Origin of the sequence: Litchfieldella rifensis (assembly GCF_042646605.1) — a bacterium.
In the GTDB taxonomy this organism is placed as follows: Bacteria; Pseudomonadota; Gammaproteobacteria; order Pseudomonadales; family Halomonadaceae; genus Litchfieldella; species Litchfieldella rifensis.
The window spans coordinates 1-57,671 of the sequence record NZ_JBHRUG010000015.1; the positions used below are offsets into that span (position 1 = coordinate 1).

Genomic DNA, 57,671 nt, shown 5'->3' on the forward strand with positions numbered 1-57,671 from the left:
GGCGCCGTTCTCAGTCTTGCCGATCGCGAGTCTGGCGGCGATCAGTCTTGACCCATCTGCTGCTTGATCAGGTCGCCGATGGTGGTCGGGCCACCGGAGTCGACATCCTGCTCGCGCAGTTTCTTGAGGTTCTGGCGAGTGTCGTCCTGGTCCTTGGCCTTGATCGACAGGTTGATCGCACGGTTCTTGCGATCCACCCCGACGATGCGCGCTTCGACGCTGTCGCCAACGCTGAGCACGTTGCGGGCGTCTTCGACGCGATCGGCGCTGATCTCGGAGGCCTTGAGCACGGCGATGACATCGGTTGCCAGCTCGACGTGGGCTTCCTTGGCGTCGACTTCGACTACGCGGCCAGTGACCACGGCGCCCTTGTCGTTGACTGCCAGGAACTCGGAAACCGGATCGGTCTCGAGTTGCTTGATGCCCAGCGAGATGCGCTCACGCTCCGGATCGATGGACAGGATGACCGCTTCGACTTCATCGCCCTTCTTGAACTGACGCACGGCTTCTTCGCCGGTTTCGGTCCAGGAGATGTCGGACAGGTGCACCAGGCCATCGATGCCGCCTTCCAGGCCGATGAAGATACCGAAGTCGGTGATCGACTTGATGCTGCCGGAAACGCGGTCGCCCTTGTTGTAGCGCGCGCTGAAGTCTTCCCACGGGTTGGTGGTGCACTGCTTGATACCCAGGGAGATACGACGACGCTCTTCGTCGATATCCAGCACCATGACTTCCACTTCGTCGCCGACCTGAACGACCTTGGACGGGTGGATGTTCTTGTTGGTCCAGTCCATTTCGGAGACGTGAACCAGACCCTCGACACCCTCTTCCAGCTCGGCGAAGCAGCCGTAGTCGGTCAGGTTGGTGACGCGGGCGTTGACTCGCATGCCTTCCGGGTAACGCTCCTTGATGTTGACCCAGGGATCTTCGCCCAGCTGCTTGAGGCCCAGCGACACGCGGTTGCGCTCACGATCGAACTTCAGCACCTTGACGTTGATCTCGTCGCCGACGGCAACGATCTCGGACGGATGCTTGATGCGCTTCCAGGCCATGTCGGTGATGTGCAGCAGGCCGTCGACGCCACCCAGGTCCACGAAGGCACCGTAGTCGGTGAGGTTCTTGACGATACCCTTGATCTGCTGGCCTTCCTGCAGGGTGGCCAGCAGCGCTTCACGCTCGGCGCTGTTCTCGGCTTCGAGCACGGCACGGCGGGAAACGACCACGTTGTTGCGCTTGGGATCGAGCTTGATGACCTTGAAGTCCAGCTCCTTGTGCTCCAGGTGGGCGGTATCGCGCACCGGACGCACGTCCACCAGAGAACCCGGCAGGAAAGCACGGATGGAGGCCACGTCGACCGTGAAGCCGCCCTTGACCTTGCCGTTGATCACGCCCTTGACGATCTCTTCCTTCTCGAAGGCCACTTCCAGCTCTTTCCAAGCCTCGGCGCGCTTGGCCTTTTCGCGAGACAGACGTGTCTCGCCGAAGCCGTCTTCGACGGCTTCCAGGGCGACTTTGACTTCGTCGCCGACGCCAATGGTCAATTCACCACTGTCGTCACGGAATTGGGCTGCAGGAATCTGGCCCTCGGACTTCAGGCCGGCATTGACGATGATCCAGTCACCTTCAATGTCGACGACGGTCGCCATGACGATGGCGCCCGGTTCCATGTTGATGTCCTGGAGAGACTGTTCAAACAACTCAGCAAAGCTTTCGCTCATGATGTTCCTACGTGATCAACGTTGATAGCGGGTTACCGCCTTCTCCGTACCACCAGCGAGTACGGGCCTACTACAAAGATCCTCGGGGACGTTGGCGCTGGTTCGACCTGGCCAGGCTCTCGGCTTCCAAAAAACTGGGTGCCGGGCCACGTCATGACGTCTTGCCGAGGGCTCCGCAAGGGATTGTCAAGCGTCCGGAACCAAGCCACGCTGGACAAGGAGTTCCATCAGCCGATCCACCACTTCCGGTATCGTCAGCTGCGTGGTATCCAGTTCGATGGCATCGGATGCCGGTTCGAGCGGGGCCACGCTGCGCTGCATGTCGCGCGCATCGCGCGCTTGAATCTCTTTTAAAAGACTCGACAGACTAGCATCTTCACCGGCCTCTATCAACTGGAGGTAACGGCGTTTGGCGCGTTCCTCGGCGCTGGCGGTGAGGAAAATCTTTAGCTCGGCATCGGGAAAGACGACGGTGCCCATGTCACGCCCATCGGCGACCAGGCCCGGAGGCTTCTGGAAGTCACGCTGACGCCGCAACAGCGCCGTGCGCACCCGCGGCAACGCCGCCACCACGGAAGCACGATCGCCGGCCTGCTCAGTACGAATGATGGCACTGACGTCCTCGTCATCCAAGTATACCCGAGCTTCCTCGTCGCCGGGCACGAAGACCACGTCGAGATTGGCCGCCAACGGCTCCAGGGCGTCTTCGTTGTCGAGCTTGATGTTGTGCCAAGCCGCCGCCAGCGCTACCAGCCGGTACAGGGCGCCGCTATCGAGAAGATGCCACCCCAGGCGCTCGGCGACCAGGCGGCTGATGGTGCCCTTGCCGGCTCCGCCGGGACCGTCGACGGTCAATACCGGTGCCGCAGCTTGCTCGCTCATGCTTCCTCCTGTCGATCCTCGTCGACCTGCATGCCGACACTGCGGGTCAACTCAACAAAGCCTGGAAAGGACGTCGCCACGTTGGCGCAGTCGTCGATGACGATCTCGCCGCCGGCGCGAAGACCGGCTACGGTGAACGCCATGGCAATCCGGTGGTCGCCCAGGCTGTCGATACGCCCGCCTCCATAGTTAGGGCCATCGCCCCGATTGTCGCGACAGCCGACGATGTCGATGCCATCCGCAACCACGGTATTGTCCACTCCCAATGCCGTCAGACCGTCGGCCATGGCCTGGATGCGATCGGATTCCTTGACCCGCAGTTCCTCGGCACCGCGCAAGCGTGTCACTCCCTGCGCATTGGCGGCGGCGATGAACAACGCCGGAAATTCGTCGATGGCCAGCGGCACCTGATCCTGAGGAATCTCGATTCCCTGCAAAGGAGCATAGCGCACTCGGATATCGGCGACCGGTTCGCCACCCACTTCGTGTTCGTTGGACAGTTCGAGGTCGGCCCCCATCAGCTTGAGGATGTTGATCACGCCGATTCGCGTCGGATTGATACCGACATGCTCCAGGGTCAGGTCAGAGCCGGGGGTGATTGCGGCGGCAACCAGGAAGAAGGTTGCCGAGGAGATGTCCGAAGGCACATCGATAGGGCCGGCGGCAAGCTTGCCACCGCCTTGCAGCCAGGCGGTATCGCCCCGGCGCTCGACGCGGTAACCGAAACCGTTGAGCATGCGCTCGGTATGATCGCGCGTCGGTGCCGGCTCGCGCACCCGCGTCTCGCCTTCGGCGTACATGCCGGCCAGCAGCAGGCAGGATTTCACCTGGGCACTGGCCATCGGCATGTCATAGGTGATGCCCTTGAGCGTCTGCCCCCCCTTGATCTTCAGCGGTGGGCGCCCTCCTTCGGCGGTCTCGATCACCGCCCCCATCTGGCGCAGCGGATCGGCCACCCGCCCCATGGGACGCTTGGTCAGCGAGGCGTCGCCGGTCAGCTCGGTATCGAAGGCCTGTCCGGCCAGCAGCCCGGCAAACAGGCGCATGGCGGTCCCGGCATTGCCCACATAGAGCGGGCCCGAGGGGGCCTTCAAGCCATGCATGCCGACACCATGGATGGTGACGCGCCCCTGGTGCGGCCCTTCGATGGCCACGCCCATCTCGCGAAAGGCCTGCAGCGTGGCCAGGCTATCCTCGCCTTCGAGGAACCCCTTGACCTCGGTGATGCCTTCGGCAAGCGCTCCGAGCATGATCGAACGATGTGACACCGACTTGTCGCCAGGGACGCGAATGCGCCCGGAAACGCGGCCACCGGGGCGGACCCGGTAGCGAAGGTTGTTAGATTCCATGGTCTGGTATCCCGCCTGATAACTGGTCTTTTTCAACAACGTATCGAAATATTGTCGCGCATGGCTGGCACGATCGAAGGTCGCCAGCATGCTATCACCGTCCGACGTGGCCACTGCCTCACGCAAGCGCGCCACGCCGGCTTCGAAATCATCCAGCGCCGTGAGCACGGCTTCGCGATTGGCGAGGAAGATGTCACGCCACATCACCGGGTCGCTGCCGGCGATACGCGTGAAGTCGCGAAAGCCGCCGGCGGCATAGCGAAAGATCTCCAGCCGTTCGTCCTGGCGCGCCAGGGTATCGACCAGCGAGAAGGCCAGCAGATGCGGCAGATGGCTGGTTCGTGCCAGGACCTGGTCATGGCGTTCGATGTCCATTTCCAACACTTCGGCACCACACGCCACCCACAGCGCCCGCACGCGCACCAGGGCTTGAGTATCGGTATCGGCCTGGGGAGTGAGGATCACCTTGTGATGGCGATAGAGATCGGGGTTGGAGGCAGCCACGCCACTCTTTTCGGAGCCGGCAATGGGGTGGCCAAGCACCAGGTTGGTGGGCAGCTTCCCGAAGGCGCGCCGAGCGCAGTCGCGAATCGCCGCCTTGGTGCTGCCGACATCGGTGACTACTACTTGCGGTGCGGCCCGCTCGAGCAAGCCGGCCAACTCATGCATCACGCCGTCCATGGCCAGCACCGGGACCGCCAGCACGATCAGCGTGCTGTCCTCGACCAGTGGCGCAAGCCGGGTATCGCCGCCATCGATGATGCCCATTTCGATGCCACGCGCGATCTCGTCGGCATCGCGATCGCAGGCCACGATTTCGCCGGCGAACCCCGCGGCCTTGAGCGCCGCCGCCAGCGACCCCCCTATCAGCCCCAGACCGACGATCAGGATACGTGCTTCATCGACAACCGCTTGCTGCATGATCAGAGCACACCCACGGGGTAGGACCCCAGCACCTTGAGCTCCGCCGCGCGCAGCCTGACTTCCTCGAGTACCGCCTCGACCACGGGGTCTTCGCAATGCCCCTTGAAATCGATGAAGAACACGTAGTTCCACACGCCGGTGCGTGACGGCCGCGTCTCCAGGCGCGTGAGGTCGATCTGGTGGCGATGGAATGGCTCGAGCAGGTCGTGCAAGGCACCCGGCTGGTTACGCATGGCCACCACGACGGAGGTCTTGTCCTCGCCGGACATGGGCACGTCTTGATTGCCGATGATCAGGAAGCGCGTGGAATTGTCGGGACGGTCCTCGATCTTTTCGGCGATCTTCTCCAGGTCGTAAAGCTTGGCGGCCATGTCACCGGCGATGGCGGCACTGTGCCATTCGGTCTTGACCAGCTTGGCGGCTTCGGCGTTGGAGGCCACCGGCACGCGTTCGGCATGCGGATAGTGGGCATCCAGCCATTTGCGACACTGGGCAAAGGACTGCGGGTGCGAGTAAACCCGCGATACCTTGTCCTTGCGTGTGATGTCCGAGACTAGCAGGTGGTGATGAATGCGCAGCACCACCTCGCCGCAGATACGCATGGAAGAATCCATGAACGAGTCGAGGGTATGGTTGACCACCCCTTCAGTGGAGTTCTCCACCGGCACCACGCCATAATTGGCAGCCCCGGCTTCCACCTCGCGGAACACCTCGTCGATGGCGGCCATCGGTAGGCTGACGGCACTGTCGCCGAAATGCTTGAGAGCCGCCTGCTGGGTAAAGGTACCCTCGGGCCCCAGGTAAGCCACCTTGACTGGCTTTTCCAATGCCAGGCAAGCCGACATGATCTCGCGAAACAGGCGTGCCATCTCTTCGGCGTCCAGCGGGCCCTTGTTGAGCGCCATGATGCGTCTGAGGACCTGGGCCTCGCGTTCGGGGCGGTAGAAGACGGCATCCGGGTCGGTCTGCGTCTTCGTCTCCGCCACCTGCTTGGCACATTCGGCGCGCTCGCTGATCAGGCGCAGGATATCGCCGTCCAGGCGATCGATGCGCTCGCGCAGTTCCTCGAGATTGATGGGGGTGTCACTCATTGATGGTTCCTCGAATTAACCCCAGGATTCTCAGCTATTGTCATGATCGTCGGCACGCCGCCCGGGTGGCGTGCCATCGTCGGAACGCCGCCCGGGCTGAAGCCGCTCCTACATTAGCCCCCTACCCGCGTCTTTTCTCGAAATCGGCCATGAAGGCGATCAGCGCATCGACGCCCTCCTCAGGCACGGCGTTGTACAGGCTGGCGCGCATGCCGCCCACGCTACGATGCCCCTTGAGGTTCAACAGGCCCGCCGCATCAGCCTCGTCGAGGAAGGGCTGGTTCAGACGCTCGTCGGCCAGCACGAAAGGCACATTCATGCGCGAACGATTGAGCGGCGCGATGGGGTTGGAATACAACTCGCTGTCATCGATGGCGGCATACAGCTTGGCGGCCTTGCGCGTGTTGATGGCGTCCATGGCCTCGAGCCCGCCCACGTCGTTCTTCAGCCAGTCGAACACCAGCCCGGCCAGGTACCAGGAATAGGTCGCCGGGGTGTTGACCATGGAGCCCTGTTCGGCCATCAGCTTGTAGTTGAACATGGTCGGGGTATCGGGACGAGCACGATCGAGCAGGTCGTCGCGCACGATGACCACCACCAGGCCGGCCGGGCCGATGTTTTTCTGCGCGCCGGCATAGAGCACGCCGAAGCGGGAAACGTCCAGCGGCCCGGACAGAATCGACGATGACATGTCGCAGACGACGGGAAGCTCACTGCCATCGGCCTTGCGGACCTCGGGGATATAATCGAATTCCAGCCCACCGATGGTCTCGTTGGCGGTGTAATGCAGATAGGCCGCGTCGCCTGTCAGTGCGATCTCGTCCTGTCGCGGCACTGCGGTCAGCCGATTGGCTTCGCTGGACGCCGCGACATACGCTCCGAACAGGTGACGCGCCTCGGCGATCGCCTTCTTGCTCCAGATCCCGGTATACAGGAAGTTGGGCGTCCCGCCGGCTCCCAGCAGATTGTAGGGCAGCATGGCGAATTGCATCGATGCCCCGCCCTGCGGGAACAGCACCTTGTAGTTGTCCGGCACCGCCAGCAGCTCGCGCAAGTCCTGCTCCGCCCGTTCGGCGATGGCGGTATATTCCGGGCTACGGTGACTCATCTCCATCACCGACAGACCACGACCGTGGTAGTCGAGCATTTCTTCCCGGGCGCGCTCCAGCACCTTGGTCGGCAACGCCGCGGGGCCGGCGCAGAAATTATAGTGACGTGTCATCAGCGTTGTGTTCCCCATTCTCTTCGGACGATGGCCCCGCGACGCCGGCCTCGCTTTCTTCCGTCTCGGCGTCCTCATCCGGCGACGCTTCCTCCGGCTCGTCGATGCGCACCGTCTTGACCAGCTTCTCGTCATTGCCGAGGCGAATCAGCATCACGCCCTGGGTGTTGCGCGAAGTGACGGAAACCTCCTCGACCCGGGTACGCACCAAGGTGCCCTTGTCGGTGATCAGCATCATCTCGTCGCTACCGTAGACCTGCATCGCCGCCACCAGGGCACCATTGCGCTCACTGGTCTGCATGGCGATCACGCCCTGGCCACCACGACCGCGCAGCGGGAACTCCTCGAGCCGGGTGCGCTTGCCATAGCCGTTCTCGGAGGCGGTGAGGATGTAGATCTTCCCGCCGTTGCCGTTCTCGATTACCGCGGCCTCGTCGGCATCGTCTTCGGCATCCGCTTCGGCATCGATCTGCTGCGACTGCGGAATGATCAGGCTGATCACTTCGGCACCACCGAGCAGCTTCATGCCACGCACGCCACGAGCGGTACGCCCCATGGCGCGCACATTGGATTCTTCGAAGCGAATCGCCTTGCCGTTGGACGACAGCAGCATGACATGATCGTTGCCCGACGTAATGGCCGCCCCCACCAGGCGGTCGTCCTCGTCCAGGTCGATGGCGATCAGGCCCACACTGCGTGGCCGCGAGAACTGATCGAGACTGGTGCGCTTGACGGTGCCCTTGGCGGTGGCGAAGAAGATGTAGCTGTCCTGGCGATATTCGCGGACCGGCAGCATGGCGTTGATCGACTCACCCTCGTCGAGCGGCAGCAGGTTGACCAACGGCTTGCCGCGCGAGCCGCGGCTGGCGTTGGGCATCTCGTAGACCTTGAGCCAGTAGACCTTGCCCTTGTTGGAGAACAGCAGCACGGTGTCGTGGGTCGAGGCCACCAGCAGATGCTCGATGACGTCCTCGTCCTTCATGGCGGTGGCCGACTTGCCACGGCCACCGCGGCGCTGGGCCTGATAGTCGGACAGCGGCTGGGTCTTGGCGTAGCCACTCCGCGAGATGGTGACCACCATGTCTTCTTCGGTGATCAGGTCCTCGATACGCAGATCGAGGTGGCTGGCCTGGATTTCGGTGCGGCGGGGGTCGCCGTACTGGTCGCGTACCGCGATCAGCTCCTCGCGGATCACTTCCAGCAAGCGGTCGGCCGAAGCCAGGATCGCCGTCAGCTCGGCGATCTTCTCCAGCAGGCCCAGATACTCGTCGAGCAGTTTCTCGGTCTCGAGGCCAGTCAGGCGATGCAGGCGCAATTCGAGAATGGCCTGGGCCTGGGCCGGCGACAGCCGATACTCGCGGCGGTCATCGGACAGTCCCAGCCCCTCTTCGAGGCCTTCCGGTTCGCAGGACGTCGCGCCGGCGCGCTCGAGCATGCCGGTGACCTGCCCCGGATGCCAGGATTTGGCGATCAGCTTTTCCTTGGCCTCGGCGGCGCTCGGCGAAGCCTTGATCAACTCGATGACCTCGTCGATGTTGGAGATCGCCACCGCCAAACCTTCGAGGATATGGCCACGCTCGCGGGCCTTCTTCAGCTCGAACAAGGTACGCCGGGTCACGACCTCGCGGCGATGGCGGATGAACGCCTCGAGCATCTCCTTGAGGTTCAGGGTCTTCGGTTGGCCATCGTCCAGCGCCACCATGTTGATGCCGAAGACGTTCTGCAGCTGGGTCTGGGCGAACAGGTTGTTGACCACCACTTCGCCGGACTCGCCACGCTTGACCTCGATCACCACGCGCAGCCCTTCCTTGTCGGACTCGTCGCGTAGCTCGGCAATGCCGTCGATCTTCTTGTCCTTGACCAGTTCGGCGATCTTCTCGATCAGCCGCGCCTTGTTCACCTGGTAAGGCAACTCGTGAACGATGATGTGATCGCGGCCGGTCTTGTCATCGTGCTCGATGGTATGTTGCGCCCGCACGTAGATGCGGCCACGTCCGGTACGGTAGGCCTCGAGTATGCCCGCCCTACCGTTGATGATGCCGGCGGTCGGGAAGTCCGGCCCCGGGATGTACTCCATCAGGTCGTCGACGCTCAGCGTATAGTCGTCGATCAGTGCCAGACAGCCGTTGATCACCTCCACCATGTTGTGTGGCGGGATATTGGTGGCCATGCCCACGGCGATACCGGACGAGCCGTTGATCAGCAGGTTGGGCACCTTGGTGGGCAGCACATCGGGAATGCGCTCGGTGCCGTCGTAGTTGTCGACCCAGTCGACGGTGTCCTTTTCGAGGTCGGCCAGCAGCTCATGGGCGAGCTTGGCCATGCGCACCTCGGTGTAACGCATGGCGGCGGCGTTGTCGCCATCGATGGACCCGAAGTTGCCCTGGCCATCGACCAGCACATGGCGCATGGAGAAGTCCTGCGCCATGCGTACGATGGTGTCGTACACGGCACTATCACCGTGGGGGTGATACTTACCGATGACATCACCGACCACACGGGCGGACTTCTTGTAGGGCTTGTTCCAGTCGTTGCTTAGTTCGTGCATGGCGAACAGCACGCGCCGGTGCACCGGCTTCAAGCCATCGCGCACGTCGGGCAACGCACGGCCGATGATCACGCTCATCGCGTAATCGAGGTAAGACTGCTTGAGCTCGTCCTCGATGTTGACTGGCAGAATCTCTCTGGCGATGTCACCCATGGGTCATCAAATCCTTTGCACTGCGACAGATTGGCGCTGCGGGATGCTTGTCGAATAGCCTCGTAACAGCAGACGCGGATTATACCACCGAGCGTGCCACAAAGGCAGCGGCACACAAGCCGTAAGCTGCGAGCGGCAAACCAGACCCGTCTGGCAAGCTCACCCCCGAAACCTCAGGACTCGGGGGACTTCCAAATCGTCATGCATGACCGCCGCGTGCCCAACGGCCTTCCTCGAGGAACTCCAGATAACGGGCATTGTTCACATGAGCATAACCGTCCAGGTGATACCCCCTGACACCTGGGGTGTTGCGCGTGATGCGGGCATCCATGAGAGGCGTCCTTTGTAGGCGATGAATGGGGCATTCGATTCGAGACATGATGCCATGGCTTTCACAAACGACAGTTTGAAACGCATTATCGATCTTCCTCGGTGCTGGCACCCGACAGCCCCTTTGGCCATAATGTGCCTCCTTTTGTTCAGGACTGCTTTTTTCATGTGGTTCAAAAACCTGCATTTATACCGCTTGCACGATGCCCCTGAGATTGCCCTCGATGCACTGGAGGACGCGCTAGGCGAACAGGCCTATCGCCCACTAGGCGGCAGTGAAGCCCGGCGTCTGGGCTGGTGCACTCCCGCCGGACGCCATGGCGATCGGCATGTGCATGAAATTCAAGGCCACCGCTTACTGGCGGCATTGCGCCAGGAGCGGCTATTGCCGGCCGGGGTGGTACGCGAGGAAGTCGAAGCACGAGCCGCCGACCGCGAAGTCGCTGAAGGTCGCCCGTTACCGCGCAAGGAAAAGCAGGTCCTCAAGGAGCAGGTCTACGAGGAGTTCTTGCCGCGCGCCTTCGTGCGCAGTCAACGCATCGAGCTGTGGTGGGACACCCGCCGGGCATTGATCGCGGTGAACGCCTCCAGCCGCAAGCGTGCCGAAGAGATTCTCGATCTGCTGCGCCAGACGCTCGGGAGTCTCAAGGTGACGCCACTGGCGACCAAGACCACCCCCATTCGTGCCATGACCACCTGGCTCACCGATGCCGTGACCCGCCCTCCCATGCTGGCGCTGGGCGACCAGGTGGAACTCAAGGCGCAGGGCGACGACGGCGTGCTGCGTGCCCGCCAGGTCGACCTCGACGGCGACGAGATTCAGACCGTGCTGAGCGGTGGTCGCCAGGCGACCAAACTCGCCATGGAGCTCGAGGGTCAGCTATCGTTGGTGCTGCACGACGACTTGGCCCTGAAGTCGCTGCGCTTCGCCGATGCCTTGCTCGATGAGGCTTCCCAGGCCGATGACGGTGACGATGCCGTGCTGCGCCTGGAGACCGACTTCGTGCTGATGGCACAGACGCTGTCTGCGGTGATCGAGCAGTTGATCGACTGGTTGGGTGGCGAGGCTCATGCGACCACTCCGTCTTCCTGATACCGTTAGTGTGATTCTTTTATCGTGACTCTCGACTCGACTAGCACAATACAAGACTCCAACTCTCCGGCACCGGACCCGTTCGCCGACATCCGCCCCTATCATGACGATGAAGTGGCCGAGGTGTTGGCGCGCTTGGCCGATGACGCCGAGCTGCTCGACGCCCTGACGCAGTTCAAGCTGCCGCGCCTGGCGCGTTTCGCACCGCGGGTGGCACGCGCCATCGCCCGCTTCGCCGTGCACCGGGAGGTGCGCGGCGTGACCAGCGTGCGCGATTTCCAGATGCGCATCGCCCGCTACATGAATCGCATGATTCGTACCACCACCGACGCCTTCGAGGTGAAGGGGCTCGATAAGCTGGATCCCGACACGGCCTATCTGTTCATCGGCAACCATCGCGATATCGCCCTCGATCCGGCCTTCGTCAACTACGCGCTCTATCAGGCCGGGCGCAATACCGTGCGTATCGCGATCGGCGACAACTTGCTGCAGAAGCCGTATGTCTCCGACCTGATGCGCCTCAACAAGAGTTTCATCGTGCCACGCAGCGCCAAGGGCAAGCGTGCCATGCTCGCTGCCTATCAGACGCTATCGAGCTATATTCGTCATTCGATCATCGAGGACAACCACTCGATCTGGATGGCACAGCGCGAAGGACGCGCCAAGGACGGCATCGATCGTGCCGACCCGGCGATCATCAAGATGCTGACCATGGCCCACCGCCAAGTCGATAAGGAGGCCAGCCTCGGCGATGCCATTGCCGAACTGCGCATGGTGCCGGTGTCGATCAGCTACGAGTACGACCCCTGCGACCTGCAGAAGGCCCGTGAGCTTTATGCCATGTATACCGAAGGGCGCTATCAGAAGGTCGAATTCGAAGATATCCGCTCCATCGTCGCCGGCATTACCGGCGCCAAGGGGCGCATCCAGCTGACCTTCGGCGAACCGTTGTCCAAAGACTTCGACAGCCCGGAAGCCGTTGCCGCAGAGATTAACCGTCAGGTACTGGGAGGCTATCGGCTGTTTCCCAGCCACCAGCTAGCGCTGGAGGCCAGCGGCCTGGCCCCCGAGCTACTCGAGCTCGACGACGTGACCGATGCCGATCGCGTGCGTTTTCATGCACGATTGGCTGAAGTTCCCACTCACTTGCGCGACTGGTGGCTGGCACAATATGCCAATCCGGTGCTTAATCGCGCGGGGAAGATTTGATTAGCTGTAAGCTGTAAGCTGTAAGCTCTAAGCTGTAAGAAAACCCAATACCTTTCAGTTGGATGCAGGCTAATGGGCTTCGGGCTTCGGGCTTCGGGCTTCGGGCTTCGGGCTTCGGGCTTCGGTTTATAGCTTATGGCTTATGGCTTATGGCTTATGGCTTATGGCTTATGGCTTACAGCTTGTATTCAGGAACTTATTCCATGGCTCACCCCCATCACCAGCCTAACCTCGACCATGGCGCCATGACTCGCGACGCCTACCGCGTCACCGTGATCGGCGCGGTCCTGGACTGCCTGCTGGGACTGGCCAAGGTCATCGTGGGTATCATGGTCGGCTCGGCGGCACTGGTTGCCGATGGGGTGCACTCTTTCTCGGATCTGGTGACCGATGTCTTCGTGCTCGCCGCCACTCATTTCGGACGCCAGGCACCGGACACCAATCATCCCTACGGTCATGGGCGCATCGAAACGCTCGCCACCTTATGGCTGGGCAGTATCCTGATCTTCGTCGCCGGCGGGATCGCCTGGGCCAGCCTGACCCGCCTATTGGCCGGCGTCCTGATCGCCGCCCCCGGCTTTTGGGCCATCGGTCTGGCCGTCGTCGCCTTGCTCGCCAAGGAGTGGATCTTCCGCTTCACCATGCGCGTCGCCAAGCGTGTGCGTTCCAAGCTGCTGGAGGCCAATGCCTGGCATTCCCGCTCGGATGCCCTTTCCACGGTGGTAGTGCTGATCGGCCTGACGGGTGCCCAGTTCGGTGCCGGCTGGCTGGATGCCGTGGCTGCCGTGGTGGTGGCACTGATGGTCGGCAAGATCGGTGCCAGCCTGCTGTGGGAGTCCAGCCAGGAGCTGGTCGATACCGCCCTGCCCGAGGAGGAGCAGCGGCATATGCGGGCCGTTGCCGAAGAGGTACCCGACGTGCATAACGTCCACGACCTGCGCACCCGGACCGTGGGCGGTCATGTGCTCCTCGATCTGCACATCGTGGTGCCACCGCGGGTCACGGTGTCGGAAGCCCACGAGATCGGCAATGAAGTCAGCCGGCGCCTGCGCGATACCTTCCCCAACCTGACTGATGTCACTTTCCACGTCGACCCCGAAAACGACGAGGGCAAGATCGACCCCAGCCTGCTGCCCGGCATGCCCTTGCGCGAGGACGTCGAAGGCAAGCTCGATGCGGTGTGGTCACACCTGCCCGCGTGGCAGTCCCGCGTGGCCCTGGACCTGCACTATCTCGGCAATCGGATCGATATCTCGATCTACGTACGCGAGCTTCCCGAGGGCCAGAGCCTTGCCGAGGCGGCTCAGGTGCTCCGTGAACATGCCGTTACCTTGTCATGGGTAGGCCGACTGCGTGTCTGGCAGGGCCCCGGCAAGGCCTGATAGGCGAAAACGTAACGCTCGTGTAAAGTAGCAAATGTCTCATCCACATTGCCTAGGGCGCGCCTGAAACGTCGGCAAGTACCGTCGGTTTTCAGACATCGCCTGGAGGCAAGTCAGGACGTTGCTGCCGATGCCTCAAGCCCAACCCTGCCCCCCCTTGCTCCTCGGGCGTCGGCGTTTTCTTGCCGGCCTGGGCGGCTTGCTGTTGGGAGCGGGCCTGGGGCTTGCCCCGGCGCCCCTCACCGCCAACCTCGACCCGTCACGCCTGCGACTGTCCATGCAAGCCAAGTATGGTGACAGCGGCGTTCAGGTGCTGGATGAATGGTTTGCGCTGCTCGAGCGGCTGGCTGGCAGCGAGGTCGGCGAACAGCTTCGCGAAGTCAATGACTTCTTCAACCGCCGGGTGCGCTGGCTGGACGATATCGATATCTGGGGACGGGAGGACTACTGGGCGACGCCATTGGAAACCCTGGGGCGCGGTGAGGGGGACTGCGAGGATTACACCATCGCCAAATACATCACGCTCAAGCAGCTCGGCGTACCCGGTGAACGCCTGCGAATGATCTACGTTCGGGCGCGCATCGGTCGCAGCAACATGTCCCAGGCACACATGGTGCTGGGCTACTACCGCCATCCCAGCGTCGAACCACTGGTACTCGACAACCTGGCCCCCTCGATCACTCCTGCCAGCCAGCGCACCGACCTCACGCCGGTATTCAGCTTCAATAGTGACGGCCTGTGGGCCGGCGGCTCGAGCCAGTCGCGCGCCGACCCTACGCAACGCCTGTCGCGCTGGCGCAACGTGCTGGGCCGCATGCGGGAGCAGGGATTTTTATGAGCCATGGGCTTCGGGTTTCGGGTTTCGGGCTGCGGGCTATGGGCTACGGGCTTCGGGCTTCGGGCTGCGGGCTATGGGCTTTTCGTGGCTCGTGGCTCGTGGCTCGTGGCTCGTTGCCCGCGGCTCGAAGTGTTGTTGGATTAGAAATGAAGAACTGGATCAGTATGAATAACTACATAGGCCTTATGCAGGGGGAGCCGATATGTCACTGATCAAGCAACTCTGGCTGACCATCGCCGTGCTGTTATTGCTCGCCTTCGGGGGCAGCCTGGTGATCGGGGTCAGTGCGATCAGGCACTACACCGAGCAGGAAGTGCGCATCAAGAATGCCGACAACGCCAATGCACTGGCCCTATCGATGAGCCAGTTCGACAAGGACCCGGTGGCCATCGAACTACTGCTGGCCGCCCAGTTCGACACCGGCCACTATCGCCGTGTCGAGTTGCGCGATCCCGAAGGCGAGCTGATCCTTGCGCGCGAAGCCAACGAGCATATCGAGGATGTACCGGCCTGGTTCGTCGACCTGACCCGCTTCTCGGTCCCCGCCGGCCACGCTGTGGTACAGGATGGTTGGCGCCAATATGGAACGGTGGAATTGGAAAGCCAGCACAGCTTCGCCTACCGCTCGCTATGGCAGAACACGCAATGGCTGGTCGCCTGGTTCGGTCTCGCCGCCCTGATCAGTGCCCTGCTCGGCTGGTGGATCGTCAAGAGCATCCGCCGCCCCCTGCACGCCGTGGTCGAACAGGCACGTGATATCGGCGATCGGCGTTTCACCACCTCGAAGGAGCCACGCACCCGGGAACTGCGTGAAGTCGTCATCGCCATGAACGCGCTCTCCAGCAAAGTGCGCAACATGCTCACCCAGGAAAGCGAGAAGCTCGAGCGACTGCGCCGTAAGCTGCAACATGACGAGGTCACGGGAGTGGCCAATCGCAGCCACTTCATGAAGTTGCTGCAGGGAGCGCTGGATGGCGAAGATCTCACCGGCAGTGGCACGCTAGTGATGCTGCGCGTGGCGAGACTGGCAAGGCTCAACGATACCCTGGGTCGACAGGAAACCGACTCGTTGCTCCAGGAAATCGCCCATGTCATGAACCATATCGCCAGCGCACGACACGGCCAGGTCGGGCGTCTCAACGGTAGCGACTTCGCGCTGCTGCTACCCGATGAGGACGATCTCCACGCCCTTTCCCAGGAGCTCAAGACCTGCCTGCACCCCATCGCCGATAGGCATCATGCCTCGATCGGACTGCCCATGTCGGTGCTCGAGTATGCTCCAGGCGACGAGCGCGGTGAGTTGCTCAGCACCCTTGATGGCGCCCTGGCCAAGGCCGAATTCGACGGTGATCGCGCCCTGGTGATCGCCCGCGGCAGTGCCCGGCAGTCGCTGTATACCAGCCATGAGACCTGGCGCGAAGCGCTGGAACAAGCACTGCGGGACGGCATCCACCTGGCCCGGTATCCCGTACTCGATGCGCAGGGGGATATCATCCACTTCGAAAGCCCTTCGCGCCTGCGCCTCAAGGGAGACTGGCAACCCGCCGGGGTCTTCATGCCGTGGATTTCACGGCTGGGGCTGAGCGTCGACTTCGATCTGGCCGTGGTCCAGGCGGCCTTGACCGCTATCGACAGGCAGGGCAAGCCACTGGGGATCAACCTGTCTCTTCAGGCTGCCAGCGACAGTCGCTTCCTCGGCGCCATCAAACCACTGCTGAGCGCCCACCCGAAGGCGGCGACCCGGCTATGGCTCGAACTGCCGGAATCGGTGGCCGTGCATCACCTGGAAGGATTCCGAGGCTTGTGCCGCGAACTGCGCCACTTCGGCTGCCACCTGGGACTCGAGCACGTGGGGCCGGAATTCACGCGAATCGCCGACCTGCACGATGTCGGGCTGAGCTACCTCAAGATCGATGCCTCCCTTGTCGAAGGCGTCCACGACAACGGCGAGCAACAAATCATTCTGCGTGGCATGGCCACCCTATGCCACGCCATCGGCATCCTTGCCTTTGCCGAAGGGGTCACGACCGACCGCGAACGCGACACCCTGTTGGACATCGGCCTGGACGGCGTGACCGGCCCCGCTATTCGGCAGGATTAAGTTTCGGGCTACGGGCTACGAAATGCTCGTATCCCGCCCGCAGCCATCAAGCATTTATGCCGTGCCGACACCTTAGATGAGGCCGCTATCCGCCTCATCATTTTCCCCCATCAGATCCACACTGTTGACCCGGCGGCGCAATGACTGGCGGGTCATCAGTTTCTCGCGGGCAGCATCGGGAAGATCGGTGAAGCTGATGATGCCCTTGTCCATCAACAACTCGATCACGTCCTCCAGGACGCGCACGAACTCCAGGTCGGAGCTGCGCAGCTCCTGGAGCTGGCGATTCTGATCCTGCTTCAGGAACGCCAGCAATTCCGGTGAATCCGGCGCTATGCCCTCTCGGCAATCGGGCGTCATGCCCCCGCTGACCAACTCGATCCTGTCCTGCTCATCGCGTTTGACGTACATGCATTGCCCTCAACTATCTTGTCCGCTCAAACCAAGCCCAAGATACAGTGTAAATGAAAAGGCCCCGACCGTTACTCCGGACGAGGCCAAACACTATTGCACCATGGTCTATTGATCGATATTGAGCTGGTTATTCTCGATCATTGACTGGATGAAATCCGCTGAGCTCTGACCACCCATACTCACATCTTCAAGTACGATCGTCTGGTCGGCGTTAGCCTTGTCACCACCTAGCTGTCCGTTGGAACTCACATAAAGCGTGGTACTACCACCCTCTTCCTCTGCCAGGATGTAGCTGTCGATCGACTCCTTGCTCTCATCCTGCAACAGGTCGGAGAGATCCAGCCGGTCAGCCTCACCATCACCCGTATAACCGTTCGCCAGATCGAGCATGAAGTCCTTCACCACATCCTCGGCGGGTGAGTCGGTCGTACCTTGGTCATTAAGATTCCAGGCAAAGGTGTCGGCACCCAGGCCACCGTACATGATGTCGTTAACGCCCCCCCCGGCCAGAAGATCATCGCCGGCACCACCGTCGAGGACATCGTCGCTGCCGTTGCCCTGGATGTTGTCATTGCCGTCGGTACCTTGAAGGACGTCACCGTCGGCGTCCAAGGTAAAGTCCCAACTGGTCGTCGCCTGATCGCCATCACCATCGGTAACGGTCGCGGAGAGCTGCAGGGTCTGGTCCGTGCCTTCGATGATGGTGACGATTTCGGCCGAAGCCACGCCGAAGCCATTGCCGGTATCGTCCAGGGCACTGATATAGACCGTATCGAAGGCTTCGTCGGACGTTATGGTCCAGGTGCCATCGCCATTAGCAGTGGCATCGAATGCCTCCTGCTGGCCACTGTCTTTCCAGAAGGTCGGCTCTTCGCCGGCATCGAGCCCCCAGAAGCTGAAGTTAATGCTGTAAACCGCCAGAGAATTCGCTCCGCCAGCGGGCTCGTTTACGGTCTTGCCGCCGGGCCCCGATGTCGACCAGCCTTCACCATCGTAAAAGGTCAGCACCAGGGTCTCGCTGGGATCGTCGATCGTGGAACCCTGTGAAACCCCCAAACCATTGTTGTTGTAGTTGACCGTATCACTGCTATTGACGGCTTGGGCCTCGATAAAGATGGAGCCAGGCTCACCTACCGTGCCGGCGTTCGTGAAATAGGCCGAACCGCTATTGCCTCCCCCAAAGCCGCTGGAGAAACCCACCAGCAACGAGGACTGGGAACCATCCAAGTGGCCCAGCTGTGTCAACGTGTAGGAGCCATCACCGTTGTAGGCAACGGTGAACACGGTGACCTCGTTGTTCGCATCGTCGAGGTAATAGGCATCCAGCGAGCCGTCATCGTTTTCCCGATAAAGGAGGTTATTCCCCTCAGAACTCATGCGCTGCCCGGTTTCCGGGTTGAGCCAGTAAGTGCCATCGTTGCTACCCGACAGGATCACGCTGGCGCCTTGCTGATCGGCCCCGAACGAGAACGGAATCTCGTCAGTGAGAGACAGTCCTTGCTGGTTGGCCATCAATGCCGTGCGAACAGGAGCAATCTGGGGAACATCATCGATGATGTCGATGGTCAGGGTGCCTGTGGCACTACTGCCACCCACCCCGTCGACCTGCACTTCGACCGTATCGGCCAGGCTCGTGTCATCGTCTGGTTGTTCGTGAGTCTGGGCGGCCTTCAGGGTATAGGTGTATTCGATGGTCGCCGTCTTGTTGCCGTCCGGGCTGTTATAGCCGGTCAGCCGCAGTTCCCCTTCTATCGTATCGATCACGATGGAAGGCGAGGACGTTGACAGTGCTTGGAGCTGCGCCAGGGTGAAGGTCTGTCCCCCCACGGTGACACTGGCGACGCCATCACTGGCCGACACCTGGAAGCTACCGGTGTCGGTCTCGCTGTCACTGTCCGCGTCACTGCCATTGATCAACCCTGCTTCGTAGACAGTGCTGTCGGCTCCCGAGGCACTGACCGTGACACCAGCCGTATCAGCTGCACCATTGATGGTGAGGGTCAGCGTGGCGGTGCTGGTGTCACCATCGGCGTCGGTCAGGGTGTAGTCGAAGGTCTCGGTGAGGGTCTCGCCGTCATCGAGCGCCTGCACCGCCGCCAGGCTGTTGTCGAGCGTGTAGCTCCAGGTGCCGTCGCCGTGGTCGGTGAAGGTGCCGTACTGCGCGGCGGTGCTGTCGAACGCCACGCTGGCCAAGGCGTCGGCGCCCTGGGTGTCGTTGGTCAGCACCGTGCCGGTCAGCGGCGCGGCGGCATCCTCGTCGATGGCACCGCTGTCGTCCACGGCCTCGGGGGCGGTGTCGATGATCTGGATGTCGAGATCGTCGCTGGTGGTCGCGCCGGCCACGTCGGTGACGCTGACCGCGAAGCTGTCCACCACGCTGGTATCGCCGCCGCTGTGATCGGCGGCATCGCCGTTCTCGGTGTACTCGTAGCGGATCTCGCCCGTGGCGGCGTCGTAGCCGGTCACGGTGAGGGTGCCGTTGGCGGCGACGATCACCACCGGGGTGGTGCTGGCGTGGGTGACGTCCTGCCCGCCCACGGTGACCGTGGCGATGCCGGCCTCGGCACTCACGCTCATGGTGCCGCTGACGGTGTCGCCGGTGCCTTCGACCACGCTGTTGTCGGCGCCGGTGGCCGTACCGTCGGCGTCGTCGATGTCGATCACCGGCGGGCCGTCGGTCTGGCCGTTGATGGTGAGGGTCAGCGTGGCGGTGCTGGTGTCACCATCGGCGTCGGTCAGGGTGTAGTCGAAGGTTTCGGTGAGGGTCTCGCCGTCATCGAGCGCCTGCACCGCCGCCAGGCTGTTGTCGAGCGTGTAGCTCCAGGTGCCGTCGCCGTGGTCGATGAAGGTGCCGTACTGCGCGGCGGTGCTGTCGAAGGCCACGCTAGCCAGGGCGTCGGCGCCCTGGGTGTCGTTGGTCAGCACCGTGCCGGTCAGCGGCGCGGCGGCATCCTCGTCGATGGCACCGCTGTCGTCCACGGCCTGTGGCACGTCGTCGACAATGTCGATGGTCACGGCATCATCGGTGATGCTGCCGTCGCTGTCGGTGGCTTCGAGGGCGAAGCTCTCCTGCACCGCGTCGCCGTCGGTGGCGCCGTCCAGGGTATAGGTCCAGCTGTACTCGCCGTTCGCGCCCTGGGTGACCTCCAGCGTGCCGTGCTCGCCCTGGACCGTGCCCCCGCTGGTGACGTTGACGCCGTTGATGGTCAGCGTCTGCAAACTGTCGTGGCCGGTACCAATGGTAAAGCTGCCATTGGTGACGTGCGAGCCGTCATTGGCACTACCTTGCGGCAGGCCGGCTTCGTCGACTTCGCTGGCTCCCGGCTCAAGTGTGAACTCTGGAACGGAATCCCCAGTAAGAGCGACTTCCGCGACATCACTCGCATCGAGATCCTCATAATTACCGCCGCTAGTGTCGGTAATGCTCAGTCCAAGAGCCCCGCCGCCATTGGGTACGTTCGGCGCATCGAAGGTCACGCTGCCTTCGGTGGCCCCGGCGGCGATAGTGATCTGCTGGCCGTTGTTGAGGGTAATCGTCAGGTCGGTAGCGGGGGCGTTGTCGACCGTGGCGGTGACGGTGATGTCGTCGCCCTCGGTGACCTGCGCCGGCGCGCTCAGGCTGATGGTGGTGGTATCGCTGTCGTCGACCACGTCGGTACTGGTGGTGGCGCTGCTATCGAGGTCCTCGTAGTTGCCGCCACGGGTGCCGGTGATACTCAGCGCCAGCGTCTCGGTTCCCTGCAGGTAGGCGTCGTCAACGCGGCTGTCGAAGGTCACGCTGCCGCTGGTGGCCCCGGCGGCGATGGTGATCGTCTGGCCGTTGTTGAGGGTAATCGTCAGGTCGGTAGCGGGGGCGTTGTCCACCCGCGCGGTGACGGTGATCTCGTCGCCCTCGGTGACCTGCTCCGGCGCGCTCAGGCTGATGGTGGTGGTATCGCTGTCATCGACCACGGTAGCGTCAACGTCTTCACCAAGCGTGATCTGGTCGTAACCCCCGCCACTCGCAGACTCGATGCTGAAGCTTTCGGATTCATTCCCCTGGCGGTAGGCATCATCCTCGCGGCTATCGATCTGGATGCTCGCGGAAGTCTGACCTACGGGAATGACGATCTGCATGCCATTGGAGAGCGTCACGACCAATGGTGACCCAACGGGAGCCGTGCTGGTAGTGACGGTCAGGGTGATGGGTTGGCCCTCGACGACGCTATCGGCGTCCGTGCTCAGGGTCAGGGTGGTCTCCACCGCAGGAGCGGCTTCGTCTTCCTCCGCTACCGCCAGGTCTTCGCCCGCGGCGGTAATGAACTCGCCGCTCTGGGCAGTGCCGAATTCGAAGGCTAACGGGTCCACTCCTTCGGTGATCCGTGCCAGGCGCACGAAATCATGACCGCCGCCTTCACCGCCCCCACCACCGGCACCGGCGGCCGTTGCTTCGAGCAACTCGAGCAGATCGCCGTCATCTTCGTCGATCGCGGCGAGGAGGGCCTCGAGATCTTCGTCGAGGACACTGGACTCGGCCACCTCGATGGGCGCTTCGGCATCCAGCTCAGGGGTCATCGCCACTTCCTGACCGCCCTCGACCAGCGCCGGATCCAGGCCATCGCCGAAATCGAGCTGGACGCTGCCATTGTCGGACGTTACCAGGGTCTCGCCTTCCTGCAGAACGTCACCTGCGCTCAGTTCGCGGAGATTGCCGTCGGCGTCACGCGCCCAGGCCTGGCCGGTAATGGAAAGAACGGTTGCGATGCTCATGGATCTGGCTCCCTGCGATCTTCGCCGATGGCGACGGCATAATAACTTCGTATAGGAGTCAGATTAGGCAGGGAATCCCTCGAAGGATATTGTACCGATGGACAGTGTTACAGAATGTTTCTACTCGACATCCACCACCGCTGACTCGGTGTGCGCAAGCATCAGGACCAACTGCATGCGATCGCGAACCTTGAGTTTGCGGAACACCGCTCCCAGATGCGCCTTGACGGTGCGGTCGGTGATATCCATTAGCCGGGCCACTTCCTTGTTGCTCTTGCCCGAAGCGACCGCCAGCGCGACGGCCCGCTCACGCTCGGTAAGCATGGCAAGTGCATCCTCGCGCACGGCATTCTCTCCACCCAGGACCTTGAAGGTCGAGCCTACCACCTGGGCCAGCAGCTCGGGCCACACCCAGATGCCCTGGTTGTCGGTGACCACAGCAATCTGCCGCAATAACGCCACCGGCGACAGCGCATGAGCATAGCCACGCGCACCGGCGTTGAGTGCCTGGAAGGCTTCCCTGGAATTCGGCGTGTAGGACAGCACCACCAGCGTCGCTCCACGGCCACTGAGGGTGGTGGTCAATGCGGTCCAACCTTCGAGGTTGCTCATGACCCACACGCAGTCGCCGCGACCGGCCTGGGCGCGGGCTTGCTGCGGGCTACACAAACGCACATCGTCAAAGGCCTCACGCCAGCGTGGCATATCATCGCGCCCTTGACTGACAAAGAGTTGTGCCATCAACGCTCCCCCAATGAGTTGTTCCAGGCCCGCAACACGGGCTTGAGCAGGAACTGCATGACGGTGCGCTTGCCGGTCATGATATCGACCTGTGCGGTCATGCCAGGAATGATCGCCAGTTCGTTGTCGAACGTTTCATCCTGCGTACGCACTCTCACCAGATAGAAGGTATTGCCCTCCTCGTCGGTAATGGTATCCGCGCTGATATGATCGAGTTCCGCGGCCAATCCACCGTACAGGGAATAGTCGTAGGCAGTGAGTTTGATGGTGGCCGGCTGTCCCGGGCGCAGGAAGGCAATATCCTGCGGCGCGATGCGTGCTTCGACCAGAAGTTGGTCGTCGCTGGGTACGATTTCCACGACTTCCTGGCCCGGCTGGACGACGCCCCCCAGGGTATTGATGTGCAAGCGCTGTATCGTGCCGGCCACCGGCGAGCGAATTTCGGCCATGCTGACCTTGTCCTGCAGGCCGATATTGCTTTCTTCGAGAGCCGCCAGTTGCCCCAAGGTTTCGGAAAGCTCGTTGCGCCAACGATTCTGCATCTCCAGGGTGACCTCACGCACCTTGCCCTGTGCTTCCTCCACCCCCGCCTGCAAGCGCGCCACTTGGGCCTCGGCCTGATTGCGTTCGCCTCGCGCGTTGGAAACATCGCGCTCCAGTCGCAGCACCTCCACCTCGGACACTGCCCCGGAATCCAGCAGTGGCCGGGTCAGGTTGAGTTCGCGGGAGGCCAGGTTGAGGGCTCGCGTGGCCGACGCGTGACGTGCCTGTGCTTCGCGCAACTCCTCACGCCGCTGCGTCAACTGCTCGCGGGCGATCGCTTGCTGCTCCTCGAGTTCTTGCTGACTGGTTTCGTAGAGCTCACGTTCATGAGCGGCCAGTGCCGGCGACTCGTCGAGCACTTGGCGCGAAGGCACGAAGGGCTGATCGGTGGTCAGTGCCCGCAACCGCTCGGCCTTGGCTTGCAGCGCCAGCGAACGTGCCACCCCTTCGCGATAAGAGGAGGCATAGCGCGTCGGATCGATGCGCATCAGCAGTTGCCCCGGCTCGACGACCTGCCCTTCGGTGATCTGGATATCCGCGACCACCCCGCCGTCGTAGGACTGCACGATCTTGGTCTGCGAGGAAGGGATGACGCTCCCCACCCCCTTGGTCACCTCATCGATCTCGGCGACATAGGCCCAGGCAAGCAATGCGGCGATGGCCAGCAACACGGTATACAGCAAGGCCCGCGCACGGAGGGGATCCTGCTGCAGGCGGGCCCAATCGGCGTCGCTGGCCCAGTCGCGATTGAGGTGTACCGCCGACACCCGGCGAGCGAAAAGCCGATCGATCAACGAGCGAAATGGCTTGCTACCGGTATGCGAAACCCGCCCGATAGCCTCGAAGCCTTGTTGCTCGGCGGTCCTGGCATTGGCTTGCTGGCCCATCAGCTAGCCCTCCCGATCTGCCCGCTGCGCAGGGCGGCGACCACCTTGTCCTTGGGACCATCGGCGACCACCTTGCCCGCATCGATGACCACGATGCGATCGACCAGAGACAGCAGCGAGGTGCGATGCGTCACGACCACCAGTGTCTTGGCCTGGGCGAATTCGGCCAGGCGTGCCTTGAAGGCCTCTTCACTGGCGTGGTCCATGGCACTGGTAGGCTCATCGAGCAACAGGATCTGCGGATCGTGCACGACGGCGCGGGCGATCGCCACGCTCTGGCGCTGTCCTCCGGAAAGCATCTCGCCACGCTCGCCTACCGGCAGGTCGACACCATGCGGATGGGAATTGACGAACTCGTTCAGGCCGCCGATTTCCAACGCCTGCAACAAGGCTTCGTCCTCGACGCCTTCGCTACCGCCACCGGCGACCACGTTGTCACGCAGCGAACCGAAGAACAGGCCGACATCCTGGGGTACATAGCCGATATGCCGACGCAGTTCGATGGGATCGAACTGGCGGAGGTCGACACCATCGACCATCAGCGTGCCACTGGTCGGCTGGTAGAGCCCCAGCATCAGCTTGTTGAGCGTCGACTTGCCTGACCCCACGCGGCCCAATAACGCCACCTTCTCGCCGGGGTTGATCTTCAGCGACACTTCGTGCAGCGCATCGCGCTCCTCGCCTGGATAGCGCAGCGTCAATCGCTTGAATTCGATCTCGCCACGCACCACGGGGCGACTCACCCACTGCCTGCCTTCCGGACGCTCCACCGGTTTGTCCATCACGCCATTGAGCGATTCCAGCGCCGTGGATGACTGGTGATATTGGGCCAGCAATGCCGCGGCCTGGCTGACCGGTGCCATGGCCCGCGACGAGAGGAGATAGGCGGCGATCAGCCCACCTTGGGTCAGGTCGCCCTCGATGATCAGGTAGACACCGATGACGATCACCGATACCGCTACCGTGTGTTGTGCCCACATCGCCACGCTGGACACCGAGGAGCCGACCAGGCGCAACTGTGCCGAGGTGCGAGACAGGAAGGCGGTGGCCTTTTCCCAGGCGCCCTGGAGACGCCCTTCGGCACGTAGTGCCTTGACCGTTTCCAGGTTCGCAAGCGACTCGACGAGAGTCGCGTTGCGCTGTGCAGCGACTCGCCAGGTGGTCTCCGACAGCTCATGCAGCTTGCTCTGCGCCGCCAGGGCATACAACAGCACGCAGACAATGCCCACCACGATGGGAATCACCAGTGGCACACCGATCACCGCGATGATGGCGGCGAACAGCAAGACGAACGGCAGGTCGGCCAATGCCACCACCGTCGCCGAACCGATGAAAGCGCGCACCGACTCGAACGACTGGAGGGTCGCGGCGAATGACCCGGTGGATGCCGGTCGCGCCTCCATTCGCATGCCCAGCACCCGTGACATGATCGACGACGACAGCTTGACGTCGGCACGGCTGGCCGCCAGGTCGACGAAGGCGTTACGCAACAGGCGCAGAACCAGGTCGAAGCACAGCACCACGAAGATGCCGACTGCCAGCACCCACAGCGTTTCCGTGGCCTGGTTGGGCACGACCCGATCGTAGACGTTCATCACGAACAGTGGCATGGCCACGGCGAACAGGTTGATCATCACCGAGCCGGCCAACACATCGCGATACAGGCGCCGGTTCTCGCTGACCACGCCCCAGAACCAGTGGCGCGCCTTCTGCTCCTTGACCTCTGGGCCACGGGTATCGAAGCGAAAACGTGGCCGGGCATAGATCGCCTGACCAGCGAAACGCTCCTGCAGTTCATCCAGGCCGACCTCGGTGGCGGCCTCACCCAACTCGGGGAAGATCACTTGGGCACGGCGTGCCTTCACATCCAGCGACACCAGCACACAGGAGCGCCCAGGCTCGAGCAGCAACACCACGGGGAACAGCGCCGGGTTCAGTTGTACCAGGCGACTGCGCACATGCCTTGCCGTCAGCCCGGCCCGCGCTGCGGCACGGGCGAACACCCCCGGCGTCAGGTAGCCCTCTTCCAGAGGCAGGCCCGCGATCAGCACGTCTCGGCTGGTGTCGTGATCGTGGGCACGCGCGACGACCCGCAGGCATTCCAGCAAGTCGTCAACTCCAGAGGCACCCCCCTGGTCGTGCAGGTATCTGGCATCAGAAGTCACGAGGAGGGCCCTTCCCGCCGAGTCATGGTCATGCCGGTACTATCGGCCGGAGCGCATCATTCATTGATGCGCTCCAGGGTCACTTCGACGCGGCGGTTCTGTCGACGTCCCTCGACGGTATCGTTGCTGGCCACCGGGTGGCGCGATCCATAGCCACGCGATTCGAGCAAGTCGCGACGCACCCCCTGCCCGGCCAGATACTCCGCCACGTTGGCGGCGCGCTGCTCGGAGAGCGGGTCATTGATGGCATCGGTACCGGTCGTATCGGCGTGTCCAGCGATGAATACGCGACGCAGATCGTCACGCCCCCGGATCTCCGCCGCCAGCGAATCCAGCGCCCGCTGGGCGTCGACACTCAGCTCGGCACTGCCGGTGGCGAACAGGGCATCGGCGGACAGCGTCACGTCCGGGGCGCGGGCAGGTGCAGCCCCCAGGCTCGACGAAGCCCGCAGATCGGCCGTGAGCTCCTCCAACGTGAAGCTGGCAGGTGCCTGGGTCGGGCAGATGGCTTCCGGATCGATCTCGACGCCGCCACTTCCCAGTTCCGCAAGGCTCGGTATGTCGTCACGAGTCACGCCCAGCGTTGGCATCAGACGTCCCATGCTCGCCAGAGTCCGGGCGTCGGCAATGGTCACGTCATACTGCGCATTGACGTAGGCACGGCTGGCCTCGAAGTACTCGTTCTCGCTGTCCAGCACATCGAGCAACGTGCGCTGACCAATATTGAACTGTTGCTGGTAGGCACCGCGCACCCGATCGATGGACTGGCGATGCTCGTTCAGATAGCGCATCTGCTCGCGCAGGCGCCGCGTATCGTTGTAGGCGATCTGGGTAGTCTGACGCAGGTCGACGCACTCCTTGTCGCGCAGGTCCACCGCCTGGTCGAGCAATTCGCTGGAACGCCGGAACGATGCCAGGTCGCTGCCGCCCCGGTAGAGGTTCATGCTGGCCACTACCTCGGCAACATGCCGATCGCTCCGCCCCAGGGAATCGCTCTGGTTGTCGTGGCCGGTGCGGGCACGGAATTCCAATCGGGGATGGAAAGCCGAGCGCGTGCCTGTCCGCTCGGCACGGGCCGATTCGATATTCTCGATGGCGGCATGGAAATTGGGGTTGCCCTGATAGGCCAGGTTCACCGCCTCGGCCACCGAAGGCGGCAATTCGCTATCCAATGGCGGCGCCGGCGGCAAGTTTTCCGCCGGCAATTCGCCGATCAGGCGCTGATAGCGCGCACTGACATCGTGCAGGTTCGAGGCTTCGGTCAGCAGATTGGATTCGGCCAGTGCCAGACGCCCATCGATCTGCTCCAGGTCGACACGACGCCCCGCGCCGGAGCGAACCCGTTCCTCGATCTGGTTATAGACCTCCAGATGCTCGGCATAGTTGTCCCTGGCCAGTTCCACCAGCTCGCGATAGCGCCGCACATCCTGATAGGCGCGTGTGGCTTCCAATGCCACCTCTTCGCTGGCACCCAGCAGTTCGTAGTAACGCACCAGCTTGGCACGGTCGAGGCGCTCCACCTCGCTTCGCGTCGCGAAGCCATCGTAGATCATCTGGGTCAGCGAGAGCTCGGCGAAGTCGGTATCGTAACGGCCCCGGCCATCGTTCTCGCGATCTTCGATTCCCGCGCCGGCACTGACATCGATACTCGGCAGATACCCACCGCGCGCCACGTCGACCTCGTTCACCGCGGCGCGGAAACCATGCCAACTGGCCCGGACTTCGGGATTGGTGGCTACCGCTCGCTGCACGACCCGCTGCAGCTCGGTCGCGGCGGGATCCTGGGCCAGCGCCTGAGTCAGTGGGGCCAGCATCAAGCCGGAAACCAGTAATGAGGCCCCGCCGAGGCCGTTCCGCTGGCGGATGGCATAAGGCAATTGCATGATGGTCTTCTCCCTTGCGTACTTAGTAGCGCTATACCCCCGGGTAAGGGAAATATCGTGCGACTCGGTGGGCTTATCGTTATATGCAGGGTTGCCGGGTGATGATGGCCTATCAGCAAGGCTAGTGACGCCTGACAACCTTTTGTCTTATTCAGTTCCTATTTGTAACTAATAGTAACTTGGAAATCCGGTTTTTCCAATGCCGTTTTTGTCAATCAGGGCTAAGTGATTGCCGATAGATCATGTAAGCAATTTCTTACACGCTGTGCTCGATATGCCATGGGAAGCCGTCAACAGCCATCCGGCCCTCTCTCACTGGCGTGACGAGCTGTGCTATCGTCGTTTCATGTACTTGCGCCAACTGTCATAGGCGCTGAACCAGGAGCCAGCCATGTCCGCCCCCGAAATCCAGAAAACCCGTGTCATCAACGAGCTACGTGGCTTCATCAAGAAGTTGTTGCAGGATCCGAAGATCCTCGAGCAGTCCCTGGAGGTGGCCAGAAAGCACCTCGGCAGCGGTGACAAGGACGCCATGGCGAAGATCGCCAACGAAATTTCCGACACCACCAGCGTGCACATACCCGAGGACCCGGCCGAACACTCCGAGGCCGACAAGCTGTTTCTGGAACTTTTGAAGGAAGTGATCGCCGAGGAGCAGGCGCTCTACTGAGACTATTACCCGGGTGAAGGGAGACAGCCGGGTAAAGGACTGGCCAAGCCTCATGAAAATGCATGCACCAGGCACTGGCGGAGCCGCACACCCTCGGCACGCAAAGACTCCTGCCTGGCAGCGAGAACGTGGAGCCGCACTGGTCGTTTCGCTGGTGCTGCTGATCGTGACCTCACTGCTGGGCGTCAGTGGTTATCAGTCATCCTTGTCTCATGAGCGCATGGCCAGCAATTATCGTGAATCGCTGCTGGCCTTGAATGAAGCCGAAGCGGGGGTTGCCGCCTTTTATCAGGCCATCCAGCAACCTGCGGCGACCAACTTCGTCTTTGCCGACCAAGAGGCGGCTGACGCCCTGCAAGCGTTGGTCGCTACCGCATCGCTGGCCACCGAAATCATCGATGGCGCACAAGACGAGAATGAGGAAGCCGCTCTCCAGGAAGCCAACAGCCAGTTCGATGCTGCCAACGACGCCTGGTCACCCGGCGCGCTGAACGGCCCGCTAGGAAAATACACCTGGAAGCTATCCGCTTTTCACCCCGAGCAGGTCGCGATGAACGTCGATCCCGATAGCCACACCTTCTGGCTGGTCAGCGAAGGGCGTTATGGCCAAAGCGGGCGCGAGGCGGTTCGTAGCGTCAAGGTCCTGGTCAGCATCCCCGAATCCACCTCCTTTCCGTTCACGGGCATCATGACGTGCGAAGGTGTCACCCTGGCCGGTAGTGGCACCATCGATAGCTACGATTCCCAGCTGGGCTCGTATGGCATCAACGGCAACCGTCATGGCAACAAGGTCCTGGTCACCAGCCAGGTGGAAAACATGCCCGTGACGCTAAACGGCAATGCGCCGATCTTTGGCCGTGTCGAGGTTCCCGGCGATGTCATCGCAACGGGATCGTCACCGATTATCGGCGACATCAAGGCCAATGGGAATGTCGATATCCGCGGTGGAGACTGGTGGTACGAAGAACGGCAGGAAAGTGGCCGGGTATTCGGCAATATTCAAGCCGTCGGCGATGTCATCGCCAATGGCACCGCGCATGGCAATGTAGAGTCGAATGGCCGCATCGAGCTCAATCCGGGCTCGAGAATCCAGGGCAGTGCCACCGCCAGTACGATCGACTTCCCCAACAATAGCGACCCGGACGACTTTGTGACCGGTGGCTACCGGGAACTCCCCGGCGGCGCCGGCGTATCCCCGGTCTCGTCGGTACCCACGTCAGGAGGATGCAAGACGCTGCGTGTCGATGAGAGAGTCGATACCTTCGCCGATGTCGTCTCCTCAGGCTCCTTGTCGCTGAAGGGGGACGGCAGGGATATCGTGCTTTCCGACAGTGGCTTGCACGATCCCAATGGAAGTCCCGAGGTCACGGTCGAACGCATGACACTCGACGGGCAAGAGGTATCCGTGGTCAGGTTCGACAGCTTTTCTCTGGGAGGCAGTGCCCGTTTCGTCGTCGGCGAGCCCGACAATCCCGTGGATATGGTCATGGTGATCGATGGCGATACCGACATCGGTGGGGGCGGCAGCTTCACCATCAGCGAAGGCAGTACCCTGCAGATCGTGACAAGTGGCCAATTCGACCTGGGCAGCGGTATCGCGGTCGGCGACGAGAAGCCAAGCAAACAGGTCGATGGAAAGACCGTCCCCATTCTGTCGATCGTGTCCAACTACCGCGATGCCCAGAGCCAGGGCAATAGTGTCGGCGTCAGGATCCGTGGCAGCGCCGCCTTCCATGGCCAGGTGATCGCGCCCTTCTCGGTCGTGGATATCGGTGGCAGCGGTGGCATGTTCGGTGCCATCAATGCCCGCCAGGCGGAAGTCGCCGGTGCGGGGGGATTTCACTACGACGAGAACTTCAGTGACCTGCCCGGCTTCGAGGGCGATACCGTGCTGGCCGAGCCTCGGCTCAATATGATGGTGGAGCAGGTTTCGCTATGAGCGGCTGAAGAGATTAGCGGAAGGAAGAAGGAAGAAGGAAGAAAAATGGCCGGCGATTGCCGGCCATTTTAATAAACCATACCTAATGAAGATAAATGTCAATAAAATGCGCCAACTTAAAACTCGGGAAGAGAAACAGTTTGCTGATCTCCACGACTCCCTGTCCCTGTTAACTGGTTATTTTCAGCATCATAGGCAATAGCTTCTCCTGTACATGCTTCAGAAGTAATAAGGTCATCAATATCAATAGCAGCAGCAGCAGTGCCGTCGGCTACTTCAGCCACAAACAGAGTTCTTACAGAGTTCAACTCCTGCAAACAAGCTCTTGCAGCAGCTCTGTCCTGATAATTCGAATACTGCGGAATCGCAATTGCCGCGAGAATGCCGATAATCGCCACGACGATCAATAGTTCGATCAGGGTGAAACCACCCTGGCCGCTTTGTATGTTCCCCTGCCTACCCTTCATCTTCTTCATGGTTCATCCCCTTGGGTGATGCCTGTTGCTAGCTACGTGGCGTGTCTGCCGTTTTTCCTGGCCCCTGGAAGGCCGCCGCGCCTCGGATTCCCGTCCACTGGCCACTGGTGTCACTTCTCAGTCATTCCGCTTATCCCTCTGCTACCCTCAGCTGAGTGTGAGATTACCAAGCCTTTTGCTCCAAGCCTAGCCGAACCCTTCCGTTCAGTATGAGGTGTCTTCACCCCGAAGCAGTAAGCTTTCAACGCTGCCAGGTACATAGAGCAGCAATCAGTAAGAGTTTGCATCGAAACCGGCACAAAAACAGACATTGCAATGACACAAAAGAACATTATTTTACATTTATACACTAAATCGAAACCAAATGAGCGCCTTAGTGCTAGCGATACAGAGTAAAGCGAAAAAAGGCGTTGAAAACATGATGTCCATCATGTATCGACAGGCTACTTGCGGCATATCATTAGCGCTAGAATACAAATGATAAAGATGCCTGCCGCAATCCTGAACCGAAAGCCGAGCAGTGCCGATCATCAGGGACCACTCGCTTATGCATGATTCTACGCCGCCTTCAGTGGCCTCGCGCTCCTTGGATGTCGATGGCGACATCTCGGAGAGCGTATCGCCCGCCAGCGAATCCCGGCGCGACACATCCGATTCCTCGCTGGCCGCGGCCGCCAACCGTGACGGGCTGCGCGGCATGTCACGACGGCTGGTGGCCGAAGGGTTACTTTCCGAAGCGGCGGTCAAGCGTGCCGAACTCGAGGCTCGCGAGGAAGACATCTCGTTGATGCAGCATGTCATAAACAGTGGTTTGGTCACTGCCCGCCAGGCGGCGCTCACCGCCGCGTGGGAATACGGTCTGCCGCTTATCGACCTGGATGCCCTCAAGCTCGAAAACCTGCCACCGGCCAGCGATCTCCCCGAAAAAATACTACGCAAGCTCTCGGTAATGCCGCTGTACCGCGACGATCGTCAACTTACCGTGGCGGTGCCTTATCCTTCGACCCTGGCCCTGCTCGACGAGCTGCAATTTGCCACCGGCCTTTCCGTGGAAGGTGTGCTGGCACCCGTCGACCAGCTTGGTCCGGCACTGGAGAATTACCTGGCGCATGCCGACAACGCTGCCATGCTCCACGGGTTGGGGGAGCTCGACGACGCGGACAGCGACCTCGGCGACCTGGCATTCGAGGATTCCGAGTCCGACGATGACACCGCCATCACCGCCGGCAGCGACGATGCTCCGGTGGTGCGCTTCGTCAACAAGATCCTGCTGGACGCCATTCGTCGCGGCGCCTCGGACATCCATTTCGAGCCTTACGAAACCAGCTTTCGCATCCGTTTTCGCATCGACGGCATCCTGCTGGAGGCGGCAAGGCCGCCGTTCGGCATGCGTAGTCGTATTGCCGCACGCCTGAAGATCATGGCCCGTCTCGACATCTCCGAGCGCCGCTTGCCCCAGGATGGGGCCATCAAGCTGCGCCTGTCGAAGCACCGCTCCATCGACTTCCGCGTCAACTCGCTACCCACGGTCTACGGCGAAAAGATCGTACTGCGGATTCTCGACCCGGCCTCGGCCAAGTTGGGAATCGATGCCCTGGGCTTCACCCCGGAGCAACGGCGCATGTACGAGGAAGTGCTGGACCATCCGCAGGGCATGATCCTGGTAACCGGCCCCACCGGCAGCGGCAAGACGGTGACGCTATATACCGGCATCAACATCCTCAATACCGCCGAGCGTAATATCTCCACCGCCGAGGATCCGGTGGAACTCAAGGTGCCGGGCGTCAACCAGGTCAATGTACACCCCAAGATCGGCCTGGACTTCGCCAGCGCCTTGCGCGCCTTCCTGCGCCAGGATCCGGATGTGGTGATGGTCGGCGAGATCCGCGACCTGGAAACCGCCGAAATCGCCGTCAAGGCCTCACAGACCGGCCACCTGGTGCTATCCACCGTACATACCAATTCGGCGGCGGAGACGCTGACACGCCTGCAGAACATGGGCGTGGCACCGTTCAATATCGCCAGTTCCGTCTCGTTGATCATCGCCCAGCGCCTGGCGCGCAAGCTATGTCCTCATTGTCGTCAGCGCGCCGACATCCCTCGCGAGGCGCTGCTCGAGGAAGGCTTTACCGAAGAAGAAATCGGCCAGGCGACGATCTACCAGCCGGTGGGCTGTCGCCAATGCACGCTGGGCTACAAGGGCCGGCTGGGGATCTATGAGGTGGTGCCGATTTCCGATGCCATGAGCCAGTTGATCATGCGCCAGGGCAATGCTCTGGAACTGGACGCCCAGGCGCGCCAGGAAGGTCATCCCGACCTTCGCCGCAGTGGCTTGCTCAAGGTCATGCAGGGCGTCACCAGCCTCGAGGAAATCAATCGAGTCACCAAGGATTGACGTGGCTCACGGATCGAACACAGGAACAAAAAAAGAAAACAAGAGACAACCGGGCAATCCAGGTGGGGCAGAGAGTTTTCGCCGTTGGCTCACCGCACGCGGGCAGGAAAATACCATGGCGACACAGACACAACAGATGAAGGCGCCACAGCGGATCAAGCTATACCGGTGGCATTGGGCCGGCAAGGGACCCAATGGCCGCAAGGTCAGCGGCGAAGTCGTCGCTGGCCACAAGGCCGAAGTGGAACGCGAATTGTCGGGCCAGAACATCATGGTCAAGACGATTCGACGCAAGAGTGGCCTGACTGGCGGCATGGGAAGGATCAAACCCCGTGACATCATGCTGTTCGCTCGCCAGATGGCGACCATGATTCGTGCCGGGATCCCGGTACTGCAAGCCTTCTCGGTGGTAGCCGAAAGCCTCAAGAAGCCGGCCATGAGTGCGCTGGTACAGGAGCTGATGAACGAGGTGGCAGCCGGTTCGAGTTTTTCCGCTGCCCTGCGCAAACACCCGCAGCATTTCGATCGGCTGTTCGCCAACATGGTCGAGGCTGGCGAACAGTCGGGCTCGCTGGATCGCATGCTGGAACGGGTGGCGAGCTACAAGGAAAAGATCGAATCGCTCAAGAGTCGCGTCAAGAAAGCGCTGTATTACCCGGCCGCGGTGATCGCGGTAGGCGTGGGCGTCACGGCATTGCTGCTGATCAAGGTGGTACCGCAGTTCGAAAGCCTGTTCCATGGTTTTGGCGCCGAACTGCCGGCCATGACCCAGATGACCATCGCCCTGTCCGAGTTCGCTCAACAGTACTGGTCATGGGGTATCGGCCTGGCGGTGGCGATGGTGATCTTCATCAGGCAGGGCATGAAGCGCTCACCGGCCTTTGCCTATCGCATGCATGGGTTGGCATTGAAGATTCCGGTCATCGGCGACATTCTCGACAAGTCGTCGGTAGCGCGTTATTCGCGCACCCTGGCTACCACTTTCGGTGCGGGGGTGCCGCTGGTGGAATCGCTGGACACCGCGGCAGGCGCCTCCGGCAACGAGGTCTACGAGCGCGCCATTCGGCAGATCCGCGAGGATGTCGCCACCGGCCAGCAACTGCACTTCGCCATGCGCCTGACCGATCGCTTTCCGGCCCTGGCAGTGCAGATGGTCGGCATCGGCGAGGAGTCCGGCGCGCTCGACGCCATGCTCAATCGCGTGGCCGACTATTACGAAGAGGAGGTCGATAACAAGGTCGATGCCCTGACGTCGCTGCTGGAGCCCTTTATCATCGTGATATTGGGTGTCCTGGTGGGCGGTCTGGTGGTGTCGATGTATCTGCCGATCTTCGAGCTGGGCACCGCGATCTAAGGAGTTCGTTTCTTGTTTGCCGATCTTTCCCCCGCCATTCTGTGGCCGCTGGCCACCGTGCTGGGGCTATGCCTGGGCAGTTTCCTGAATGTGGTGATCACGCGCTTGCCGGTGATATTGATGCTGGGCTGGCGGGCCGAGGCTCGCGAGTCGCTGGAGCTGGACGTCGAGGAGCAGCCTCGCTTCAACCTGATGAGCCCACCGTCACAATGCCCGAGGTGCGAATCGCCGATCGCCTGGCACGACAATATCCCGCTGCTGGGATATGCGAAGCGACGCGGCAAATGCGCCCATTGCGGCAAGCGCATCAGCCCGCAATACCCGCTGATCGAACTGGCTGGCGCCGCGCTTACGTTAGCCGTGTTGGCGATCCATGGACCGAGCCTGGCCACGTTGTTCGTGCTCGGTGCCTGTCTGGCCTTATTGGCCCTGGCCGCCATCGACTTCCGGACCCAGTTGCTGCCCGATGCGATCACGCTGCCACTGCTGTGGGCGGGACTCACCTACCACCTGCTGTTCCAACCGCTGATGCTGCAAAGCGCGGTGATCGGTGCCATGGCCGGCTACCTGGCATTGTGGGGCTTCTATTGGTTGTTCAAGTTGGTCACCGGCAAGGAAGGCATGGGCTATGGCGATTTCAAGCTGCTGGCGGCATTGGGCGCCTGGCTGGGCTGGCAGTACCTGCCGTTATTGTTGATCCTGTCCGCTGGCGTCGGCGCCCTAGTCGGCATCGCCGTGCAGCTTGCCATGCCGCGCCTGCGCGGCGCGCCCATGCCCTTCGGCCCCTTCCTGGCCATGGCCGGCTGGATCGCTCTGCTTGCCGGTACGCCACTGATGGCCTGGTATCAGGGGGTGCTATTGTGAAATCGCTGACCATCGGTGTGACAGGAGGCATTGCCTCGGGAAAGTCGACCGTGGCCCGCACCTTCGCCGCACACGGCATCTCCTGGGTAGACGCCGACGAGGTGGCACGCGAAGTGGTCGAGCCGGGAGAACCGGCACTGGCCGAGATCGCAGCACGCTATGGCGAAACGGTGCTCACCGCGGAGGGACGCCTCGACCGCCGCGCGCTGCGCGATATCGTCTTCCGTGAGCCCGCCGAGCGGCGTTGGCTGGAGTCGGTGACCCATCCACGGATTCGCCAGCGCCTGCTGGAATACCTGCGGACGATGCGGGAAGGCGCATCCCCCTACCACTTGCTGGTCTCGCCGCTGTTGTTCGAATCCGGCCAACATGAATTGGTAGACCGGACGCTGGTGATCGATGTACCGGAAACCTTGCAGATCGCCCGGACCGCCAGCCGCGACGATGTCGACGAAGCCCAGGCACGCGCCATCGTTGCCGCCCAGATGCCGCGCGACGAGCGCTTGTCCCGTGCCGATGACGTGATCGACAACAGCGGCGATACTCAAGCACTGGAGTACCGGGTCGCCGAACTGGATCGCAAGTATCGGGAGCTTAGCCGGAAGCTAGCTATAAGCCGTAAGCTGTAAGCCGTAAGCTATAAGCTGTAAGCTGTAAGCTGTAAGAGAAACCCAATAGCTTTCAACTGGATGCAGGATATTTTGGCTTCGGGCTTCGGGCTTCGGGCTTCGGGCTTCGGGCTTCGGGCTTCGGGCTTCGGGCTTCGGGCTTCGGGCTTCGGGCTTCGGGCTTCGGGTTTATAGCTTACAGCTCGCAGCTCATAGCCCGTAGCTCCCCGAAGGGGCTTCCCTCTTCCCTCTCGATTCGGCATCCTTGGCGACAATCCCTTCAACCCGTTGGATACCCATGAGTCACGAACAACCGTCCCGTCCACTGGAAGTCTCCTGCCCACAATGCCACGCCAAGGTACTGTGGGTGGAAGATAACCTCTATCGCCCCTTCTGCTCCAAGCGCTGCAAGCTGCTGGATCTGGGGGCGTGGGCCGATGAGTCGCATCGCATCGCCGGAGAGTCGGCCATGGACGAAACCGAAATCGACGAGATGATCCTGCGTGCCGAACGTGGACAACAAGAATGACCCCCATAGCCCCATGAAGCCCGCCTATCGGCTGCTGGCAGAACTGGAGGCGGCCTTCGACGAGGTCATCGAGCGCATCGAGGCACTGGCGGCTCATTACCGCGAGCATTGCGGAGCCGCCTGGGCTCTGCACAACGCAACCCCCAGCGCCGATTGGTTGCGCGCGGCACTCCTGGATTTCTGGTATCAGGATGGGCAAGACGGCCGCGCCACGCGCACTTATGTGGGACTCGTCGCCGCCGATGAGCACCTGCTCGACCATGTCGCCTCGGTGAATGCCGCCAAGGCCGACTTCGCGGCCATCCTGGCACGCATACGCCACGAGGCTGCCGCGTTGATTCCCGAGCTCAAGGCGGTGCTGCCCTTCCGCCATCCAGCGCTGCACACTCATCTGCGTGGCCAAGGGCTGGCCCGGTTACACCTCAAGCAATGCTGGCGCGCGCTGCCGCTGGCCGATGCTCCGCTCTCTCGTGTACGCCTGGCATGGTACTCCAGCGGCCGCTCGATCAAGAAACTGTCGGTGCGCGACGCCGAGAAGAAGCTGCTCGCCCTCGACCATGAAGCCCCGCATGTCCGCATCCAGCTCCGGCGTCTGGCCGGTATCCCCGACAGCGAGCCTCTGGCCCAGGTGCAGAAGCAGGCACCGCTGATGCGCGCCAATCTGTTCTTTCGCGAACCGCTAGTCGACGGCCGTTTGCGCCGCGCGATGAACGTGGCGCTACCGCTGTTCATCCCCAGTCCGGACGGCCGCCTGCCCGATCACAATACCCCGCCTCCCTTTCCCAACGACAAACGCACCCGTGCCAAGCGCAGCGACGAGCGCCTGGAGGACGAGGTGTTTCTGCCGAGTCTCAGGGTGTATCGGTACAAGCGGCCGTAAGCCGTAAGCCGTAAGCCGTAAGCCGTAAGCCGTAAGCCGTAAGCCAGAGGCTCCACCAACACTCTGATAAGGTAGGGTTTTCTTAAAGCTTACAGCTCATAGCTATCCGTTCAGAACAACCGATTCAACCCATTCTGTGCCGCGACGCGGTAGGCTTCGGCCATGGTCGGGTAGTTGAAGGTGGTGTGAATGAAGTACTTGAGACTGTTGGCCTCACCCTTCTGCTGCATGATCGCCTGACCGATGTGGACGATTTCCGAGGCCTGGTCGCCGAAGCAATGGATGCCGAGGATTTCCAGGGTATCGCGGTGAAAGAGGATCTTCAGCATGCCCACGGTATCGCCGGTGATCTGGGCGCGGGCGGTGTCCTTGAAAAACGCCTGGGCGACTTCGTAGGGCACCTTGGCATCGGTGAGGTCGCGTTCGTTCTTGCCCACCGAGCTGATCTCGGGAATGGTGTAGATACCGGTCGGCACGTCCTCGACGAAACGGAACTCTTCATCGAGCAGGTCGTCGCTGGCGTTCTTGCCCTGATCGTAGGCGGCACTGGCCAGGCTTGGCCAGCCGATCACGTCACCCACGGCATAAATATGCGGGATCCCAGTACGGTAATGCTCGTCGATCTGCAACTGCCCACGACCATTGGCTTCCAGCCCGACATTCTCCAAGCCCAGGCTGTCGGTGTTGCCGGTGCGGCCATTGGCCCACAGGAAGGCATCGGCGCGCAGGCGTTTGCCTGACTTGAGATGCACCACCACGCCGGATTCATCACCCTCGATGCGCTCGTAGTCCTCGTTGTGGCGGATCAGCACACCGTTCTGGCGCAGATGATAGGACAGTGCGTCGCTGATCTCGTCATCGAGAAACGACAACAGGCGGTCACGCGAGTTGATCAGGTCGACCTTGACCCCCAGGCCGGAGAAGATCGAGGCATATTCGCAACCGATTACACCGGCACCGAAGATGATCAGGCTGCGCGGCGTATGCGACAGGCCGAGTAGGGTATCCGAGCAGTAGATTCGCGGATGGCGAAAGTTGACGTCGGCCGGGCGGTAAGGGCGTGAGCCGGTGGCGATGACGATCTTCTGGGCGGTAAGTTCCTCGACACCCTCATGATTGTCGCGCACCACCAGACTATGTTCGTCCTTGAAGCGAGCCACACCGAAGAACAGGTCGATGCGGTTACGAGCGTAGAACCGGGTGCGCATCTCGACCTGCTGGTCGATGGTCACTCGTGAACGCTCGAGCACCTTGGGGAAGGAGAACCAGCGTGGCTCGCCGATATCGCGGAACATGCGGTTGGTATTGAACTGCATGATCTGCTTGACCTGGTGGCGCAGCGCCTTGGAAGGGATGGTGCCCCAGTGGGTACAGTTGCCACCCACGGCCTGCTGCTTTTCGATCACGGCCACGCGCCTGCCGTGTTTGGCGGCATTGATGGCAGCGCTCTCCCCCGCCGGGCCGGTCCCGATCACCACCACATCGTAATTGTGGACTGCCATTCGCTGTCGATTCTCCCTTCCTGATCCCTTGGTATCCTGACTCGCTCCCCTCGAACACGAGTGCCTTCGATCTCATCGTCAGAACGCCGCCCGGGCTGAAGCCGCTCTTACCTTGGCGGTTGCATAACAGGTCGCGATATCGGTGGCCGTCGTTATCTTCGCGTGGCGTCATAACCCAGGTCGGCGCCACGACTTTCGTCGCTGCGGCGGCGCGCGCTGCCGCCTCGTTTGCGATTCTCCTCTTCGCAGATTTCGTCCTTGCCACCGCAGATCTCACAGCCTTCCTTCAGACCCAGATTGTTGAGACCGCCACAGGAACCGGCGATGGGCTTGCGCCCCAGGATGACACCCACGGCCATCGCCGCCACGATCAGCAGCATGAAACCCAGCACCAGCAGCCAGATCGTCATATCGTTCTCCTCCATTCCCCTTCCTCCCTATGACAGGGAGAAAGCAGCAATGCTTCGATTCTCATGAGCTTTCGTCCACCTTGAATAACGGCTAGGCAATGTAGCCATCATGCAGGGGGAACCGAGCCGCTGAAGCGATCAGGGCCGACCCTGGTGGGCCGGCCCTGATCACCGCCTGACGGCGGTATCGGCATCAACCGCCGAAATCGTCGAGCGCGATGTTTTCGGGTTCTACCCCCATGTCGATCAACATCTTGATGACCGAAGCGTTCATCATGGGCGGCCCGCACATGTAGTACTCGCAATCCTCGGGCGCCGGATGGTCCTTGAGGTAGTTCTCGTAGAGGACATTATGGATAAAGCCGGTGGGGCCTTCCCAATTGTCTTCCGGCAGCGGATCGGACAGGGCCAGGTGCCACTCGAAGTTGTCGTTCTCCTCGGCGAGCTTGTCGAACTCTTCGTTGTAGAAGGTTTCGCGCCAGCTACGCGCCCCATACCAGAACGAGATCTTGCGCTTGGAGTTAAGACGCTTGAGCTGATCGAAGATGTGACTGCGCATCGGCGCCATGCCGGCACCCCCGCCGATGAAGACCATCTCGGCATCGGTGTCCTTGGCGAAGAACTCGCCGAAGGGCCCCATCACCTGGACCTTGTCGCCCGGCTTCAGGTTGAAGACATAGGTCGACATCAAGCCGGGAGGATGGTTGGTGCCGGGAGGCGGTGTGGCGATGCGGATGTTGAACTTGAGGATGCCGTACTCTTCCGGATAGTTGGCCATCGAGTAGGCGCGAATGACTTCCTCGTCGTTCTTGTGATGGACCTTGAACAGATCGAACTTCTCCCAGTCGCCCCGATACTCTTCTTCGATATCGAAGTCGGAGAACGAGATATCGTAGGGCGGGGCGACGAGCTGCACATAACCACCGGCACGGAAATCGACTTCCTCGCCTTCGGGCAGCTTGAGATTGAGTTCCTTGATGAAGGTGGCGACATTGGGATTGGAGATGACCTCGCATTCCCACTGCTTGACGCCGAAGACCTCCTCGGGGACCTCGATCTTCATGTTCTGCTTGACCGGCACCTGACACGACAGGCGCCAGCCTTCCTTCTTCTCGCGCAGCGTGAAGGCCGACTCTTCGGTGGGCAGGATGGCACCGCCACCCTCTTCCACGCGGCACTTGCACTGGGCGCAGGAGCCGCCGCCGCCACAGGCAGAGGACAGAAAGATGCCATTGGCGGCCAGGGTCTGCAGCAGCTTGCCGCCGGCCTGAGTGGTCAGGGTGTTCTCGGGGTCGCCGTTGATCTCGATGGTGACGTCGCCACTGCTGACGAGCCTGCTGCGTGCGGCGAGGATGATCGCCACGAGGCCGATGACGACCACGGTGAACATCACCACACCGAGCAAGATGACAGATGTATCAACCATGTCGGGTTCCTATTGTTGCGTTCCTAGAGCTGGATACCGGAAAAGGACATGAAGCCCAACGACATCAGACCCACGGTGATGAAGGTGATCCCCAGGCCCTGGAGACCGGCCGGTACGTCGCTGTACTTGAGCCTCTCGCGAATCCCGGCCAGGGCGGCAATGGCCAGGGCCCAGCCCACGCCGGCACCGGCGCCATAGACCACGGACTCGCCCAGGTTGTAGTTACGCTCGACCATGAACAGGCTGCCACCGAGGATGGCGCAATTCACGGTGATCAGCGGCAGGAACACGCCCAGGGCGTTGTAGAGCGCCGGTACGTACTTGTCGAGGAACATCTCGAGGATCTGCACCAGCGCAGCGATCACGCCGATATAGCTCAGCAGGCCCAGGAATGACAAGTCGATGTTTTCTGCCCCCTCAATGCCGGTCCAGCTCAGAGCCCCTTCCGCCAACAAGTGGTGGAGGATCAGATTATTGACCGGCACGGTGATGGTCAGCACCACGATCACCGCGATGCCGAGACCGAAGGCCGCGGAGACCTTCTTGGACACCGCGATGAAGGTACACATGCCCAGGAAGAACGCCAGGGCCATGTTCTCGACGAACACCGAGGCGATGAACAGGCTCAGATAATGTTCCATGGCTTACACGGCCTCCTTCGGCTTGGTGTTCTCGGTCATGGGGTATTCGTTCTCTTCGACCTGTTCAGGGTTGACGCTGCGCAGCACCCAGATGAGCAGGCCGATGATGAAAAACGCCGACGGCGGCAGCAACAGCAGGCCGTTGGGTACATACCAGCCACCATCCTGGACCGGAGCGAGCACGCTGAAACCAAACACGCTGCCGGCACCGAACAGTTCGCGGAAGAAGCCCACCACCATCAGGATCAGGCCATAGCCCAAGCCGTTGCCGATGCCATCGAGGAATGACAATACCGGGCCATTCTGCATGGCAAAGCCTTCGGCTCGCCCCATGACGATGCAGTTGGTGATGATCAGGCCAACGAACACCGAGAGCTGCTTGGACATCTCATAGGCATAGGCCTTGAGGACCTGATCGACCACGATCACCAGTGAAGCGATGATGGTCATCTGCACGATGATGCGGATCGCCGACGGGATGTGGTTGCGGAGCAGCGAGACGAACAGGCTGGAGAAAGCGGTGACCGCAATCACGGCGAGCGCCATGACCAACGATACGCTCATGCTGGTGGTTACGGCCAGGGCCGAACAGATGCCAAGGATCTGCAAGGCAATCGGGTTGTTCTTGAAGATCGGCGTGACCAGGACGCCTTTGGGAGTAGCGGCAGACATGCTCAGGCTCCTTTTCTGTCGTCGACGTCAGGATTTTCTGCGCTGGCGCTTTCGGGTGACACCTGGTCACGGAAGCGGGCCAGATATTTACCGAAGCCTTCGGTACTCAGCCAGAACTGCAACATGTTGGTGACCCCGTTGCTGGTCAGGGTCGCCCCGGACAAGGCATCGACCTCGGTTTCACCACTGGCACCCCCCTTCACCAGACGAATGTCCGGATCGAGGCTACCTTCCTCGGCGAAGATCTGCTTGCCTTCCCACTGGGCCTGCCAGCGCGGATTCTCGACTTCACCACCCAACCCTGGGGTTTCGGCATGCTCGTAGTAGGTAATGCCGGCGATGGTGTTACCGTCGCCTTTCACTGCCAGGAAACCGCGCATCAGTCCCCACAGGCCCTGCCCGCGGATCGGCAGGATGATCTGCTCGGGGTTGTCGGGATCTCCCACCAGATACACCGTGCTGTAGTTTTCCTGACGGCTGAGCCCGGCGATATCGCGCGCGCCGGACAGGGTCCGCGACGCCGCCGGGTCACGGCGAGCCTGGAAACCGTCGTAGGTTTCGGGGTCGAACTGATCGGTGTACTCCCCGGTGCGCAGATCCACGACGCGCGGCGTCACCGACTCGAACTGTTCGTCGACCGGCACCCCCGGCTGGTAGAGATCGGCGACACGCAGGATATTGGTCTTGCGGTCGGCCTCCTGATTGGCCTGCTGCAACGGACGCAGGGCTACCGCGGCGGTAGACACGATCACCGAGCACACAATGCATAGCGCGAAGGCCACGATCAGGATCTTCTTGATGGTGTTGTTGCTGCTAGCTGCCATCAGGCATTCTCCTCGGCCATTTCACCGGTCCGCCGCTGGCGGCGTTTGATATTGGCCTGGACAAAGAAGTGATCGATCAACGGCGCGAACAGGTTGGCGAACAGGATCGCCAGCATGATGCCCTCGGGGAAAGCCGGGTTGACGACACGGATCAGTACCGTCATCACACCGATCAGGGCACCGAAGATCAAGCGGCCTTGATTGGTCATCGACGCCGACACCGGATCGGTCGCCATGAATACCATGCCAAAGGCGAAACCACCGACCACCAGGTGCCAGTACCAGGGCATGGCGAACATCGGGTTGGTCTCGGAGCCGATCAGGTTGAACAGGGCGCTGGTCGCCGCCATGCCCAGGAACACGCCGAGCATGATTCGCCATGAGGCAATCTTGGTCCACAGCAGCACCGCGGCACCGATCAGGATCGCCAGTGTCGACGTCTCGCCGACCGAGCCGGGCATGAAGCCGAGGAAAGCATCCCACCAGCTCAGGTCCGTCGTCAGGGCCGCCATGCCGTCCTGGAAGGCGACCGACAGTGCGGTGGCACCGGTATAGCCGTCGGCGGCGACCCATACCGCATCCCCGGAGATCTGCGCCGGGTAGGCGAAATACAGGAAGGCGCGACCGGTCAGGGCCGGGTTGAGGAAATTCTTGCCGGTACCTCCGAAGATCTCCTTACCGATCACCACACCGAAGGTGATGCCAAGCGCCACCTGCCACATTGGAATGGTTGCCGGCAGGATCAGGGCGTAGAGCACCGAGGTGACGAAGAACCCCTCGTTGACCTCATGGCCACGCTTGACGGCGAATACGACCTCCCAGAACCCGCCGACCACGAAGGTCACCAGGTAGATGGGCAGGAAATAGGTCGCCCCGAGCACGAAGTTGGCCCAGATGCTGTTCGGATCATGGCCACCGGAAAGGATAAGCATGATCGCCTCACGCCAGCCGTCCATGGAGCCGTAGCCATCGGCAATGGCCATGTTGGCCTGCCAACCGGCATTCCACATGCCGAAGAACATCGCCGGGAAGGTGCACAGCCAGACGGTGATCATGATGCGCTTCAGGTCGATGCCATCGCGCACGTGCGCCGTGGTCTTGGTCACATTGGGCGGCGCATAGAAGATGGTGTCGACCGCTTCGTAGAGCGGATAGAACTTCTCGTACTTCCCGCCCTTGTGGAAGTGCGGTTCGAGATTATCGAGTGTCTGTCGGATACCCATCATCAGGCCTCTTTCTCGATCATGGTCAGGTTGTCGCGCAGGATGGGACCGTACTCATACTTCCCGGGGCACACGTAGGTGCACAGCGCCAGATCCTCTTCATCCAATTCGAGACAACCAAGCTGCATGGCGGCTTCGATATCGCCGACGATCAGCGAGCGCAGCAACTGAGTGGGCAGGATATCCAGCGGCATCACCTCTTCGTAGGTGCCCACCGGCACCATGGCGCGCTCCGACCCGTTGGTCGAGGTATTCGGCGCATAACTCTTGAGACCGAAGATCTTGGACAAGTAGATGCCCATCACCGAATGCCGATCGGTTCCCAGCGACAACCAGCCCAGGAAAGCACGCTTGTTGCCTTCTTCGAGCAGGCTGAACTGGTTGTGGAAGCGTCCCAGGAACTTCAGGCTGCCTTCGGCGGCATAGCCGGCGAATACCGAGCCGGAGATCACCCGGGTATCCTCAGGCTGAACCACCTCTCCGTCGAGCAGTTCGTCGGTACTGGCGCCGATCCGGGTACGCAGCAGACGTGGCTTCTCGGCACGCGGACCGCCCACCGCGACCACGCGGCTGACATCGAGCTGGCCCTGCGCGAACAGCTTGCCGAAGGCGATCACGTCCTGGTAGCCGATGTGCCAGACACGCTTGTGCAGGGCCACTGGCGACAGGAAATGGATATGGGTACCGACCAGGCCCGCCGGGTGCGGACCGGCGAATGTCTCGACCTGGACACCGTCGACGTCGCCACCCGGCACCTTGGCGTCGGGGGCGGTGCACAGGAATACCTTGCCTTCGGTCAGGCGGGTCAACACCTTGAGGCCGTCTTCGAAGGCTTCGGGCTGCTCGTTGATGATCCCCACCGGATCGGCACACAGCGGGTGGGTATCGATGGCAGTGACGAAGATGTTTTCCGGGATGCCGTCAAGTGCCGGAGTCCGCGAATAGGGCCGGGTACGCAGCGCAGTCCACAGGCCCGACTCGACGAGCTGGTCGACCACGACCTGGCGTTCCAGCTTGTCCAGCTTGTCACGGCCGTGAGCAGTGAACTCGAGCGTTTCCTCGCGCTCCGCAACCTTGATCACCACCGACAGCAGCTTGCGCTTTTCTCCCCGATTGATGGCTACGACTTCACCGCCGGCCGGTGCGGTGAAGCGCACGCCAGCGATTTTCTTGTCGGTGAACAACAGCTGGCCCAGCTTGACGCTATCCCCCTCCCGGACCTCCATGGTCGGCTTCATGCCGACATAGTCGGTACCCAGGACAGCCACGTGGCGTACCGGCCGCGCATCTTCGATACGCTGCTCGGGCGCCCCCGCGATGGGGAGATCCAGGCCTCGTTTGACTTCGATCATAGTCTCGCCCAGTTTTCGGATCTGATGTGCTAGGAAAGGAGTTCGAAGGACGTGCAGGCGCGTCAGCCGATTGCCAGTGACAAGAAGCCTGCCGTCACGGTATTCGAATGCTTTTCTTATCAGAAGGTTGCAGTACAGTCCGGCATGGGCCGAACCTTCCCAAAAATCCCGAGCATTATAAAGACATGCGCGACGAAAGACCACATGGGCTTAGGTCGCAAATGGGCCTGCCGAGGACGCAGGCAGGCCAGAGGGAGGGGGGGATAAGCCGTAAGCCGTAAGCCGTAAGCCGTAAGCCGTAAGCCGTAAGCCAGGGTACCGGCAGTCACTGGCCAAGCCCTTGGGTTTTCTTACAGCTTACAGCTTACAGCTTACAGCTCGTAGCTCGTAGCTCGTAGCTCGTAGCTCGTAGCTCGTAGCTCGTAGCTCAGCGTCAGTCGCGATCCTTGGGGAAAACCAGGAAGCTGACGTTGGACATGTGCTGAAGGATACGCACTACCTGGCAACTGTAACCGAATTCGTTGTCATACCAGACGTAGAGCACGGCATTCCTGCCCTCGGCGATAGTGGCCTTGGCATCGACGATGCCGGCATGGCGGTTGCCGACGAAGTCCGACGACACCACTTCCGCCGAGTCGACGTAGTCGATCTGCTTCTGCATCGGCGAATGGATCGCCATACGACGCAGATAGTCGTTGACCCCCTCGACATCGACTTCCTTGTGCAGTTGCAGGTTGAGAATGGCCATCGAGACGTTGGGGATCGGCACACGAATGGCATTGCCGGTGAGCTTGCCGCTGAGCTCGGGCAGCGCCTTGGCCACGGCCTTGGCGGCGCCGGTTTCGGTGAGTACCATGTTCAGTGGTGCGCTGCGACCCCGACGGTCGCCCTTGTGGTAGTTGTCGATCAGGTTCTGGTCGTTGGTGTAGGCATGCACCGTCTCGACGTGGCCATGCTCGATGCCATAGTGGTCGTTGATGACCTTGAGCACCGGCACGATGGCATTGGTGGTACACGACGCCGCGGAAACGATCCGGTCGTCGCTGGTGATGTCGTCGTGGTTGATGCCATAGACGATATTCTTGACATCCCCCTTGCCCGGCGCAGTCAACAATGCCTTGGACACCCCCTTGCAGGCCAAGTGCTGCTCGAGACCTTCCTCGTCGCGCCACAGGCCGGTGTTGTCGACGACGAGGGCGTTGTGGATATCGTGAGCGGTATAGTCGACCTCACTGGGCGAATTGGCGTAGATGACCTTGATATAATTGCCGTTGGCGATCAGCGCGCTGTTTTCTTCGTCGACCGCGATCGAACCCGCGAAGGGCCCGTGCACGGAGTCGCGACGCAGCAGGCTGGCGCGCTTTTCCAGATCCTTGCTCAAGTCGCCACGCCCACGGACGACGATTGCGCGCAGGCGCAGCAGGTTGCCGCCTCCTGCCTTCTCGATCAGGATGCGAGCCAGGATACGTCCGATACGTCCGAAGCCGTAAAGCACGACATCCTTGGGTTCGCCGTTGCCATTCTTGGCATCGTGACCACCGACGATTTCTGCCAGTTCGCGCTTGAGGAAGGCGGTGACATCCTTTTCGTCGCTGTTCTTGAAGGCGACCGCCAGCTTGCCGACATCGATATGTGCCGGCCCCAGCTTGAGATCGACCATGGCCTTGACCAAGGGGAAGGTATCGCAAACCGACAGCTCGGTTCCCTCGACCTTCTTGACGAAGCGATGATCCTTGAGAATACGAATTACCGACTGATTGATCAGTGAACGACCGAATAGCGAGGTAACGATATTGTACTGGCGATACAGAGTCCCAAGCAGCGGAATCATTTCCTCGGCGAGGGCTTCATTGCCTTGCCATTCCTCAAAGACGGTCTCGAGCGTTTGCTGAGTCACGGGGGGCCTCTTTCGTCAGTTGGGGTCACGGAAATGCAGGGGGGCGCGCTCCATGCATAATGTACTGTTATTATCAGAGCATCGCTGCGCCGCCGCAATTGCTGGATAGTCGCACTCGCTGTAGGTCAATTACAGAATCTCGGGGTTGACTACAAGATGTAAATAGGGCTGCTATTATCGCCGCTCGTTGTTAAATGTCCTCCACACGACTCGACATCATGCCGCACTTCTCACCGCTTGATCCTCCGCCCCCCTCGGGAACGCGTGAAACCCTATACTGGCGCGCCCCTGACGGCAGTGCCACGGCACTGGCGCTGTCACGCCTGGCCGATGACGCCCCCTTGCTGGTGATTACCGCCGACACCGCCAGCGCCCAGCGCCTGGAAAATGAACTGCGCTTCTTCGCCAGGGTACCGGTCATGCCCTTCCCGGACTGGGAAACCCTGCCCTACGACAGCTTCTCGCCACACCAGGACATCGTATCGGCCAGGCTGCGCACGCTTCGCGAGCTGCAGCAGGCCGACAACGGTATCGTGCTGGTGCCAATCAACACCCTGATGCAGCGTCTGGCGCCGGTGGACTACATCGCCGGGCGGGTACTGACATTGGAAGTGGGCATGACCATCGATCGCGAAGGTTTTCGCGAAACGCTTTCGCGAGCCGGTTACCGTGCCGTGGAGACGGTCTACGAGCCGGGTGAATATGCCTTGCGCGGCGCCTTGATCGACCTGTTCCCCATGGGCAGTGAGGCACCTCTGCGTCTCGATCTGTTCGATGAGGAACTCGACAGCCTGCGCTACTTCGACCCCGATACCCAACGCAGTCGCGATAAAGTCGACGCCGTTGAGCTGTTGCCGGCCCATGAATATTCGCTATCGCGTTCCGCCATCGCCCGCTTCCGCGAAGGCTTCGAGACACTGTTCGACGTCGACCCACGCCAGTGCCCGCTCTACAACGACGCCTTGAAGGCCATCCCCTCTCCCGGCCTGGAACAGTACTTGCCACTGTTCTTCGAAGAAACCGCAACGTTGTTCGAGCATTTGGCACCGGCGAGTCGCATTGCCTTGATGCCAAAGGTCCACGAAGCGGCCGAGCATCACTGGGAATCGATCGAAAGTCGCTACCAGAATCTCGGCGTCGATCCGACACGGCCGCTGCTGCCGCCAGCCAAGGCCTTCGTCCCGGTCGCCGAGGTATTTGCCGCCATCAAGCGCCACCCGCGGGTCGAGCTGGTCGACGATGACGATCATCCCCATGCCTGGATGCCCGCCACTCACCCGCCGGCCCGGGTGGCCATCAATGCCCGCGCCCAACAACCGTTGGCGACGCTGAAAGCCTTTCTCGACGAACGGCAAGACACACGCGTCCTGTTCGTTGCCGAATCCCGGGGGCGCCGTGAGGCCCTGGAAGAAACGCTGGCACCGCTGCATCTCGATCTGCCGCATTGCGAAGGCTGGCACGCGTTTCTCGACGACGGCACGAGGCTTGCCATCACCGAAGGTGAGCTGGATGCCGGCCTATGGCTGAGCGTCGACGATTCGCCACCAGGCCTCGCCATCATCACCGAAACCGAGTTGTTCGGTGAGATCGTGCGCCAGAGCCGACGCCGGGAGAAGGCAACCGACGACAACGAACTGGCCATTCGCCATCTGTCCGAACTGCGCCCCGGCTCACCAGTGGTGCACCATGCACATGGCGTAGGACGCTACCTGGGGCTCGAGACACTGGAGGCCGGTGGCCAGGCTGCCGAATTCGTGGCCCTGGAATATGCCGATGGCGCCAAGCTCTATGTGCCGGTGGACAGCCTGCACCTGATTTCACGCTATGCCGGCGCTTCCGACGAACTCGCTCCGCTGCACAAGCTGGGATCGGATCAATGGGACAAGGCCAAGAAGAGGGCCGCCGAGAAGATTCGCGATACCGCCGCCGAACTACTCGATATCTATGCGCGGCGTGAAGCCCGCGAAGGCTTCGCCTGCGACGCTCCGGGGGACGAGTACGCACGTTTCTCCGGCAGCTTCCCTTTTGAGGAGACGCCCGACCAGCGCGAGGCGATTCACGCAGTGCTGCGGGACATGACCGCGCCACGCCCCATGGACCGTGTGGTCTGTGGCGATGTCGGCTTCGGCAAGACCGAGGTCGCCATGCGCGCTGCCTTTCTGGCGGTGCATTCCGGACGCCAAGTGGTGGTGCTGGTACCCACCACCCTGCTCGCCCAGCAGCATTATGACAATTTCCGTGACCGCTTCGCCGACACCGCCGTTCAGATCGAGCTGATTTCGCGTTTTACCGGCGGCAAGGGCCAGGCGGACACGCTCAAGCGCATCGAGGAAGGTCGCGCCGATATCGTGATCGGTACCCACAAGCTGCTGTCGAAGTCCATGAAATTTCCCAACATGGGGTTGCTGGTCATCGACGAAGAGCACCGTTTCGGCGTGGCGCAGAAGGAGAAGCTCAAGAACCTGCGTGCCGAGGTGGATATCCTGACACTGACCGCCACACCGATTCCGCGCACCTTGAACATGGCCATGAGCGGTATCCGCGACCTGTCGATCATTGCCACTCCACCGGCACGTCGCCTATCGGTGAAGACCTTCGTACAGCAGCGCAACGAACCGGTGATCAAGGAGGCGATCCTGCGCGAGATCCTGCGCGGCGGTCAGGTCTACATGCTGCATAACGAGGTCAAGACCATCGAAGCCGCCGCAGCCAAGCTACGCGAGTTGGTGCCGGAGGCACGGGTCGGCGTCGCCCACGGCCAGTTACCCGAGCGCGCCCTGGAGCGGGTGATGTCGGACTTCTATCACAAACGCTTCAATGTGCTGGTGTGCTCGACCATCATCGAGACCGGGATCGACGTGCCCAGCGCCAATACCATCGTCATCGAGCGAGCCGACAAGTTCGGCCTGGCCCAGTTGCACCAGTTGCGTGGTCGTGTCGGTCGGAGCCACCACCAGGCCTATGCCTATCTGTTGACGCCGCATCCCAAGGCGATGACCTCCGATGCGGTCAAGCGCCTCGAGGCTATCGGTCAGGCCGAGGACCTTGGCGCCGGCTTCACGCTGGCCAGCCACGACATGGAGATCCGCGGTGCCGGAGAATTGCTCGGTGACGAGCAGAGCGGGCAGATGGAAACCATCGGCTATAGTCTATATATGCAGATGCTCGATCGCGCGGTGAAGGCGATCAAGGCCGGCAAGACGCCCAACATCGAGGCACCGCTGGATGAAGGCGTGGAAGTCAGCCTCAACCTCCCGGCGCTGATTCCCGACGATTACATGCATGATGTACAGCAGCGGCTGATCATGTATAAACGCATTGCCAGCGCCAGCGATGAAGCCGAGCTCAAGGAACTGCAGGTAGAAATGGTCGATCGTTTTGGCCTGCTGCCGGCACCGGTCAAGACGCTGATGCGCCAGACACGCCTGCGCCAACGCGCCGAGCGGCTGGGCATCACCCGTCTGGAAGCCGGTCCCGAGCGTGGCCGGGTGATCTTCGGTGCCGAGACGGCCGTGGACCCCATGACATTGGTCACCCTGATCCAGAAAGACCCGGTACACTACCGACTGGAAGGCGCCAATACCTTGCGCTTCGAGGCCGGGATGGACAGCGCGGAAGTTCGCTTTCAGGCGGTCGAGGGACTGCTCGAAAGGCTCAACAGGAAGACGGAGGCCGCTTAGGCCCCAGTAGAGATTACCCGATGACAAAGGTTCAGTTGATGGCAACACGTTCGAAACTCGCCCTCCGCGCGAAAGCCGCGTCGAGGGCAATGACCATGACGATGGCAGCGATGCTGCTGTCACTGTCGCCGGCGCTTCACGCCGACGACTCCAAGTTGCCTACCGGGCACTACTACCTGCCCGAGAACGGCGAGGTGATCGGAGAAGTGAAGACGGTCATCGCCGAGAAGGACGATACCTTGATCGATATCGGCCGGCGCCACGGTCTCGGCTTCGAGGAAATGCAACGTGCCAACCCAGAGCTGGGCATGTGGTATCCCGGCGAGGGTGCCGAGGTGGTGGTGCCTGCGCGTTTCATTCTGCCCCCAGGGCCACGCGAAGGCCTGGTGGTCAATCTCTCGGAGTTGCGCCTGTATTACTATCCGCCGACCCCCGAGGGTGAACGCCCCATCGTCGAGACCTATCCGATCAGCGTCGGACGCGAAGGATTCGCTACACCGCAAGGGACATTCAAGACCACCATGAAGGTCAAGGATCCGGCCTGGTCTCCGCCGCAATCGATGCGCGAAGAAGCCGCCGCCCGTGGGGAGCCGGCCCCCACAGTGGTTCCTCCAGGCCCCGACAATCCGCTGGGTCGACACGCCATCCTGCTCAACATTCCCAGCTATCTCATCCATGGCACCAATCGACCGGATGGCGTGGGCATGCGGGTCAGCCGGGGCTGTATACGCATGCTCCCCGAGGATATCGAGTCGTTGTACGAGCGCGTGCCCAACGGCACTCAGGTCACCCTGATCAATGAGCCCTTCAAGGCAGGCTGGGATGAGGATGACCTTTACGTGCAATCCTATCCGCTACTGGGAGAGAAAGAAGGTAGTGTCGAACCGCTCATCGATGCGCTACAAGTCCTGGCCGATGTACTCGGGGACCGTAACCCGCCGGTGGATTATGCCCGTGTGAGAGAGGCCGTGGAACTGCCGACTGGACGGCTGCAAGCAGTGCTTCGTGATCCCACTCCCGAAGCGAAACCGGTGGATATCTATCGCGAACTCGATACCGAAGCGACCGTCGAACTGGCACACCGGATCGAGACAATTTCGTGAATTTCAGCTGCATGTCAACGTAACGAAAGACCCCGCCGAGGCGGGGTCTTTCGTTACTGTACCACCGGTGAACGTCGACGGACGGCGCACACCAGCAGCCTCTTGCGATCCCTTACTTCTGCATGGAGCGCTCGAACATACGGTTCATTTGCTCACGGTTCTCTTGAGCCATCTGCAGAGCCGCTTGGGCATCACGCTGCGCCTGGTTGGCAGTGGTCTGCGCCTGATTGGCAGTGTTCAGGGCCTGGGTCGCGTCAGACTGAGCGGACTCGGCGGTCATGCGCACTTCTTCCAGAGCGCTGTTAGTGGCACAGCCCGCCAGAATGGCCAGAGAGGCAGCAGCGGCAGAAAGCTTCAGAGTGTTCTTGAGTGTCATAGTGTTCTCCTTGAGAGGACGTCCTTGGTTCAGCTTGGGTTGTGCCTGGTGTCAAACAGGCGTCCTGCTGGTGCAGGTTCTTCTTACCACGGCTCCGACTGAAAAGCCGTGAAGTCAAACGCTGTTTTATTATAGACATGGGGGCTTTGTCTACCTAGAAAACTGCGTTTTTCTGTTAACAGAGCCTAGCGGATCACCACGCGAGTGCCAATCTGGACGAGTTCGACCAAACGCTCGATCTGTGCATTGGTCACAGCGACACAGCCTTCGGTCCAGTGAAAACGTTCATGGATCGAAGGATCCCCCTTCCCCAACCCATGAATGCCAATATCGCCCCCCAGCACCGTATCCTGAGGCGGACGCCCATGGCGGCGCAGATAAGCGTAGTAATCTTCGTATTCCTGCTGGCTCATGATACCGGCATTCAAGGCATCTAGCGCATGCCAGGGGGTAGGATAATTGAGTCCCAGGAAGATATGAAAGCGACTGTTGGGATTGACTCGATTGATGCGAAATTCACCGATCGGGGTCTTTTTATCGCCTCTGACCCGGATCGAAGCGGCACCGCGCTGTCCGAGCGACACCGGGAAGAAGCGCTCGATTTCCCGCTCGCCTCGATAAACATGCAGTGTCGCGCTCTTGTCATCCACCAGCAGCCAAACCTCATCGGGGCCAGGGGACAGGTTGGCTTGAGTGCTCATAGCCGGCATGAGGACCAGAATCCATACCAGCAACAATTTTCTCAGGAGGGTCATCCGTTGCAATACTCCGGCGATCACTACAGGCAGCGGCGCATTCATACCTTATTGCCATCCAGCATACAATCCCACCCATCAAGGAAACAGTGAATCCAGTGCCAGCAGCGACTCGAGACCCCCGGCAAATCAATGCCCACCTCGATCCCAAGAGCCCATCTAACACCATGTTATAGATGGATTTTATCGTTGCCTGTCTGGTGCCTCCCGTGCGCCGTCGAGCCCGTCATCGATTTCTTCAACATTTTTCGCCATTCCACTCTCGAGCGTCATCCGCTCGACACCGGGATCAGGCCAGTGCACGCTGCACCAAAGCCTGATGCGATGCCGACAGCGGAATCGTAGCGGCCAACGCTTGACCGCGGGGCGACATCTTGTTCCAGGTCTTGCGTACGATACGCAGCAACTTGGCCTCGTCATGCTCGCTAGCGAAGTCTGCAAAATAGTATTGCAGAAAGACCAGGCAGGCAGTGTCCTCCAGGGCCTGGGTCTCGGCATCGCGGCGCAGGTTTTCCTTGCGAATCAAGGCAGCGACACGTTCACAGACCTCGTTGTCGTACCCCACCTCAGCCAATACTGTCGCGGCCTGATCGGCTTGCTGGCGCCCCAGATCACGGCGCCAGGCCAGATAGCCGGGGCGATCGCGGGGATAGTCGTCACGCGGAATTCGCCAGCGCTGCAGGTGCTGAGCACGAACCGCCAACTGTAATGCCTCGCTGGCTTCCGGTGCCACGCGTTCGAGCCATTCGCTCATGCGCCGGGCATAGAGTTGTTCGTAAGGGATGCGCTGCCCTTCTACTTCCACGAGCCGCGGATCTTCACGGTGCAGGGCATCGAATCGCTCGATAGCGGCCTGGAAACGGGCCGATTCATGCTTCATTACGCGATCTCCTGATCATTGCCTTGGTTAGAGCCTAGCGGAAACCCTCTCCAACACCCAGAGACAATGATGGCCCCACGCCGGCACCAAGTGCATCACACGGACAGGTCGCGGCGTTCAGCATAGGCACGGCACCACTCGAGATATTGATGGCCCGGTAGCGCCGCAGAATACAGGAACCCCTGGGCCTGATCGCAACCCAGCTCACGAAGAATATCGGCCTCTCCCGGCGTTTCCACGCCCTCCGCCGTGACCACCAGATCGAGCGCATGCCCCACATCGATCATGCAGCCCATCAACTTGCACGCCCGTTGGTCTTGCTCCAGACCACTGATGAAAGCACGGTCGATCTTGAGGCCGGTGATTGGCAGATGGCGTAGATATTCGAATGACGCGAAGCCCGTACCAAAATCGTCGATACTCACGCCGATGCCGAAGTCGCGAATGCGTTCGATCGCCCGCTTGGCGGCCCCCAGATCCTGCATCAAGGCGCTTTCGGTGATCTCGACTTCCAGGCGCCGTGGCGCGAAACCACTATGTTCGACCAGCGCCTCGAGCACGCGCAGCAAGTCCTCGTCGAACAGGTTGCGCACCGAAAAGTTGATGCCGACCACGCCCTCACTCGCGGCGGCGAACCGGCAGGCCTCACCAGCAACGAAACGAGTCACCGGCGCGATCAAGGTGGTGTTCTCGACCTTGGGCATGAACAGCCCGGGAGCAATCACGGCCCCGTGTTCATCACGCCAACGAAGCAGCCCCTCGCAGCCGCAGACCCGGCCGTCCGAGAGCCGAATCTTGGGCTGATAGTGGAGCTCGAATTCACCCAGTTCCAGACCACGACGCACCCGGGAAATCAACTTGACCGTCTGCACCGTGCGCCGCTTGAAGGCTGGCGCATAATGACAGTGGGTGTGATGTCTTTCGACAGCAGCGAACATGGCGATTCGCGCTTCACGAATCAGGTCATCTGGGCGCAAACCCTCTCCCTGCGACATGCTGCTGCCCAGGACCAGCTGGGCACGCATGGGCACGTCCTGAACCAGCAGGTTGTCTTCCCCCACCTCGGCCAGGCGCTGAGCAATGCACTCGATATCGTCCTTGTCGACGCCCTTCAACAACAGCACCAGTTCGGCATCGCCGAAGCGGTAGACGCCAACCGCATCGGGTACCTCACGCGCTAGCCGTTCGCTGATGGCAACGACCAGTTCGTCGGAGGCATCCGCCCCCATGGCTTCCAGAATCTCGGTGATATCGGTGATGCGAACCAGCATCAGGCCAACCGACTTTCCCCGTCGTCGTGGTTCGACCAGGCTTTTGGCGAGATCCTCTTCCAGGGCGAGCGCATTGAGCAGCCCCGAACGAAGATCGCAGCGTGTGATGGCCTCACGTGCCTCGGTCGACTGCCGCAACCGATGAAACAACCAGCCGCCAAAGCCACCCACAACGAGATAAAGTCCCAGACGGACCAACCAATTGGCAGGCGTTTGGACGGCACCGGTGGCCACCTCCAGCGGCATGGCCGCCATCAACAACCCCGCGATCGAGGAGGCGACCAGGGCCCCTGTCAGGCGGTACCAAGCGGCGGCAAGCAAGACCGGGATCAACATCAGATAGGGGTAGGCGTAGGTGGTGCCGCCCGTCAGGTAGACCGTCAGAGTACCCAATGCCAGCAGCGTCGCCAGGGCCCCGATGCAGATGCCGTGACGCAGCGGTGCTGGCCAGGCTTGCAGGTCGGACAGCCGCTGCTCCTTGAATATCGCGCCAATGGATAGAGCTGCCATTCGTCCCCCTTCCCTGCTATTGCGCATCCATCCAAGCTTTATGGTTCAAGATGCGAAATGTCCCGGCATATGGCTCCTACAAGCATGCTGACTACTGGTCGGTTCTCTTGAGAATATTGCTATGCGATATTTAGTTACTTCCATTCACTATAACACCACATCAAACATAGCAACTTTCACAGCGTTTCAATTCGTAACCAAACGCTGCTTTCGTGTTCCCCTCGCGGTTTCGAGGGCGCCAGGCTGGCTGCGTCGGGTGATAGCGCCATCAGAACACTCCCTGACTGCGTAGATAGTCGTCGTAGCTGCCACTGAAGTCGATGATACCGGTTTCGCTCATGTCGAGGATGCGCGTAGCCAGCGAGGAGACGAATTCACGGTCGTGGCTGACGAAGATCAACGTGCCCGGATAGTTCGCCAAGGCCAGGTTCAGCGCTTCGATGGACTCCATGTCCAGGTGGTTGGTGGGCTCGTCCATCAGCAGCACGTTGGGCTTGGTCAACGACAGCTTGCCGAACAGCATGCGACCCTGCTCGCCGCCGGAGATCACCCTCACCGACTTGCCGATATCATCGCTGGAAAACAGCATGCGCCCCAGCGCCCCACGGATTCCCTGTTCACCACCATCGCTCCACTGGGCCATCCATTCGAACAGCGTGGCATCGAAGGCAAAGTCATCGGCATGATCCTGGGCGAAGACACCGAGTTCGGCGCTGTCGGTCCATTTCACGCCCCCGGCGTCCGGGTGCAGCTCACCGGCCAGGGTCTTGAGCAGCGTGGTCTTGCCGATGCCATTGGGGCCGATGATGGCGATCCGCTCGCCGGCCTCCACGGTCATGCTCAGCCGCTCGAACAGCGGCGTGGCGCCGTAGCCCTTGGTGATGGCCTCCACATTGACCGCGTTGCGGTGAATTTTCTTGTTCTGCTCGAAGCGGATGAACGGGCTGACCCGGCTCGAGGGCTTGATGTCCTCGAGCTTGATCTTGTCGATCTGACGCGCCCGGGAGGTGGCCTGCTTGGCCTTGGAGGCATTGGCCGAGAAGCGGCTGACGAAGGCCTGCAGCTCGGCAATCTGCGCCTTTTTCTTGGCATTGTCGGCATGTTGGCGCTCACGGGCAGCGGTGGCGGCGGTCATGTAGTCGTCGTAGTTGCCGGGGAACAGGGTGATCTCACCGTAGTCCAGGTCGGCCATATGGGTGCAGACACTGTTGA

At 61.4% G+C, this 57,671-nt stretch carries 42 protein-coding genes and 1 pseudogene (1 of these 43 running past the window's edge); 15 read left to right on the plus strand and 28 right to left on the minus strand.

The genetic code is table 11. The features are described from left to right. Nucleotides 1–41: 41 nt before the first annotated feature. The 7 genes and pseudogenes from rpsA to ACFOEV_RS06180 all read right to left on the minus strand — a co-directional run. Nucleotides 42–1,718: a 30S ribosomal protein S1 gene (gene rpsA / locus ACFOEV_RS06150; protein WP_386772264.1), complete on the minus strand. Its 1,677-nt coding sequence runs from the start codon at nucleotides 1,716–1,718 to the stop codon at nucleotides 42–44. A gap of 186 nt (nucleotides 1,719–1,904) precedes the next feature. Continuing rightward, nucleotides 1,905–2,600, minus strand: coding sequence for a (d)CMP kinase (gene cmk, locus ACFOEV_RS06155; RefSeq protein WP_386772265.1), 696 nt, complete (start codon nucleotides 2,598–2,600; stop codon nucleotides 1,905–1,907). Beyond that, entirely contained in the window at nucleotides 2,597–4,870 is a 2,274-nt protein-coding gene (locus ACFOEV_RS06160) for a bifunctional prephenate dehydrogenase/3-phosphoshikimate 1-carboxyvinyltransferase (protein ID WP_386772266.1), read from the minus strand. Before ACFOEV_RS06160 ends, cmk begins: the two co-directional genes overlap by 4 nt. 2 nt (nucleotides 4,871–4,872) lie before the next feature. Further along, nucleotides 4,873–5,964 (minus strand): prephenate dehydratase, encoded by a 1,092-nt coding sequence (gene pheA / locus ACFOEV_RS06165; protein WP_386772267.1) that lies wholly within the window; start codon nucleotides 5,962–5,964, stop codon nucleotides 4,873–4,875. A gap of 121 nt (nucleotides 5,965–6,085) precedes the next feature. After that, a complete protein-coding gene (gene serC / locus ACFOEV_RS06170) occupies nucleotides 6,086–7,186 on the minus strand; it encodes a 3-phosphoserine/phosphohydroxythreonine transaminase (protein WP_386772268.1) in 1,101 nt (366 codons plus the stop codon). Next, the gene (gene gyrA / locus ACFOEV_RS06175; RefSeq protein WP_386772269.1) at nucleotides 7,170–9,887 is read right to left on the minus strand and encodes a DNA gyrase subunit A; all 2,718 of its coding nucleotides are present in this window, start codon (nucleotides 9,885–9,887) and stop codon (nucleotides 7,170–7,172) included. Before gyrA ends, serC begins: the two co-directional genes overlap by 17 nt. Before the next feature lie 220 nt (nucleotides 9,888–10,107). Beyond that, nucleotides 10,108–10,218: pseudogene (locus tag ACFOEV_RS06180) on the minus strand (thioesterase); the annotation flags it as partial. A 165-nt stretch (nucleotides 10,219–10,383) separates the two neighbouring features. Here ACFOEV_RS06180 and ACFOEV_RS06185 point away from each other — a divergent pair. From ACFOEV_RS06185 to ACFOEV_RS06205, 5 genes are all read left to right on the plus strand, one after another. After that, nucleotides 10,384–11,310 (plus strand): recombination-associated protein RdgC, encoded by a 927-nt coding sequence (locus ACFOEV_RS06185; RefSeq protein ID WP_386772270.1) that lies wholly within the window; start codon nucleotides 10,384–10,386, stop codon nucleotides 11,308–11,310. Between the two features lie 24 nt (nucleotides 11,311–11,334). Beyond that, nucleotides 11,335–12,519, plus strand: coding sequence for a 1-acyl-sn-glycerol-3-phosphate acyltransferase (locus ACFOEV_RS06190; RefSeq protein ID WP_386772271.1), 1,185 nt, complete (start codon nucleotides 11,335–11,337; stop codon nucleotides 12,517–12,519). A 203-nt stretch (nucleotides 12,520–12,722) separates the two neighbouring features. Further along, nucleotides 12,723–13,901, plus strand: a complete 1,179-nt coding sequence (locus ACFOEV_RS06195; RefSeq protein WP_386772272.1) for a cation diffusion facilitator family transporter — start codon at nucleotides 12,723–12,725, stop codon at nucleotides 13,899–13,901. Nucleotides 13,902–14,031: 130 nt separating this feature from the next. Continuing rightward, nucleotides 14,032–14,739, plus strand: coding sequence for a transglutaminase-like cysteine peptidase (locus tag ACFOEV_RS06200; protein WP_386772273.1), 708 nt, complete (start codon nucleotides 14,032–14,034; stop codon nucleotides 14,737–14,739). A 202-nt stretch (nucleotides 14,740–14,941) separates the two neighbouring features. After that, the gene (locus ACFOEV_RS06205) at nucleotides 14,942–16,840 is read left to right on the plus strand and encodes an EAL domain-containing protein (protein ID WP_386772274.1); all 1,899 of its coding nucleotides are present in this window, start codon (nucleotides 14,942–14,944) and stop codon (nucleotides 16,838–16,840) included. A gap of 72 nt (nucleotides 16,841–16,912) precedes the next feature. On the opposite strand, the gene ACFOEV_RS06210 is transcribed toward ACFOEV_RS06205, so the two are convergent. From ACFOEV_RS06210 to ACFOEV_RS06235, 6 genes are all read right to left on the minus strand, one after another. Further along, on the minus strand, nucleotides 16,913–17,251 hold the full coding sequence (locus tag ACFOEV_RS06210) for a tryptophan synthase subunit beta like protein (RefSeq protein WP_386772275.1): 339 nt from the start codon (nucleotides 17,249–17,251) through the stop codon (nucleotides 16,913–16,915). A gap of 108 nt (nucleotides 17,252–17,359) precedes the next feature. Then, a complete protein-coding gene (locus tag ACFOEV_RS06215) occupies nucleotides 17,360–22,003 on the minus strand; it encodes a retention module-containing protein (protein WP_386772276.1) in 4,644 nt (1,547 codons plus the stop codon). A 120-nt stretch (nucleotides 22,004–22,123) separates the two neighbouring features. Next, nucleotides 22,124–22,744: a response regulator transcription factor gene (locus ACFOEV_RS06220; protein ID WP_386772277.1), complete on the minus strand. Its 621-nt coding sequence runs from the start codon at nucleotides 22,742–22,744 to the stop codon at nucleotides 22,124–22,126. After that, nucleotides 22,744–24,174, minus strand: a complete 1,431-nt coding sequence (locus ACFOEV_RS06225; RefSeq protein ID WP_386772278.1) for an HlyD family type I secretion periplasmic adaptor subunit — start codon at nucleotides 24,172–24,174, stop codon at nucleotides 22,744–22,746. The genes ACFOEV_RS06220 and ACFOEV_RS06225 overlap by 1 nt, the downstream gene beginning before the upstream one ends. Beyond that, nucleotides 24,174–26,339 (minus strand): type I secretion system permease/ATPase, encoded by a 2,166-nt coding sequence (locus ACFOEV_RS06230; RefSeq protein WP_386772279.1) that lies wholly within the window; start codon nucleotides 26,337–26,339, stop codon nucleotides 24,174–24,176. The genes ACFOEV_RS06225 and ACFOEV_RS06230 overlap by 1 nt, the downstream gene beginning before the upstream one ends. A gap of 56 nt (nucleotides 26,340–26,395) precedes the next feature. Next, nucleotides 26,396–28,222 (minus strand): TolC family outer membrane protein, encoded by a 1,827-nt coding sequence (locus ACFOEV_RS06235; protein ID WP_386772280.1) that lies wholly within the window; start codon nucleotides 28,220–28,222, stop codon nucleotides 26,396–26,398. A 391-nt stretch (nucleotides 28,223–28,613) separates the two neighbouring features. Here ACFOEV_RS06235 and ACFOEV_RS06240 point away from each other — a divergent pair, with 391 nt between their 5' ends. Next, a complete protein-coding gene (locus ACFOEV_RS06240) occupies nucleotides 28,614–28,892 on the plus strand; it encodes a hypothetical protein (RefSeq protein ID WP_386772281.1) in 279 nt (92 codons plus the stop codon). 52 nt (nucleotides 28,893–28,944) lie between these two features. Next, nucleotides 28,945–30,831, plus strand: coding sequence for a PilX N-terminal domain-containing pilus assembly protein (locus ACFOEV_RS06245; protein WP_386772282.1), 1,887 nt, complete (start codon nucleotides 28,945–28,947; stop codon nucleotides 30,829–30,831). Between the two features lie 116 nt (nucleotides 30,832–30,947). Here ACFOEV_RS06245 and ACFOEV_RS06250 read toward each other — a convergent pair whose 3' ends face one another. Beyond that, the gene (locus ACFOEV_RS06250; RefSeq protein WP_386772283.1) at nucleotides 30,948–31,307 is read right to left on the minus strand and encodes a prepilin-type N-terminal cleavage/methylation domain-containing protein; all 360 of its coding nucleotides are present in this window, start codon (nucleotides 31,305–31,307) and stop codon (nucleotides 30,948–30,950) included. A gap of 697 nt (nucleotides 31,308–32,004) precedes the next feature. Between ACFOEV_RS06250 and pilB the strand changes: the two genes are divergently transcribed. The 6 genes from pilB (at nucleotide 32,005) to ACFOEV_RS06280 (ending at nucleotide 37,937) form a co-directional block, all read left to right on the plus strand. Continuing rightward, complete coding sequence (gene pilB, locus ACFOEV_RS06255) at nucleotides 32,005–33,702, plus strand: type IV-A pilus assembly ATPase PilB (protein WP_386772305.1); 1,698 nt, start codon at nucleotides 32,005–32,007, stop codon at nucleotides 33,700–33,702. 115 nt (nucleotides 33,703–33,817) lie between these two features. Beyond that, nucleotides 33,818–35,056 (plus strand): type II secretion system F family protein, encoded by a 1,239-nt coding sequence (locus ACFOEV_RS06260; protein WP_386772284.1) that lies wholly within the window; start codon nucleotides 33,818–33,820, stop codon nucleotides 35,054–35,056. A gap of 12 nt (nucleotides 35,057–35,068) precedes the next feature. Further along, nucleotides 35,069–35,920, plus strand: a complete 852-nt coding sequence (locus ACFOEV_RS06265) for a prepilin peptidase (protein ID WP_386772285.1) — start codon at nucleotides 35,069–35,071, stop codon at nucleotides 35,918–35,920. Between the two features lie 5 nt (nucleotides 35,921–35,925). Further along, nucleotides 35,926–36,549, plus strand: a complete 624-nt coding sequence (gene coaE / locus ACFOEV_RS06270; protein WP_386772306.1) for a dephospho-CoA kinase — start codon at nucleotides 35,926–35,928, stop codon at nucleotides 36,547–36,549. A 277-nt stretch (nucleotides 36,550–36,826) separates the two neighbouring features. Next, the gene (yacG, locus tag ACFOEV_RS06275; protein ID WP_386772286.1) at nucleotides 36,827–37,057 is read left to right on the plus strand and encodes a DNA gyrase inhibitor YacG; all 231 of its coding nucleotides are present in this window, start codon (nucleotides 36,827–36,829) and stop codon (nucleotides 37,055–37,057) included. A 13-nt stretch (nucleotides 37,058–37,070) separates the two neighbouring features. After that, nucleotides 37,071–37,937, plus strand: a complete 867-nt coding sequence (locus ACFOEV_RS06280) for a DNA replication terminus site-binding protein (protein ID WP_386772307.1) — start codon at nucleotides 37,071–37,073, stop codon at nucleotides 37,935–37,937. Between the two features lie 110 nt (nucleotides 37,938–38,047). Here the strand turns inward: ACFOEV_RS06280 and sthA are convergent, their stop codons facing one another. The 9 genes from sthA to ACFOEV_RS06325 all read right to left on the minus strand — a co-directional run bounded on the left by sthA (nucleotide 38,048) and on the right by ACFOEV_RS06325 (nucleotide 47,884). Beyond that, nucleotides 38,048–39,439 (minus strand): Si-specific NAD(P)(+) transhydrogenase, encoded by a 1,392-nt coding sequence (gene sthA, locus ACFOEV_RS06285; RefSeq protein WP_386772287.1) that lies wholly within the window; start codon nucleotides 39,437–39,439, stop codon nucleotides 38,048–38,050. 152 nt (nucleotides 39,440–39,591) lie between these two features. Continuing rightward, nucleotides 39,592–39,849, minus strand: a complete 258-nt coding sequence (gene nqrM, locus ACFOEV_RS06290; protein WP_386772288.1) for a (Na+)-NQR maturation NqrM — start codon at nucleotides 39,847–39,849, stop codon at nucleotides 39,592–39,594. 193 nt (nucleotides 39,850–40,042) lie between these two features. After that, on the minus strand, nucleotides 40,043–41,275 hold the full coding sequence (gene nqrF / locus ACFOEV_RS06295) for an NADH:ubiquinone reductase (Na(+)-transporting) subunit F (protein WP_386772289.1): 1,233 nt from the start codon (nucleotides 41,273–41,275) through the stop codon (nucleotides 40,043–40,045). Nucleotides 41,276–41,298: 23 nt separating this feature from the next. After that, nucleotides 41,299–41,916 (minus strand): NADH:ubiquinone reductase (Na(+)-transporting) subunit E, encoded by a 618-nt coding sequence (nqrE, locus tag ACFOEV_RS06300; RefSeq protein ID WP_386772290.1) that lies wholly within the window; start codon nucleotides 41,914–41,916, stop codon nucleotides 41,299–41,301. A gap of 3 nt (nucleotides 41,917–41,919) precedes the next feature. Then, nucleotides 41,920–42,588 carry an NADH:ubiquinone reductase (Na(+)-transporting) subunit D gene (locus ACFOEV_RS06305; protein WP_386772291.1) on the minus strand — a complete coding sequence of 223 codons (669 nt, stop codon included), beginning with the start codon at nucleotides 42,586–42,588 and terminating at the stop codon, nucleotides 41,920–41,922. Nucleotides 42,589–42,590: 2 nt separating this feature from the next. Next, complete coding sequence (locus ACFOEV_RS06310; protein ID WP_386772292.1) at nucleotides 42,591–43,412, minus strand: Na(+)-translocating NADH-quinone reductase subunit C; 822 nt, start codon at nucleotides 43,410–43,412, stop codon at nucleotides 42,591–42,593. Then, the gene (locus tag ACFOEV_RS06315; protein ID WP_386772293.1) at nucleotides 43,412–44,638 is read right to left on the minus strand and encodes an NADH:ubiquinone reductase (Na(+)-transporting) subunit B; all 1,227 of its coding nucleotides are present in this window, start codon (nucleotides 44,636–44,638) and stop codon (nucleotides 43,412–43,414) included. The genes ACFOEV_RS06310 and ACFOEV_RS06315 overlap by 1 nt, the downstream gene beginning before the upstream one ends. Next, a complete protein-coding gene (locus tag ACFOEV_RS06320; RefSeq protein ID WP_386772294.1) occupies nucleotides 44,638–45,987 on the minus strand; it encodes a Na(+)-translocating NADH-quinone reductase subunit A in 1,350 nt (449 codons plus the stop codon). Before ACFOEV_RS06320 ends, ACFOEV_RS06315 begins: the two co-directional genes overlap by 1 nt. A 433-nt stretch (nucleotides 45,988–46,420) precedes the next feature. Next, nucleotides 46,421–47,884, minus strand: a complete 1,464-nt coding sequence (locus ACFOEV_RS06325) for a glyceraldehyde-3-phosphate dehydrogenase (RefSeq protein ID WP_386772295.1) — start codon at nucleotides 47,882–47,884, stop codon at nucleotides 46,421–46,423. Between the two features lie 218 nt (nucleotides 47,885–48,102). Here ACFOEV_RS06325 and mfd point away from each other — a divergent pair, with 218 nt between their 5' ends. Then, the gene (gene mfd, locus ACFOEV_RS06330) at nucleotides 48,103–51,564 is read left to right on the plus strand and encodes a transcription-repair coupling factor (protein ID WP_386772308.1); all 3,462 of its coding nucleotides are present in this window, start codon (nucleotides 48,103–48,105) and stop codon (nucleotides 51,562–51,564) included. 95 nt (nucleotides 51,565–51,659) lie between these two features. Then, nucleotides 51,660–52,667 (plus strand): L,D-transpeptidase family protein, encoded by a 1,008-nt coding sequence (locus tag ACFOEV_RS06335; RefSeq protein WP_386772296.1) that lies wholly within the window; start codon nucleotides 51,660–51,662, stop codon nucleotides 52,665–52,667. A gap of 112 nt (nucleotides 52,668–52,779) precedes the next feature. Here the strand turns inward: ACFOEV_RS06335 and ACFOEV_RS06340 are convergent, their stop codons facing one another. The 5 genes from ACFOEV_RS06340 to ACFOEV_RS06360 all read right to left on the minus strand — a co-directional run. Next, the gene (locus ACFOEV_RS06340; RefSeq protein ID WP_386772297.1) at nucleotides 52,780–53,043 is read right to left on the minus strand and encodes an Lpp/OprI family alanine-zipper lipoprotein; all 264 of its coding nucleotides are present in this window, start codon (nucleotides 53,041–53,043) and stop codon (nucleotides 52,780–52,782) included. A gap of 185 nt (nucleotides 53,044–53,228) precedes the next feature. Further along, nucleotides 53,229–53,753, minus strand: a complete 525-nt coding sequence (locus ACFOEV_RS06345) for a L,D-transpeptidase family protein (protein WP_386772309.1) — start codon at nucleotides 53,751–53,753, stop codon at nucleotides 53,229–53,231. A gap of 334 nt (nucleotides 53,754–54,087) precedes the next feature. After that, nucleotides 54,088–54,678, minus strand: a complete 591-nt coding sequence (locus ACFOEV_RS06350; RefSeq protein ID WP_386772298.1) for a DUF4202 domain-containing protein — start codon at nucleotides 54,676–54,678, stop codon at nucleotides 54,088–54,090. Nucleotides 54,679–54,773: 95 nt separating this feature from the next. Continuing rightward, nucleotides 54,774–56,459, minus strand: a complete 1,686-nt coding sequence (locus tag ACFOEV_RS06355; RefSeq protein ID WP_386772299.1) for a putative bifunctional diguanylate cyclase/phosphodiesterase — start codon at nucleotides 56,457–56,459, stop codon at nucleotides 54,774–54,776. Between the two features lie 268 nt (nucleotides 56,460–56,727). Beyond that, on the minus strand, nucleotides 56,728–57,671 hold the 3' portion of the coding sequence (locus tag ACFOEV_RS06360) for an ABC-F family ATPase (protein WP_386772300.1). It continues 643 nt past the right edge of the window; only the last 944 of its 1,587 coding nucleotides appear in the window; its start codon lies beyond the right edge, outside the window; the stop codon is at nucleotides 56,728–56,730.

Excerpts from the sequence above, each read along its gene's own strand:
- ACFOEV_RS06250 (WP_386772283.1), bottom strand. The coding sequence starts at position 31,307 with ATGAAGAAGATGAAGGGTAGGCAGGGGAACATACAAAGCGGCCAGGGT.
- nqrE (WP_386772290.1), bottom strand. The coding sequence starts at position 41,916 with ATGGAACATTATCTGAGCCTGTTCATCGCCTCGGTGTTCGTCGAGAAC.
- ACFOEV_RS06235 (WP_386772280.1), bottom strand. The coding sequence starts at position 28,222 with ATGCAATTGCCTTATGCCATCCGCCAGCGGAACGGCCTCGGCGGGGCC.
- ACFOEV_RS06240 (WP_386772281.1), top strand. The coding sequence starts at position 28,614 with ATGTCCGCCCCCGAAATCCAGAAAACCCGTGTCATCAACGAGCTACGT.
- ACFOEV_RS06185 (WP_386772270.1), top strand. The coding sequence starts at position 10,384 with ATGTGGTTCAAAAACCTGCATTTATACCGCTTGCACGATGCCCCTGAG.
- ACFOEV_RS06320 (WP_386772294.1), bottom strand. The coding sequence starts at position 45,987 with ATGATCGAAGTCAAACGAGGCCTGGATCTCCCCATCGCGGGGGCGCCC.
- ACFOEV_RS06345 (WP_386772309.1), bottom strand. The coding sequence starts at position 53,753 with ATGCCGGCTATGAGCACTCAAGCCAACCTGTCCCCTGGCCCCGATGAG.
- ACFOEV_RS06340 (WP_386772297.1), bottom strand. The coding sequence starts at position 53,043 with ATGACACTCAAGAACACTCTGAAGCTTTCTGCCGCTGCTGCCTCTCTG.
- nqrM (WP_386772288.1), bottom strand. The coding sequence starts at position 39,849 with ATGACGATCTGGCTGCTGGTGCTGGGTTTCATGCTGCTGATCGTGGCG.
- nqrF (WP_386772289.1), bottom strand. The coding sequence starts at position 41,275 with ATGGTTGATACATCTGTCATCTTGCTCGGTGTGGTGATGTTCACCGTG.
- mfd (WP_386772308.1), top strand. The coding sequence starts at position 48,103 with ATGCCGCACTTCTCACCGCTTGATCCTCCGCCCCCCTCGGGAACGCGT.
- ACFOEV_RS06220 (WP_386772277.1), bottom strand. The coding sequence starts at position 22,744 with ATGGCACAACTCTTTGTCAGTCAAGGGCGCGATGATATGCCACGCTGG.
- ACFOEV_RS06280 (WP_386772307.1), top strand. The coding sequence starts at position 37,071 with ATGAAGCCCGCCTATCGGCTGCTGGCAGAACTGGAGGCGGCCTTCGAC.
- pheA (WP_386772267.1), bottom strand. The coding sequence starts at position 5,964 with ATGAGTGACACCCCCATCAATCTCGAGGAACTGCGCGAGCGCATCGAT.
- ACFOEV_RS06215 (WP_386772276.1), bottom strand. The coding sequence starts at position 22,003 with ATGAGCATCGCAACCGTTCTTTCCATTACCGGCCAGGCCTGGGCGCGT.
- pilB (WP_386772305.1), top strand. The coding sequence starts at position 32,005 with ATGTCACGACGGCTGGTGGCCGAAGGGTTACTTTCCGAAGCGGCGGTC.
- serC (WP_386772268.1), bottom strand. The coding sequence starts at position 7,186 with ATGACACGTCACTATAATTTCTGCGCCGGCCCCGCGGCGTTGCCGACC.
- ACFOEV_RS06195 (WP_386772272.1), top strand. The coding sequence starts at position 12,723 with ATGGCTCACCCCCATCACCAGCCTAACCTCGACCATGGCGCCATGACT.
- ACFOEV_RS06210 (WP_386772275.1), bottom strand. The coding sequence starts at position 17,251 with ATGTACGTCAAACGCGATGAGCAGGACAGGATCGAGTTGGTCAGCGGG.
- ACFOEV_RS06355 (WP_386772299.1), bottom strand. The coding sequence starts at position 56,459 with ATGGCAGCTCTATCCATTGGCGCGATATTCAAGGAGCAGCGGCTGTCC.
- sthA (WP_386772287.1), bottom strand. The coding sequence starts at position 39,439 with ATGGCAGTCCACAATTACGATGTGGTGGTGATCGGGACCGGCCCGGCG.
- ACFOEV_RS06315 (WP_386772293.1), bottom strand. The coding sequence starts at position 44,638 with ATGATGGGTATCCGACAGACACTCGATAATCTCGAACCGCACTTCCAC.
- ACFOEV_RS06245 (WP_386772282.1), top strand. The coding sequence starts at position 28,945 with ATGAAAATGCATGCACCAGGCACTGGCGGAGCCGCACACCCTCGGCAC.
- ACFOEV_RS06160 (WP_386772266.1), bottom strand. The coding sequence starts at position 4,870 with ATGCAGCAAGCGGTTGTCGATGAAGCACGTATCCTGATCGTCGGTCTG.
- cmk (WP_386772265.1), bottom strand. The coding sequence starts at position 2,600 with ATGAGCGAGCAAGCTGCGGCACCGGTATTGACCGTCGACGGTCCCGGC.
- ACFOEV_RS06200 (WP_386772273.1), top strand. The coding sequence starts at position 14,032 with ATGCCTCAAGCCCAACCCTGCCCCCCCTTGCTCCTCGGGCGTCGGCGT.
- ACFOEV_RS06225 (WP_386772278.1), bottom strand. The coding sequence starts at position 24,174 with ATGGGCCAGCAAGCCAATGCCAGGACCGCCGAGCAACAAGGCTTCGAG.
- ACFOEV_RS06205 (WP_386772274.1), top strand. The coding sequence starts at position 14,942 with ATGTCACTGATCAAGCAACTCTGGCTGACCATCGCCGTGCTGTTATTG.
- ACFOEV_RS06350 (WP_386772298.1), bottom strand. The coding sequence starts at position 54,678 with ATGAAGCATGAATCGGCCCGTTTCCAGGCCGCTATCGAGCGATTCGAT.
- rpsA (WP_386772264.1), bottom strand. The coding sequence starts at position 1,718 with ATGAGCGAAAGCTTTGCTGAGTTGTTTGAACAGTCTCTCCAGGACATC.
- ACFOEV_RS06335 (WP_386772296.1), top strand. The coding sequence starts at position 51,660 with ATGACGATGGCAGCGATGCTGCTGTCACTGTCGCCGGCGCTTCACGCC.
- ACFOEV_RS06305 (WP_386772291.1), bottom strand. The coding sequence starts at position 42,588 with ATGTCTGCCGCTACTCCCAAAGGCGTCCTGGTCACGCCGATCTTCAAG.
- ACFOEV_RS06310 (WP_386772292.1), bottom strand. The coding sequence starts at position 43,412 with ATGGCAGCTAGCAGCAACAACACCATCAAGAAGATCCTGATCGTGGCC.
- gyrA (WP_386772269.1), bottom strand. The coding sequence starts at position 9,887 with ATGGGTGACATCGCCAGAGAGATTCTGCCAGTCAACATCGAGGACGAG.
- yacG (WP_386772286.1), top strand. The coding sequence starts at position 36,827 with ATGAGTCACGAACAACCGTCCCGTCCACTGGAAGTCTCCTGCCCACAA.
- ACFOEV_RS06260 (WP_386772284.1), top strand. The coding sequence starts at position 33,818 with ATGGCGACACAGACACAACAGATGAAGGCGCCACAGCGGATCAAGCTA.